Here is a 57,671-nt window from a genome sequence, read left to right as displayed (position 1 = left end):
AGCGCGTGCTGGAACGGTTCTACCGGATCGAGGGCGGCCACACCCGCCGCCTCGGTGGCGCGGGCCTGGGGCTGGCCATCGTGCACTGGGCGATGACCGCAAACGGGGGCCGCGTGGCCATCGGCGACAACGACGCCGGCGGTGCCAGGGTCGTTCTGGCCTGGCCGACATCGCACTCCTGAACGCGAATTCAGAATCTCTTCAGTTTCCGCCGCCCCTTGACATGCCTAGACTGAACTTGATTCATACGGATCGTGCGCTTCAGACCAGCGCCGGCCAGACCGTCAAGGGCAGGAGTCATCGTCATGTCACGACATCGTTGGGGATGGATGGTCGGCGCCGCAGTCGCATTCGTGGCGTCGCTCGGCTGGAGCGTTGCCTCTGCGAAACCACCGAAGCCGCTCGACTGGGTGGCGCTGAACCCCGCGTTCGCGGGCGCCACTTTCGTCAATGACACCGCGACCTGTGCCACGTGTCACGGGGAGTACCTCGATGCCTACGGCAAGACGAAACACGCCAAGGCCTTCGCCGCGAAGTCGCCCGACGGCACCGGTGAATGCGAAAGCTGCCATGGTCCGCGCAGCAAGCACATCGAGAATCCGACAGCGGAACTCAAGGTCGTCGAGGCACGGTCGCAGTCGCTGGTCTGCGCCCAGTGCCATGAGGGCGGCGCCCGCATGGGATTCAAGGCGGGAGCGCACCTCAACGCCGACGTGAGCTGTCAGTCGTGCCACACGGTGATGACGCCGAAGAGCGAGCGGGCGTTGCTGAAGACGGCGAAGGCGGCCGACACCTGCTACACCTGCCACGCCGAGGTCCGCACCGACATCAACAAGATGTCGCACCACCCCGTCCGCGAAGGCCGCATGGACTGCGCCAGTTGTCACAACGTGCACGGATCGACCCCGAGCCTGCTGACCAAGGCCACCGTCAACGACACCTGCTTCGTGTGTCACACCGAGAAGCGAGGCCCGTATGTGTGGGAGCACGCGCCCGTGCGCGAGAACTGCGCGACGTGCCACACGCCGCACGGCTCCAACAACCGCAACCTGCTCAATGCCAAGGACTCGTTCCTGTGCCTCAGTTGCCATTCCTACGGCGGCCACATCAACCTGCCCCGCTACAACCGCACCAGCAATCCGTATGGCAGCGGCTGTGTGAACTGCCACACCAGCGTTCACGGGTCCAATCACCCGTCGGGCGCCAAGCTGACACGGTAGGGGGCTGTCATGATCAGGCTAATGCTCTTGTGCGTCATTCTCAGTGCGGTCGAGGCCTTCGGGCAGACCCCGCCGCCCGCGCCCCAGGCGGCGGCGCCCTCAGTGGAAGTCAGCGGCAGCGTCGCCTCCGGCGTGCTGGGGCTCGACAACTCCACGAACTCGGCGAAGCTGACCGAGTACCGGGACCTGCGCAACAACTTCTTCGTGCCGGCCATGAATTTTTCGATGGCCGATCGCGCGGCGGGCTGGTACTTCGACCTGAGCGGCGTCAACGTCAGCCGCGATGACCAGACGATCCGGGCCGAGGCGGGATCGTTCGGCCGGTGGCGCCTCAAGGCCGACTGGGTTGAGACCCCGCACAGTTTCAGCAACAAGGCGGTCACACCGTACGTCCAGAGGACGCCTGGCGTGTTCACCGTGCCGGCCACCGTCCCCATCACCTTCAAGAAACTGGCGACGGGAGCCGGCGACACCGCCGGCGTGCTGGCCAGTGACGACCTGATCGCGGCGTACCAGGCGAACTTCCTGGCGGCCACGCCGCTGGCCATGCAGACCAATGCCGGGCGCTTCGCCGCGCGGTGGTCCGCGATCGACAGTCTCGCGTTGGACGTGGTCTACGATCGTCGCGACAAGTCCGGCTCAAGACCAACGTATGGCCCTATCGGCGATCGTCCGCCGCGCACGTTGAACATCCAACTGGCCGAGCCGGTGGATTACAACACCAACGAGTTCACCCTCGCCGCCGAGCACCTGGGCGGTCACTATCAGGTACGCGCCGAGTACCAGTTCTCTGATTTCGCCAATCAGATCGACACGATGCAGTGGCAGAACGTCTACGCCAACGGGCAGCCCGGCGCCACTTACGATGTCTGGGATCGCTCCGTGTCGGTGTTCGGCGTGCGGCCGCTGTCCCCGGACAATCGCTACCACAACATCACAGGGATGTTCGGCACCAACCTGCCGAAAGACAGCCGGTTCACCGCGACGGTCGCCTACGGCTTGCTCGAGCAGAACGAGAAGCTGCTGCCCTACAGCTACAACAACGATCAGTTGGCCGTGCAGACGCTGCCCAGGGCCTCGGCCGAGGCGGCGATCAACACGCTGAACTTCGTGGCCGACTACACCATCACGCCCGTTTCGAAGCTCAACCTGCGGGCGTTCTTCCGCAGCTACGACTTGAACAACGACACGCCCTCCAGCAACTGGCAATACGTCACGTCCGACACCAGCAACCTCACTGGCACGGTGTCGTACGTGAACAAGCGGGTCAGCCTGCCCTACGCGTGGACCCGCCGGAGCGCCGGTGTTGATGCCACGTGGCGGCTGCCGGCGCGGACCAGCCTGCTGGTGGGCATCGAACACGAGTCGATGGCCCGCGAATACCGGGAGGCCGACACAGCCGAGAACATCTTCCGGGCGACGTTGCGCACGCGCGGCGCGCGGTGGGCCACGTTCGAGGCCAGGGCTCTGTTCGGCGCCCGCGACGGCGGCGACTACAACAACACGGTCACCCACGAAGGCTACTGGTACAGCCAGAGCGACGGCGTCGACAACAACAACCCCGCGCTGACCTTCGACAACCATCCGGACATGCGGCGCTACGACGTGTCGGACCGCTTTCGGCAGCAGTTCGACCTGCGCGCGAACTTCACGCCGCGCGACCTCGTCGCCCTGTCGGCGTACGTGCGGTATCGGAATGACGACTTCGCCTCCGATGTACAACCCTCGCAGCCGTTGCTGGGCACCGGGCTCGCCGACCAGAACGCCGCGACGCCGGGTGATCAACTGGGGCGCCTCGAAGACCGGCGCACGAGATTCGGCGTCGATGCGTTCACGGAGGTGAAGACCGGATTGTCCTTCAATGCCTTCCTGAACTTCGATCGCGGCACCGCGCTCGATCGCTCGATCGAGTTCAACGAGAACAACAAAGCCAATCCCAGCGCCGTCGCCACGGCGGAACTCGGCCCCTGGACGCGGGCCTCGAGCCAGTGGACGGCCGAGCGCGATGACCAGACGTGGAGCGCCGGCGTCGGCACGACCTGGCAGATCGTGCCTGAGAAGGCCACCCTGATTGCCGACTACACGGCCTCGCTCGCCGCCATCGACATTCACTACTCCGGTTTCGGCGTCACCAACTTCAACGGCACGCCGTTTCCGCCCAATCACCAGTTTGCGTTCTCGTCGCCGTCGACCGTGTCCGAGGACTGGCACGTCGTCAACCTGCGCCTTGAAATCCCGGTGCGGGAAGTCGTCGTGGTGACCAGCTACACCTACGAGAACTACGCTCTCGACGACTGGATGCAGGCGGACGCCACGCCCTGGGTGGAATCCTTGGGAGCGGACACGCTGCTGCGTGACACGTCCCGGTCGTTCCAGTGGGGGAACCGGTTGTTCAACCTCGGGACCTATCTCGCGCCACGTTATGTGGCGCACATCGGCTTCGTCGGATTCCGCTACCGGTTCTGACGATCGCCCGGGCGCTCGCCTGGGCGTCGCTCCGGGGATTGTCCCACCGACTGTGACGAGTTTGACTTACCTGCGTTGGCGACCACATACTGCGTGGGCGTGGTTTCAGCGCTGACCTCTCGCCGCCTCACCGTCGTCGCCGCCGTTGCGGTGGCGCTGGGCGGCTTGCTGCCCGCGCCGCATGCGCACCTCGATCGCCAACAGGCGATTGTCCACGTTCACGCAGTGGCCGACTCGGGCATCTCTCATCACGATGCCGGTGCGGACCACGATCATGCCGCGCTCGATCACGGCGACCACGTTGCCGCGCCGACGATGGTCTCTGCCTACGACATTGCCACCCGCTTCGTACTGAACGTCACAACCGCGGCGGACGCTGTCGCGGTTGAGGCGCCTGCCCCCAGCGGCATGCGCCAGCCGCGCAGAGCCGCGGTGCTGCCGACCCACGACCCACCTCTGCGCTTCACCTCTTCGCCCGCTCCGCCAGCCGTCGTCTAACGACTTCGCACGTACCTGTAGTTCCCAATTAATCGATCGTGTGTTCGGCCGCCATGCGGCCGGAGGGTTATGCCATTGCCCGGCTGTCTCTCGCCGTCTCGTCGTAAGCGATATTTGCGCATTGGCAGCGTCGTGGCCCTGGCGGTGACCGCGGCCGCCCTGCCGGCGGGCGCTCAAACCGTTGAGCCACGACCGCTCGGCGCCGGGGTGAGTGTGACCCGGCCGCCCGTCGATGCCGCGGCAGCGCCGGTTGGCGTGTCCGAGAATCCCGCCGGCCGCATCACCTTGCGCGACGCGCTGGCCCTGGCGCTCCGGCAGAGCCCGGAGCTCGCGAGCTTCGCGTGGGAAGTGCGCGCGCGGGAGTCACTGGTCATCCAGGCCGGACGGCCGCCGAATCCAGTGGCCGACGTCCTGCTCGAAGACCTCGGTGCGTCCGGACGCGCGCAGGATGGGACCCGCGTGGTCCAGCCGCAGGCCACCGTGCAACTGAGCCAACTGATCGAACTCGGCGGCAAGCGGGCGGCCCGCCGGACGCTGGCGGGCCTTGACCGCGACCTTGCCGAATGGGACTTCGAGACAGCACGCATCGACGTGCTGACCCGCGTCACGGCGGCGTTCCTCGACGTGCTGGTCAGCCAGCAGGCCGTCGCCCTGGCCGAGCGCACGCGCGTGCTGGTCGAGCAGGTGGATCAGACGGTCCGGACGCGGGTTGAGGCCGGCGTGGTGTCGCCCATCGAGCAGACCAAGGCCGGGGTCGCGCTGGCGATGACGCGCATTGACGAGCAGCGGGCGCGGCGGGCGCTCGCCGCCGACCGGACGGCGCTGGCGGCATTGTGGGGACACGGAGCGGCGGTGTTCGAATCGGCGGAAGGCGACGTGCAGCCACCGGCGGCACTGCCGGCGTTTGACACGCTCGTGCAGCACGTGGCGCGGAACCCCGAAGTGGCGCGATGGACCACGGAGATCGCGCGCCGCGACGCGGCCAGGGCGCTCGAAGCCGCGCGGGCGGTGCCCGACGTCACGGTGAGCGCGGGCTATCGCCGCTTCACGGACGCAGACAGCAACGCCCTCGTGATCGGCGCCTCCATTCCGCTGCCGTTCGCCGACCGGAACCGGGCCGGCATCCAGGCCGCCGCGCAGCGGGTCGCGCAGGCTCGCGAGGCGGAGCGTGCGGCGCAGGCGCGGATCACGACGTTGCTGGCGGCCGCGTATCGCGACCTGGCCGGCGCCCACGACGAAGCGACGGCGCTCGCCGGCAGCGTGCTGCCCGGCGCGCGGTCCGCGTTTGCGGCCATTGAAGAAGGGTATCGGCTTGGCCGGTTCGGGTATCTCGAGGTGCTCGATGCCCAGCGAACGCTGGTCTCCGCCGAGGTCCAGCACTTGCGCGCTTTGGCGAGCGTGCAGAAAGCGGTGGCGCAAGTCGAGCGCCTCACCGGCGTTCCCCTCGCTGACGCTGCATCGACGCCGGTCAAGGGCCAGTAGGAACAGTCATGAAAAGCAGAAGTCTCATCCTCATCGCCGCGATCATCCTTGCCGCCGTCGGCGCCACGCTGTGGCTGCTGCGTGACGCGCCTGACCAGCCGGAGGCCGGCGAATCGGCGCCAGGGCCGCTCGACTATCCGCGCGGTCCGCACGGGGCGCGCCTGCTCTCGGGCGACGACTTCCAGGTCGAAGTGACGATCTACGAAACGGGCGTCGAGCCGCATTTCCGCATCTATCCACTCGATCGTGACGGCCGGCCGATGGCGCCGCGCGAGGTGACGTTGCGGGTCGAGCTGCACCGCCTCGGCGGGCGCGTCGATCGCATCACCTTCGTGCCAGAAGCCGATTACCTGCGCGGCGAGGCGGTGGTGGAAGAGCCGCACTCCTTCGACGTGACGGTCCACGCGGTGCGCAATGGGCGCACGCAGGAATGGACCTACTCGCAGATCGAAGGCAAGGTGCAGCTGGCGGACGACACCTTGAAGAGCGCGGGCATCGAGATCCAGGCGGTGGGTCCGCGCCGGATGATCACCACCTTCGAAGTGCCCGGCGAGATCAAGGCGGATGAGACCCGGGTCGCGCGGGTGGTGCCGCGGCTGCAGGGTGTGGTCGTCGAGGTCATGAGCAAGGAAGGCGACCGGGTCCAGCGCGGCGACTTGATGGCGGTGATCAGCAGCCGCGAACTGGCCGATGCGAAAAGCGCGTTCCTGGCGGCCGCGCAGCGCCTCCAGTTCGCGCGCGTCGCCGTGGACCGGGAGGAGAACCTGTGGAAGAAAAAGATCTCCGCCGAACAGGAATACCTCGAAGCGCGAAGGCAGTTCGATGAGGCGCGCCTCGGGCAGGACCTGGCGAGCCAGAAGCTGGTCGCGCTGGGCTTGACCCAGGTGGCGGTGAATGCGCTGAGCACCGCCGCGCCCGACAGCCTGCCGCGCTACGAGATTCGCGCGCCCATTGCCGGCACGGTGGTCGAGCGCGACCTCACCGTCGGCGAAGCCGTGCCGGCCGATCGCAACATCTTCGTGATCGCCGATCTCAGCTCGGTCTGGATTGAGGCCAGCATTCCCGCCAAGGATCTGGTTCGCGTGCGGCAGGGGCAGCCGGCCACGGTCGTGGCCAACGACCTCGGCCTGGAGGTGCCGGGCCGGGTCACCTTCATCGGCGCGTTGATTGGCGAGCAGAACCGCCGCGCCACGGCTCGCATCGTCGTGCCGAATACCGGCGGCGCGTGGCGGCCCGGCCTGTTCGTGACCGTGAGGCTCGAGCAGTCGTCCGCGACGGTCCCCTTGGCGGTCCCGGTCGAGGCCATCCAGACCTTTCGCGACTGGCAGGTGGTGTTCGTGCGCTACGGCGACTGGTTCGAGGCGCGTCCGCTGGCGCTCGGCCGCTCCGATGGCGTGTGGATCGAGGTGCTGAGCGGACTGAAGGCAGGGGAGCGGTTCGCCGCCACCAACAGCTTTGCCGTGAAGGCCGAGATCGGCAAGCTCGGCGCCACCCACGATCACTAGTGCCGCCATGAGCCAGACACCCACAAGGACCGGCATGATCGAACGCATTCTCCAGTTCGCCATCGCGCAGCGATGGGTCGTCTTGATGACGACCCTCGGCGCCGCGGTGTTCGGCGTCTACAACTACCAGCGGCTGCCGATCGACGCGGTGCCCGACATCACGAACGTCCAGGTGCAAATCAACACCGAAGCGCCGGGATACTCGCCCCTCGAGGTCGAGCAGCGCATCACCTACCTGGTCGAGACCGCCATGGCCGGCCTGCCGCGCCTGCTCGAGACCCGCTCGATCTCCCGGTACGGGTTGTCGCAGGTCACCGTGATCTTCGAGGACGGCACCGACATCTACTTCTCGCGCCAGCTCGTCAACGAGCGCATTCTCGAAGCCCGCGACCAGTTGCCGGCCGGCATCACGCCGTCGATGGGCCCCATTGCCACGGGCCTGGGTGAGATCTTCCTGTGGACGGTGGAGGCCGGTGAAGAGGCGCGCACCGCGGCGGGCGAGCCGTACACCGGCATGGACCTGCGCACGGTGCAGGACTGGATCGTGCGTCCCCAACTGCGCACGGTGCCCGGCGTCGCCGACGTCAACAGCATCGGCGGTTACACCAAGCAGTTTCACGTCACCCCCGATCCCGCGAAACTGGTGGCCTACGGGCTCACGTTCCGCGACGTGATGACGGCGCTGGCCGCCAACAACGCCAATGTCGGCGCCGGCTACATCGAGCGGCGCGGCGAGCAGTACCTGGTGCGGGCGCCGGGGCAAGTTGCGACGCTGGCCGATATCGAGAAGATCGTGGTCGGGCACGCACGGGGCACCCCGACCTACGTGAGCGACGTGGCGCAGGTGGCCCTTGGGCAGGAGCTGCGCACGGGCGCGGCCACTGAAGACGGCCGCGAGGTCGTGGTCGGCACCGCCTTCATGCTGATGGGGGAGAACAGCCGTGTCGTGTCGCGGCGAGTCGCCGACCGCATGGCCGAGGTCAACCGCACCCTGCCCGCCGGCGTCGTGGCCAAGACCGTCTACGACCGCTCGAAGCTGGTGGACGCGACCATCGAGACGGTGCAGCACAACCTGATGATCGGCGCGCTGCTGGTCATCCTCGTCCTGTTCGTCTTCCTCGGGAACATCCGCGCCGCGATCATCACCGCCTGCGTCATCCCGCTGTCGATGCTGTTCGCCATCACCGGCATGGTCGAGCGCGGCGTCAGCGGCAACCTGCTGAGCCTGGGGGCCCTCGACTTCGGCATCATCGTCGATGGGGCGGTCATCATCGTCGAGAACTGCGTCCGCCGCCTGGGCGAGCGGCAGCATGAACTTGGGCGGCTGCTGACCCGGGCCGAGCGATTCGAGGTGGTGTTCGACGCCTCGCGCCAGGTGCGCCGCGCCACCATCTTCGGCGAGCTGATCATCATGATCGTCTACCTGCCGATCCTGACCCTGACCGGGATCGAAGGGAAGATGTTCTACCCGATGGCGTTCACCGTGCTGGCGGCGCTCACCGGCGCCATGATCCTGACGTTGACGTTCGTGCCGGCGGCGCTCGCGATCTTCATGACCGGCCGGATGTCGGAGAAAGAAAACGTGCTGGTGCTCGGTGCCATGCGCGTATATCAACCGGCGTTGAGAATGGTGCTCAACAACCGGCTGGCCACGGTCGTGGCCGCGGCCGCCTTGATGCTGGTTACCGGGGTCATGGCGACGCGCCTGGGAACGGAATTCCTGCCCAGCCTCGATGAAGGCGACCTGCTGGTGCACGCCCTCCGCATCCCGGGCACGAGCCTGACGACAGCGGTGGAGATGCAGCACGCGGTGGAACGCAAGCTGAAGACCTACCCGGAGGTGGACTACGTGTTCTCGAAGATCGGCACCGCCGAGATCGCAAACGATCCGATGCCGCCGAGCGTGGCCGACACCTACGTGATGCTGAAGCCGCCCGCCCTGTGGCCCGACCCGGCCCGGCCAAAGGCGTCCCTGGTGGAGCAGCTGGAAGCGGACTTGCTCCACCTGCCGGGCAACAACTACGAGTTCACCCAGCCGATCCAGATGCGCTTCAACGAGCTGATCGCCGGCGTGCGCAGCGACGTGGCCGTGAAGATTTTCGGCGACGACATGGCGACGTTGGAGGCCGTGAGCGCCGACGTGGAGCAGGTGCTGGCCGCCGTCGAGGGCGCCGCCGACGTCAAGGTCGAGCAGACGACCGGGCTGCCAATGCTGACGGTGCAGATCGATCGGCCGGCCATGGCCAGGCTGGGCCTGAACGTCGCCGACGTGCAGGAAGTGATCGAGGTCGCGATTGGCGGCAGGACCAGCGGGCAGGTTTACGAGGGCGACCGTCGCTTCGACATCGTCGTGCGCCTGCCCGAGGTTCTCCGCACGAACATCGAGGGACTCGAGCGGCTGCCGGTGCCGCTGCCGCCGGCGTCCGGCGCGCGTGACTATGTGCCCCTGGGTTCGATCGCCACGTTCGAAATCGCGACCGGCCCCAACCAGGTCAGCCGCGAGAACGGGAAGCGCCGCGTGGTGGTGACCGCCAACGTGCGCGGGCGCGACATCGGCTCGTTCGTCGACGACGCCGAACAGCGCATCAAAGACGAGGTCACCATCCCGGCCGGCTATTGGACGGCGTGGGGCGGCCAGTTCGAGCAGTTGTTGTCGGCGCGCCAGCGGCTGCAGGTGGTCGTGCCGTTGGCGCTCCTGCTGATCCTCGCGCTGCTGTTCGCGACGTTCGGCAACGTGCGTGACGCCCTGCTGGTGTTCAGCGGCGTGCCGCTGGCCATGACCGGCGGTGTGCTGGTGCTGTGGTTGCGGGACATTCCGTTTTCGATCTCCGCGGCAGTCGGCTTCATCGCGCTGTCGGGCGTCGCCGTGCTGAACGGGCTGGTGATGCTGACGTTCATCAACCGCCTCAGGGCGGACGGCGCGTCGGTGGACGAGGCGGTGTTCCACGGCGCGCTGGCGCGACTGCGACCGGTGCTGATGACGGCGATGGTCGCCTCGCTCGGCTTCCTGCCGATGGCGCTGGCGACGGGAACCGGCGCCGAGGTGCAGCGCCCGCTCGCGACCGTGGTCGTCGGCGGCATTCTCTCGTCCACCGTCCTGACGCTGCTGGTGCTGCCGGTTCTCTACGCGGTCTTCGCGCGCGAGCGCCGGGAGGTTGAGCTGTGATGCGCGCGTGCGTATTGCTTGACCCAGCCTTTCTTTGGCGGTCAGAATAGAAAAACCGTGGCTTTGCCTCGACCTCGGCGGCGTCCGCTCGCAGCGTGTGTGCTCTTCGCGTTCCTGAGCACTGTGGCGCTGCCTGGCCTCGACGCACACACGATCGGCGCCGACGACGATCCGGCGTGCCGGTTGGTGTCGGGGTCGAGTGAGCATGACGCGCTCAGAATCGTCGCGCCCGGGTCTCGACCGACACGGCCCGAACACTGCGTTGTCTGTCACCTGCAGCGGGCTTTCAGCGGAGCGTTCGTTTCCTACCCGGTTGCGCTCGCATCACCGTTCTCCTCAGCGCCTTGCCTAGAACCCGGTGAGAGTCATCCCGTTGAGCTGGTCTGCGCCGCACCTTCCTCCCGCGGCCCACCCGCTTTCCTCGCCGTCTAAGGTTCGCCGGTCGCCTCCCTTGCCCTGGTCTTGACGCGCATGTCATGCGCGCGTCGCCTGATCGTGGCCGGCGATCGCCATCCGTTTCCAGAGATGTGTGTTGAGGAGTGTGGTTCGTGGACGTTATCCGCTTGGCTCGTCTCGTTGGTATGTCGGTGGCGGTTCTCGCCACCATGACTCAAACCCAGGCATGGGCGCAGACGTCGACAACGCTCGTCGGAACGGTGACGCAGGGCGGCAATAATCAGCCGCTGGCCGCCGCACTTGTCGTGATCGACGAGTTGCGTCGCGAGGTGCGCACCAATGACGAGGGCGTCTATAAGTTCGAGGGTGTGCCACCGGGTTCGTACCACGTCGGTGTCCGCGCGGAGGGCTACAGCACCCGGCGCACTGAGGTGACAGTCGCGGCGCAGCCAGTGACGCTCAATCTGGCCGTCGACTTCGACCTGCACTTTGCTGAAGTGCTGTCGGTGAGTCCGAACGCCCGTCCGCAGTTCGAATCGTATCAGCCCACCTCCGTGCTGGCGGGCCAGGAGCTGGCCAAGCAGCTTGAATCGACGATCGGAGCCACGTTGTCGGAAGCGCCTGGCGTGGCCACGCGCGCTTTCGGACCCGGGCCGGCGCGTCCGGTGATCCGCGGTCTCGACGGTGACCGCATCGCGGTCCTCGAAGACGGCCAGCGCATGGGCGACCTGTCCAGTCAGTCGGGCGATCACTCGGTGCCGAGCAATCCTGCGGCGGCGAAGAAGATCGAGGTCGTGCGCGGACCGGCCACCTTGCTCTACGGCGCCAACGCGATCGGCGGCCTGGTCAACGTCATCACCGATCAGATTCCCACAGAGAAACAGCAGGGGGCATCCGGTACGATCACCATGGATTACACCAGCAACGGTTCCCAGGCTGGCGGGGCGGGTGACATCCACGTCGGGAACGGCAAATTCGCTGCGCATTTCGGCGGTGCGGGTCGGCGTGCGGGCAACTACATGACTCCACAGGGCAAGGTGGACAACTCGGGCTCGCGGATGGGCCTGGGGACGCTCGGCGCCGCGTGGACGGGCGAGCGCTCATACGTCGGCGCCAGCTACGGTTACGACGACACGAAGTACGGCATTCCGATTGTGGAAGAAGGGCAGATCAGTCTGACGCCGAAGCGCCACTCCTTCAGCCTACGAGCTGGCGGGGCGCAACTGGGAGGGTGGCTGCAATCGTATCGGGCCACGCTCGGTGTTCGCCGCTACGAGCACTCGGAGCTGACGGGCACCGAAGTCGGCACCACGTTCAACAACGACACGGTGGAAGGCGAAGTGCTGCTCTCGCATCGTCCAGCCGGCAAGTTGACCGGAAGCTTCGGCGTGTGGTTCCTGGACCGCAACTTCGCCGCGACCGGCGAAGAGGCACTGTCCCCCCCGGTCGGACAGCGGTCGTTTGCTGGTTTCCTGTACGAAGAGTTCGGGTCTCCCCACGCAACCGTGCAGTTTGGCGGCCGTCTCGATCACGCGGCATATCGACCCGAGAACGGCCTGACGCCCCGCGCCTTCAACGAGTTTTCGGGATCGGTCGGCCTGCTGTTGAAGCCGCGGGCGGCGAACGAGAATGTCGTGGTCGCAATCAACGTAGCGAGAGCGGCACGGTATCCCGCGCTCGAAGAGCTCTACTATCTGGGCCCGCACCCGGGAAACCTGGCGTTTGAAGTCGGCAACGACGAGCTCGGTGCCGAGCACGCACTCGGGTTCGACGTATCGGTGCGGGGACGTTCACGGCGCTTTGGAGGAGAACTCACGTTCTTCCGAAACGACATCAAGAACTACATCTTTCGGCAGCCGACCGGCGAAGAGGCAGAGGGCTTCCCTGTGGTTGAGAACATCGCGGCCGACAGCGTGTTGCTTGGCGCCGAGGCCCACGCCGATGTGAAAGTGACCGACGAACTCACCGTGGAAGTCACCTACGACTGGGTCAAGGGCGAGTTGTCGGCGTCTGGGCAGCCGTTGCCGCGCATCCCGCCCTTCCGCGTCCTGACGGGCCTCACCTACCGAAAGAACGCGTTCCAGTTCGGCGGCAGCGTGTCCATCGTCTCGGACCAGACCCGCGTCTACGGGGCCGAACTGCCGACCGACGGCTACTCGACCGGCCGGGTGTTTGGGTCCTATTCCTTCAGCAAGGCTGGCGTACTCAACACGATCACAGCGCGGCTGGATAACGCCACCGACGCGCTGTACCGCAATCATTTGAATTATCTGAAGGACGTGCTGCCCGAGAGCGGCCGCACTTTCAAGCTGGTGTATTCGATCGGTTTCTAGCGCGCGACCGGTCGGCCGCTACGCGGCGCCGGCACGACATGTCCTCGACAGCAGGCGGGCACCTCGTCGCGCAGGATTGCAACGGCGCGAGCCGCCTTGTCGAGGAAGTCTGCGGACGACTCGACGATGAACCGGCGGGGGTGCCGCTCCCACGCGAGGGCAATCCGTGTGTCGATTTCGGCGGCCGCGGTCGCTGACTCAGTCCGCAGGGGGTTCTGGTGGTTGTAGCCGTGCTCCAGCGGCGGCGTTCGCAGGTGGATGACGGCGTCGTATCGGCGGAGTTCATCGTCCACGGTCGCGCCAACGGACGACCAGAACTCCTCGGGCTCTCCCGGCCAGTAGGCGAGGCCGTCGATGGTGCCACGATCGCACAGGACAATCGCCGGGTGGTGGTTGTCTCCCGTGACCTCCAGCTCGCGCTGGACATGGAAAATCGCCCGTTGCGCGGCGCGCTGACAGGCGGGGTCGTCTTCCCGGGGAAAGCCGCCACCAAAGACCACGCCAGCAGCCTCCGGCAACACCTTGACATGGGAGCAGAACGATTGCCGGACCAGCTCCAGCAGGGCCGTCTTTCCCGCGCCAGGCCCGCCAGTCAAGACGACCCGTCGCCGCTCATGAACTTCCCTGCATCCGCATTTCGCCATTGGTGTTCCTCCAGGGTAAAACGTGCCAAGCGTCTGGTTCAAGCCCCCACCCAATGATGACCGCGATGACGATGGACCGGATCTGAATCTTCACAGAGTCCTTTACTTGAGCGCTTCCCTGGAAACGATTCCGGAACGCCCGTTGACGGCGCGCCAGAGTTCGTCGTAGAAGCCGGGTGGCAGGTCCTTCTTGAGCGTGAAGAGAAACGGGCGCACGTGCTCGCGCGGACCCTCGTAGACCGCGATCTGCAGCCGATAGCGGTCCTGGAGGAGCACGGCGTCCAGGTCCGTGAAGCGCCAGAAGCGCGCGAAACCGTCGCGGGGCGTCTCGAAGGCCATCCCGTCAGAATAGAGCGCGAGCCGGCCTCCGGTGTCTGTCCCCTCGTGGTGCACGTCGGCGGTGAACTGCGCCGGCGCCGTCCGGGGCGGGACCACTGACGTGACCACTGAACGGGTGATGCGCGACAGGACTTCCGCCACCCATTCGGGCGCCACCGGCGTCGTGGTGCGGTATTGGTAGGCCCGGCTGTGGCCGAGACGACGCCACCCGCGCGACTGATACGTTTCCACGACGATGCGGCGAGACGTTTCGATGCGCAGCTGGCGAACCTCGTCAAAGGTCCAGCGCCGGCTACGCTTGGCATCGCGTGCGTCGAAGGCGAGGCCGTCGCCGTCGAGCCGCAGGGAGCCCGGATGCCCGCCGAAGGCGGTGTCCTCACGCGCCTCGATCGGCGCCGGTTGCGCGGTGGCGGGCGATACCGGCCCGGTCCAGGCGGCCAGGCACGAGAGAAGCAGGGCGATGCGCATCCACATAAAGTCTCCTGATTAACCGGCCGGGTTGACGCGAGCGGGTTTCACTTCCGTATGCCATTTCCACAGCGTGTAGACCACCGGGTAGATCAACAGCTCGAGGGCGAACGAGGTGACGACGCCGCCCACCATCGGCGCGGCGATGCGTTTCATGACGTCGGCGCCGGCGCCGTGGCTCCACATGATCGGGAGCAGTCCCATCAGGATGGCCATCACGGTCATCATCTTCGGGCGGATGCGCTTGACGGCGCCGTCTTCCACGGCCTCCTGCAAATCAGCAAGGCTGTTCATCCGTCCCGCCGCCTTGAATTTCGCGAACGACTGGTCCAGATAGAGCAGCATCACGACACCCGTCTCCGCGTCGACGCCGGCGAGCGCGATGATGCCTACCCACACCGCCACGCTCATGTTGTAGCCGAGGAGGTAGATCAGCCAGAACGCGCCGATCAGTGAGAACGGCACGGCGAGCAGCACGATCAGGATTTTCGCCGCGCTGCGGGTGCTGAAGTAGAGCAGCACGATCACGATGAGCAGCGTGACGGGAATGACGATGCGGAGCCGCGCGGCGGCGCGCATCATGTACTCGTATTGGCCGCTCCACTCCAGGGTGTAGCCCTCCGGGAGCTTCACCATCTGGGCCACGACGCGCTTGGCATCTTCCACGTAGCCGCCGATGTCGCGCCCGGCGACGTCGACGTAGACGTAGCCCAGTAACTGCGCCTGCTCCGTGCGGATCACGGTCGGGCCGCTGCTGACCGAAATATCGGCCACCTGCTCGATGGGGATCTGGGCGCCTCCGGGTGTCGCAATCAGGGTTCGCTTGAGCGTGTTGAGGTCGCTGCGGTAGGCGCGCTGGTAGCGCACGCTGACCGGGAAGCGCTCGCGCCCTTCGATGGTGGTCGTGATGTTCGCGCCGCCGATCGCCGACTCGATCACCATCTCGACGTCCTGGATGGTGAGGCCGTAGCGGGCAATCTGGTCCCGCTTGATCGTGAAGTCGAGGTAGTACCCGCCGGTGACACGTTCGGCGAACACATTGCGCGTGCCGGCCACGCTGGCGATGGCCCCTTCGATCTGGGTGCCGATCTCGTTGATGGTTTCCAGCTTCGGACCGAAGATCTTGATCCCCACCGGCGTGCGGATGCCGGTTGAGAGCATGTCCACCCGCCCCTTGATGGGCATGGTCCAGGCATTGACCACGCCGGGCAGCCGGACCGTCTTGTCCAGTTCCGCTTCGAGCAGATCCACCGTCATGCCCGGACGCCATTCCGATTCGGGCTTGAGGTTGATCACCGTCTCGATCATCTCGAGCGGCGCCGGGTCGGTGGCCGTCAGCGCCCGGCCCGCCTTGCCGAAGACCGACGCCACCTCCGGCACCGACTTGATCAGCTTGTCCTGCAGCGTCAGGATCTGCTGCGCGGTTTGCACCGAGGCGCCCGGGAGCGTAATCGGCATGTAGAGAAGCGTGCCCTCGTACAACGGCGGCATGAACTCGGAACCGAGCTTCAGGTAGACGGGGACTGTGCTGGCCATCAGGAGGAGGGCGGCGATCAGGGTGAGCGCCCGGTGCCGGAGGACGAACCGGACAAACGGGTGGTACGCCCAGATCAGGAACCGGTTGACCGGGTTCCGTTCCTCTTTGGGGATCCGGCCGCGAATGAACAGGACCATCAGGAACGGCACCACCAGCACGGACGTGAGCGCGGCGAAGCCCATCGCGAACGTCTTGGTGAAGGCGAGCGGGTGGAAGAGCCGGCCCTCCTGCCCTTCGAGCGTGAAGATGGGCAGGAAGGAGACCGTGATGATCAGCAGTGAGAAGAACAGCGGTCGGCCCACTTCCTGCGCCGCCCTGATCAGGATCTCGGTGCGCGAGCCCGTGCCCTCGTCGTGCTCGAGGTGCTTGTGGGCGTTCTCGATCATGATGATCGCGGCGTCGATCATGGCGCCAATGGCGATCGCGATGCCGCCCAGGCTCATGATGTTGGAGCCGACGCCGACCGCCTTCATGGCGACAAACGACAGCAGAATCGCGAGTGGCAGCGTCAGGATGGCGACCAGTGCGCTGCGGAAGTGCCAGAGGAAGACGACACAGACCAGGGAGACGATGATGCCCTCTTCGATCAGCTTCTCCCTCAGGTTGCTGATCGAGCGCTCGATCAGGTCGGAGCGGTCGTAGGTGGTGACCAACTCGACGCCTTCGGGCAGGGCCGGCTGGATGCGGCCGGCCACCGCCGCCTTGATGTTCTTGATCACGCTGTTGGTGTCGACGCCGGATCGGATCACGACGATACCGCCGGCGACGTCGCCTTCGCCGTTCAGGTCGGCCACGCCCCGCCGCATGTCGGAGCCAATCTGCACACGACCGACGTCCTTGACCAGGACGGGAGTGCCGTTGGGGCGGGCACCGAGGCTCACCATCTCGATGTCCGCGACACCGGTGAGGTAGCCGCGGCCCCGGACCATGTACTCCCGGCCGGTCCACTCGACGACCCGCCCGCCAACGTCGTTGTTGCTCTGGCGAATGGCGGCGATCACCATGTCGATCGACATGCCGTAGGCCACCAGTGCGTTCGGATCGATCTCGACCTGGTACTGCTTGACGTAGCCGCCGACCGGCGCCACCTCGGCGACCCCTGGAACGCTGCGCAGCCAGTACTGCACGTACCAGTCGTTGAGCGTGCGCAGGCGCGCGAGGTCGGTCTTGCCGGTGCGATCGACGAGCGCGTACTCGAATCCCCAGCCCACTCCCGAGGCGTCGGGCCCGAGGATGGGCGTGACCCCGGCCGGCAGGCGGCCCTGCAGGCCGTTGAGATACTCGAGCACGCGGCTGCGGGCCCAGTACGGATCGGTGCCGTCTTCGAAGATCACGTAGACGAACGCGACGTCGAAGTACGAGAACCCGCGCACCACCTTGACCTGTGGCGCGGAGAGCAGCGCCGTCACGATCGGATAGGTCACCTGGTCCTCGACCAGGGTCGGGCTGCGGCCTTCCCAGTTGGCGCTGATGATCACCTGGACGTCCGACAGGTCGGGGATGGCATCGATCGGCGTCGACCGAATCGCCCACACGCCGCCGCCGGTGATCGCGACGATCAGCAGCAAGACGACGAAGCCGTTGCGGGCGCTGAAGGCGATGAGCTTGTCGATCATGACGGTTCCCTTCGCCTACTGATGCTGGTGCGGTGGCGGCGGCGTCGCGTTGCCGGGCGCGGCCCCTGGTTTCGGGCTCATGTCCATGCCCGGCATGTCGGCGCCGGCTCCACCCACGCCCTTGGCCGGGAGGTCCCTCGTGGCGCCGCCCATGTCCATGCCCGGCATGCTCAGCGACATCGCCTGCATCGCCGCCTGCAAGTTTGTCTCGGAGTCGATCAGGAACTGCGCGGAGGTCACGATGCGGTCACCCTCGGCCAGGCCCGTGAGGACCGGATAGAACGCGTCGACGGGGGCGCCGACCTCGACCGGTCGCGGCTCGAAGTAGCCGTCGGCGAGCGCCACGATCACGTACTGGGCGGTGCCGGTGTCGATCACGGCTTCGCGCGGCACGGCCAGCGCGTGGCCGCCGGCGACCTGGATGGTTACCGTGACGTAGGTCTCCGGCTTCAGTTCGAGCCCGGGATTGGCGAACTCGATGCGCACGCGCGCGCGGCGGGTCTGCGGATCGATGTCCGGATAGATGAACGTGATCTTTCCGGTGAGCTTGCGGGTTGACTGCCCGTACGGGAACTCGATCAGGGCCTCCTGCCCGAGCCTCACCGAGCGCGTTTCGTATTCGAAGATCTGCGCCACCACCCAGATCCGCGAGAGGTCGGCGATTTTCGCGGTGGCCGTGTCAGGGGTGATGTACTGCCCGGCGTAGGTGTTGCGTTCGAGCACGACCCCGTTGAACGGCGAATACAGGGTCAGGGTTCGTTGCACTTCGCCGGTGCGCTCGAGCGCCTCGACCTGCGCGTCGCTGACGTCCCAGAGGCGCAGGCGGTCCCGGGTGGCTTCGAGCAGCGATTCGGCGCCGCTGCGGGTTTCCGCGAACGCGCTCTTGCTCAGTTGCCCGCGCGCGCGCAGCGCCAGCAGGTACTCGTGCTGGGTCGAGACGAGTTCCGGGCTGTAGATCGTGAGCAGGGGCTGTCCGCGCCGGACGGTCTTGCCGACGTAATCGACGAAGGTGCGCTCCACCCATCCGGCGATCTTCGGGTGCACCTCGGTGATGCGGGTTTCGTCGTAGGCCATCGCGCCCACCGTTCGAATGGTCGAGTCCATCGATTGGTGGCCGACGATCGCGGTCCGCACGCCGATCGTCTGCTGACGGGCCGGCGAGATCAGCACCCGTTGGGGCCCAGGCGCCGAGGCCTCTGCAGCCGGCGTCGAGTGGCCCGCCTGCGCGTGCTCGGTGGTCGCCGCGGGGGCTGCCCCCGCCGGTGCCGCGCCGCGGCGCACCAGCGTGTAGGTGATCCCGGCGCCCAGCGCCAGCGAGCCGACGGCGACGGCGGCCAGGAGCAGGCGCGAGGTGTGGGGAGCGGACGACGGGGTAGTCATGGTGGTCCTCACTAATGAATCAGGGACAGGCCCGTCAGGGGCTCGATGCGCGCCAGTGCCTTGAGGTGCAGCGCGTGCTGTTGTTGGGAGGCGAGGTCGTAGGTCAGCACGCTCGTCACGTTCGCGAGCAGCGTGAGAAAGTCCACCGCCCCGGTCTGGTACGACGCCATCGCCGCCTCCAGCGCGAGGCGCGCTTGCGGCAGGATGGAGTCGGCATAAAGCGTCATCAACTCGATGGCGGCGCTGGCGTCCGCGGCGGCGATGGCCAGTTCGGCATCGGCCTGGACCCGTGTGGCCTCGCGCAGGTCGCGCGCGGCGCCCAGCATGGCCGTGGCTTCCGCGACCATTGGGCGCTGTTTGCGTTGCCAGAACACCGGGACCGTGGCCATCAGGTCGACGCCGTACATCCATGGCATGCCGCCCACCTTGCGCTGGGTCGTCACGCTGACGGCGAAGTCGGGCCGGATCTCCCTGCGGGCGAGCGTCAGCGCCGCTTGCCCCGAGGCGATCTGCTGGTCGTCACGGCGCGCCCGCGGATTGTGGTCGCTCGCGAGCCGCTGGAGCTCGGCGAGCGTGGGAGGCGGGTCGTAGGTGATCGGCACCGTGCTGAGCGTGGTGTCGGGTGCGCGGCCGAGCACGGCGTTGACGGCCGCCACCGCGGTGCGCCGGTCGCGGAGGAGCATGGTGCGTCGCTCGATCAGCATCGAGATCTCGAGCTGCGCGCGCAGCACATCCTGCTGCGGTCCCCGCCCGACCCGGAAGCGCGTTTCCGCGTGCGAGTGCGCCTGCTCGAGCACGCCGCGCGTGCCATCGAGGATCGCGAGGCTGCGCTCCGCCAGCTCGAGATCGGCGTAGGCGGCCTTGAGGGCCGCCACCAGCCCGACGCGAGTCAGCTCGACGCTCCACCGGGCCCGCTCGGCGACCGTCGAGGCGATCACAGTCTTGGCGGCGAGCTTGCCGGGATACGGGATCTCCTGCGTCACGCCGAACTGCCAGAATCCATCGGGCGTGGTCGCCGAGGGGAAGAACGGCGGCCGCAGAAATCCGCTCATGTATCCCGTGGAGATGGTCGGGTCCGGTGGCGCACCGGCGGGCCGGATCCGGGCGACCGACGCGTCGACCTCTCGCCGGGCCGCCGCCAGTTCCGGACTCAACGCATCGACCTGCGCAACGAGCTCGGCCAGCGGCGTCGCCGGAGCCCAGTCGCGATCGGACGGCTGCGCCACCGCTACGAGCGGTAGCAGGACGAATACCGCACACTCTAAGAACTTGCTCATGTAACGCCTCAACCATGGTCGTGACGACGAACGTCACGGAGACTGCTGTTCCGGGCCTCACGCGTGCGGGTCACACGCAGGTCAGGCCCGATGCCGTGGGGTACGGCGGGACAGACTCAGATTCTGAGGATGGTTGAGAGAGGTGGCGGGCCGAACGCCCGTGGACGCCCAAGCTCGCGGCCAGGGCGGCCGTTGCCGGACCGACGGGAGAACTGGTGGCCGTGCCCCGGAACGGCCTGGGCCACACCCGGGGATGACACCGTTGTGGGTGCATCCTTCACGAGGGCCGCTGGGACGCCGGCCTCGACACCCGCGCAGCAATCGCCAGCAGTAAGGATCGGCGATTGCTCCGAGCTTTCGTGGCGGCACTCGTTCGTGGCGGCCTCCGGGCCACACCAAGCCCTGCACAAGACGCTGGCATCAGGGCCGGCGGCCAAGGTCAGGACGGTGAGGAGAACGGAGACTCGAAACATGCAAGAATGCCGTCAACTCAGGATAGCAAGAACGAGGCCAACGGACCCGTGGATCCTGCTAACCGCGGGCGTCGTGAGGAATCCCACGTCCGTCGCTGATCGCACGCGAAGTTTTCCTGAAGTACTGCTGAAAAATCCGCGGCCTTCATGAGGAGCGACAGTGGGCGCCAGCCCAGATTGGACACGCTGTTTCCTTAAACAGGGAAATGTCGGGATGCCGGGCGCACGCAGCTCTCGGTCGATCGTAGTTCAAGCCGGTGTTCACCGGGCGCCGCGAGCATCGATATTGGGGTTAATGAAGATGTCTTAATCCGCGGCTTGACTGTGTGCCATTCGGGACAGCCACGCAATCCGGACTGCGGAAGAATGCGTTGAACTTCATGGTTTCCCCCTCGTCGGTGCTCGCGATCAATCGCGGCTCATCGAGCATCAAGTTCGCGGTGTATCAGACCGACCCTCATCTGAAGACGTCCCTGACGGGGAAGCTCGACCGAGTAGGATTGGGCGGCACGACGCTGGCGTGGCAGGCGACGGAACGCGGGCGAAGCGAGGGCCGGACGGAGGCGCCGGACGGCGAATCTGGAGCGCGGTTTCTGACCGACTGGCTCGAAGCCCGGCCGGAATGGTCGACCGTGACAGCGATGGGGCATCGCGTCGTTCATGGACTGGCGCACTCCGAGCCGGCTCGAGTCACCACTGAGTTGCTTGACGAACTGCATCGCGCCGGACCGTATGCGCCGGATCACCTGCCCCGCGAGATCGCGCTGATCGAGGCGTTTCGCGAGCGCCATCCGGACCTGCCGCAGGTGGCCTGCTTTGACACCGCGTTTCACGCCGCGATGCCGCGCGTCGCCACGGTGTTGCCGATTCCGCGGCGCTACCAGGCGAAGGGCGTTCGGCGGTACGGCTTTCACGGCCTGTCCTATGCCTATCTCATGGAAGAACTCGGCCGGGCCGCGGGACCTCAAGCCGCAAACGGACGCGTGATCCTCGCCCACCTGGGCAATGGGGCCAGCATGGCCGCCGTCCAGGCAGGCATGAGCATCGACACCAGCATGGGTTTTACTCCCGCGGCCGGATTGGTCATGAGCACGAGGACGGGCGACCTGGACCCAGGACTGATGTCGTTCTTTGCGCTCACCGAGCGAATGACGCCGCAGCAGTTCAATGAGATGGTCCATCACGAATCGGGGCTGCTCGGCGTCTCGGAGATCAGCTCCGACATGCGCGACCTGCTCGCGCGTGAAGCCGGGGACGTCCGGGCCGCGGAAGCGGTGGCGCTGTTCTGCTACCAGGCCAGGAAGTGGGTGGGCGCTTTCGCCGCCGCCCTCGGCGGGCTGGACACTTTGGTGTTCTCGGCTGGCATTGGGGAACAGAGCGCCTCGATTCGTGCCCGCATCTGCGAGGGCCTGGGCTTCCTTGGCATCGAACTGCATGACGCGCGCAACGCGGATCACGCGGCGGTGATCTCCACGGATGCGAGCCGCGTCACTGTTCGCATCATTCCCACGAACGAAGAGCTGATGATTGCCCGCTCGGTGTCCCGCGTGCTCGGCCTGGACGGACACATAACGGAACCTGACGCATGAACCCACAATCGCCACGCCTCGCGACGGCAGTACTCCGCAAGATCGACGCCTACTGGCGGGCCGCGAATTACCTTTCCGTCGGGCAGATCTATCTCTATGACAATCCGCTGCTGAAGCAGCCGCTCACGCTGGCGCACATCAAGCCGCGCCTGCTGGGTCATTGGGGCACGACGCCGGGGCTGAACTTCGTGTACGTGCACCTGAATCGCGTGATCAAGGAACACGACCTGAGCGTTATCTACATCGCTGGCCCGGGCCATGGCGGGCCCGGCATGGTGGCCAACGCGTATCTGGAGCAGACCTATAGCGAGGTATATCCCCACATTTCGCAAGACGAAGAGGGCCTGCGGCGACTTTTCAGGCAGTTCTCGTTCCCCGGCGGAATACCCAGCCACGTCGCGCCGGAAACGCCCGGCTCGATTCACGAGGGTGGGGAGTTGGGCTACTCGCTTTCGCACGCCTATGGCGCGGCGTTCGACAATCCGGACCTGCTCGTCGCGTGCGTCGTCGGCGACGGCGAAGCAGAGACCGCTGCGCTCGCCACTGAGTTGGCACTCGAACAAGTTTCTCAATCCCGTCCACGACGGCGCCGTGCTGCCGATCCTGCACTTGAACGGCTACAAGATTGCGGGCCCGACCGTTCTGGCGCGCATTCCTCGCGAGGAATTGGAGGCACTCGTCCGCGGCTACGGATACTCACCCTATGTCGTCGAAGGCGACGACCCGATGGACATGCACCAGCGGATGGCCTCGACACTCGACACCGTGGTCGCCGACATTCATCGCATCCAGCGCGATGCCCGCGCCAACGGGTTCACGGTGCGGCCGCGCTGGCCCATGGTCATCCTCCGATCGCCAAAGGGCTGGACCGGCCCGGAGGTGGTTGATGGGAAGCAGACCGAAGGCAGCTTCCGCTCGCATCAGGTCCCGATGGGCGACATGAGTCGACCGGGCCACGTGGAGATTCTGGAAACATGGCTGAAGAGCTACCGGCCGCAAGAACTGTTCGACGAGGCGGGTCGGCTCATCCCCGAGCTGGCGGCATTGGCTCCGGCAGGGGAGCGTCGCATGAGTGCCAATCCCCGCGCCAACGGTGGCCTGGTGCTGCGCGACCTCCAGCTGCCGGCCCTCCGTGACTACGCCGTCACGGTAACTCGCCCGGGCGCAGTCGACGCCGAGGCGACGCGCGTCCAGGGCGAGTTCATCCGCGACGTCATTAAGCACAACCCCGACAATTTCCGCGTCTTCAGCCCGGACGAGACGAACTCGAACCGGTGGAACGCGGTGTTCGAGGTGACGAATCGTTGCTCAATCGCGGAGATCCTTCCGGCCGACGATCACATCGCACCCGATGGCCGCGTGATGGAGGTGTTGAGCGAGCACCAGTGCGAAGGCTGGCTGGAAGGCTACCTGCTGACGGGCCGCCACGGGTTCTTCTCCTGCTACGAAGCGTTCATTCACATCATCGATTCCATGTTCAACCAGCACGCCAAGTGGTTGAAGGTGTCGAATGAGATCCCGTGGCGCCGGCCGATTGCATCCCTCAACTATCTGCTCACGTCCCACGTCTGGCGGCAGGACCATAACGGCTTCAGCCATCAGGACCCGGGCTTCATCGACGTGGTCGCGAACAAGACCGCCAGCGTCATCCGGGTCTACCTGCCGCCCGACGCGAACACCCTGCTCTCGGTCACCGACCACTGCCTGCGCAGCCGCAACTACGTCAATGTCGTCGTCGCCGGCAAGCAACCGTCGCCGCAGTGGCTGGATATGGACGCGGCCATCGCGCACTGCACGGCCGGCCTCGGTATCTGGCCGTGGGCCAGCAACGATCGGGGCGGCGAGCCGGATGTCGTCATGGCCTGCTGCGGCGATGTGCCGACGCTCGAAACGCTTGCGGCGGTCCAGTTGCTGGGGAGCCATTTCCCCGACTTGAGAGTGCGGGTGATCAACGTCGTCAATCTCATGAAGCTCCAGCCGCAGACCGAGCACCCCCATGGGTTGAGCGACGAAGAGTTCGATGCGCTCTTCACCACCGACAAGCCGATCGTCTTTGCCTATCACGGGTATCCCTCGCTCATTCATCAACTGACCTATCGCCGCACGAATCATCACAACCTGCACGTGCGGGGCTTCAAGGAAGAAGGCACGACGACCACCCCCTTCGACATGGTCGTGCTGAACGACCTTGACCGCTTTCACCTGGTCGGCGACGTCATCGCCCGCGTGCCTGCGCTCGGTCCCCGCGCCGCCCATGTCCAGCAAACCATGCGCGCCAAGCTGCTTGAGCACGGGCTATACATCGCCGAGCACGGTGAGGACATGCCGGAGATTCGCAACTGGAGATGGAGCCAGGGCACAGAACAGGGAACAGTGGCGTGATCGCCAAACCATGTCTCATGTGATTCGACCTGACTTCGGTGAAACGAGGCTGGACGCGCTGCAGCGTCATTCTTTCGGGTACTTCCTGAACGAGACCAATTCTGCCAACGGTCTGGTGGCCGACAGAACACAGCCTGGCGCCCCGGCGAGTATCGCTGCCGTCGGCTTCGCGCTCGCGGCGTATCCGGTCGGCGTCGAACGGGAATGGATGACACGCGCCGACGCGATCGAACGAACGCTGGCGCTGCTGCGGTTCTTCTGGACCAGCCCGCAGGGAACTGCGCCCGGCATGACCGGTTACAACGGGTTCTACTACCACTTCCTCGACATGACTACAGGAGCGCGCGCCGGCTTGTGCGAATTGTCGACGGTCGATACCAGTTTCCTGTTGGCCGGCATGCTGGCCGCCGCGGCGTATTTCGATCAAGACAGCGAAGCCGAGCTGGAGATTCGCACGTTGGCCGACGCGCTCTATCGCCGCGCCGATTGGCACTGGGCGTGCAATGGCGGCGCGACGGTCACTCATGGGTGGAAGCCTGAGAGCGGCTTTCTGCCCTACCGCTGGGAAGGCTACGACGAGGCCATGCTCTTGTACACGCTCGGTCTAGGCTCACCGACGTATCCGCTGCCAACGGAGAGCTACACGGCGTGGACTTCCAGCTACCAGTGGAAGAACATTCTCGGCTACGAATTGCTCTACGGCGGTGCGCTCTTCATCCATCAGTACTCGCACGTCTGGGTGGACTTTCGAGGAATCCAGGATGCCTTCGCGCGAGAGAAGGGCATCGACTACTGCGAAAACAGCCGGCGCGCGACCTACGTCCAGCAGGCCTACGCAATTCGGAACCCCCTTGAATTCGCGGGCTACGGTCAGCACTTCTGGGGACTGACCGCGAGCGACGGCCCGGGCTGGACGACGCAGCGGGTTCACGGGATCGAGCGCTCGTTCTTTGATTACGTCGCCCGTGGCGTGCCGTATGGCCCGGACGACGGAACCGTCGCGCCGTGGGCCGTGGTCGCCTCGCTTCCGTTCGCCCCGGAGGTCGTGCTGCCCACCGTTGAGCATTTTCAGGACGTCTATCCGCAGGTCACGGGCGAGTATTGCCTGCGGTGCAGTTTCAATCTGACCTTTCCGCACGAAGACGACGCGGGTCCCGGCTGGACCTCGCCGTATCATTTGGGGATCAACGTCGGTCCAGTTGTGCTGATGTGCGAAAACTACCGGTCGGGTTTCCTCTGGCGGCTGATGCGCGCGTGCCCCTATGTCGTGACGGGCCTGCGCCGGGCGGGGTTTAGAAACGGCTGGTTATGACGGTGCCCAGCCGGCGAGCGCGGCCAGAAACGCGCGCTCGCCGTTAGCGTCGATGTCAGGAGGCTCAGATAGTCGAAGTCAGGACTATTCCAAGTTGTGAGCGCTGATCGTGCCGCAGCAGCCGCCAGTCCCGTCCACCACGGGCAAGCTCGTCGCGCGATGCTCGTGCAGTTGTCGGCGTGCTTCTTCAACAGGCTCATCCGCGCCACAACACGCAGACGGGGGGAGCATGATCTGACTGACGCGCACCTCCGACGCGCGCCGGTCGTCTGCCGCGACGTCGCAACAGAGGTGGCGCTCGGTCACGACGCCGACCAGCTTGCGGCTGTTGGTATCCTCGACCACCGGTGCGCAGCCGCAGCCGGAGCTGCGCATCGCTCGCGCGGCGTGTGCTGCCGTGTCTTGCGGCGTGCAGCACGAGGATGCCTCGATTGGTGTCATCACATCGCTACAACAACTCATTTGCTTGTCCTCTTGCCAGGGTCGCCGCAGACCGTCACGCGGCGGCCGTCTGGCCGGGCTGACGGATGCCTGCGAGTTTGGTCCGCTTCAACATCAACGCATTAATCGCCACGATGAGCGTACTGCCGGACATCGACAGGGCGGCGATCTCCGGACTCAGTACGAATGGGTACAAAACGCCCGCTGCCAGCGGAAATGCGATGACGTTGTAGCCCACCGCCCACCACAGATTCTGGTGCATCTTTCGCAACGTCGCCCGCGAGAGCTCGATCGCGGCAACGATGTCATACGGGTCGCTCTTCATCAGCACGACATCGGCGCTGTCCATGGCGACGTCGGTGCCAGCGCCAATGGCAAATCCCACGTCGGCCTGGGTGAGCGCTGGCGCGTCGTTGACGCCGTCGCCCACCATCCCGACCTTCTTCCCCGTGGCCTGAAGCTCCTTCACCTTGTTGGCCTTCTGGGCCGGCAGCACGTCGGCCAGCACGCTGTCGATGCCGAGGTCGGCGGCGATGCGTTTGGCGGTGGCCGCGTTATCGCCGGTCAGCATCACCACGTCGATCTTGCGTTCGCGCAACTTGGCCACGGCGGCCTTGGAGGTCGGTCTGATCGCATCGGCGATGGCGATCAGCCCAATCACGCGAGCGGCCTGCGACACATGGACGACGGTGCGGCCGTCCGCCTGGAGGCGGGTGGCTTCGGCCTCCAGCGGGCCGAGCGCGAGCTTCTGGGTATCCATGAGCAGCCGGTTGCCGAGGAAAACCGTTCCACCAGCGGTCTCGGCCCGCGCACCCATACCGTCGAGGCTCTCGAATCCCGTCGGTGCCGCGACGGTCAGGTGCGCTGCCCGGCGCAGGATGGACTGGGCGAGCGGATGGTCGGACCCCTGCTCGACGGCCGCGGCGGCGGTCAACAACACGTCCTCGGTGATCCCTTCCGCCGTCACGATCTCCACGACCTCCGGTTGGCCGATGGTGAGCGTACCGGTCTTGTCGAAGACGATGACGTTGAGCCTGGTGGCGTCTTCGAGCGCCGAGGCGTTCTTGAAGAGAATGCCGTTCATTGCGCCGAGGCCCGTCCCCACCATTACCGCCATGGGTGTGGCCAGTCCCAACGCATCCGGGCAGGCGATCACGAAGACCGTGATGGTCAGCGTCACCGCGAACAGCAAGGGCTGTCCGATCCACCAGAACCACACCGCGAAGGTCACCTGACCGGCGACGATGGCGGCAATCACCAGCCACTGCGCGGCTTTGTCCGCCAGCAGTTGCGCCGGCGCCTTCGAGTTCTGTGCCTCTTGCACCAGTTTGACGATCTGCGCCAGTGCGGAGTCGGCCCCGACCCTCGTGGCCTTGTAGTGAAAGCTGCCGCTCTTGTTGATGGTCGCCCCGATCACCGTGGCGCCAGGCCCCTTCTGGACCGGCATCGACTCGCCGGTCAGCATGGACTCGTCGACCAGTGAGTCGCCGGTCTCGACGATGCCGTCCACCGGAATCTTGTTGCCCGGCCGGATCACGACAATCTCGCCCGCCAGCACCTCCGCCGTGGGCACTTCGGTCTCGACGCCGTCGCGAACGACCGAGGCCAGTGCTGGTGTGAGATCCATCAGCGCCGTGATGGCAGACGAAGCGCCGGCACGGGCCCGCATTTCCAGCCAGTGACCGAGCAGGATGAACACCAGCAGGACGGCGACCGCTTCATAGAACTGTCCGCCTTCCTTGAAGAGGAAGGTGGCGCCGACACTGAAGAGATACCCGGTCCCGACGCTCAATACGACCAGCGCCGCCATGCCCAGCACGCCCTTCCTGAGCGCGCGCCAGGCGGAGACGAAGAACGGCCAACTCGGATAGACGATGGCGAGAGTGGTAAAGCCGAATAACCAGACGTTGAGGTCCAGGCCAAATGGTGGCGCGGGCGGGGTGAACATCCCCATCGGTGAATAGATGAAGAGCGGCACGGTAAAGAACAGGCAGATCCAGAAGCGGTTGCGCATGTCGCGGACCATGGCCGGCAGGTCCGTGCCGCGATGGCCCATCTCATGCGCCATGTCTGCCGGCATGGCGGGCGGCGCGCCCGCCTTGGCGTGGCCCTCGTGGCCCTGGCCAGCGGGAGCCGCGGGAGCAGGCACTTCGGCGGGAGCGGCCGGCGATGGTGTCGGCGTTGCGGGTGCGGCGGGGGCAGGCGGCGTGGCCGGTGCCAGGTGGCCTTCGTGACCGTCGCCCGCCGGAGCCGCGGCGGGCGCGGCTGACTGATATCCGCTTTGGCGCACCGCCGACCTGATGTCGGCGATCTCCAGTCGGGTTTCGTCGTAGCGCACGGTGGCGCTTTCTTCCAGGGTGCGGTCGCGACGGTGGGTCATGGCTTCTTCCCGAACAGGCCCCAGACAATCAGCACACCGAGACCGAGCGCCACCAGAGTGGGAATCCACATCCAGCCGAATCCGCCCATCCACGCGTTCCCCATCATGTTTCCACCCATTACTTCCCCCTGTCTTCGTTCCGCATTGGCGCCGGTGTGTCTCACCGGCGCTTCATTGTCATCTGGCCGTTGGTGAACGCCCCGGTGCACGAATTCGAGCCGCTGTAGGTGCCGGTCATCGTCATCCTGATGCTGTCGACGCGTGCCGTGCCCGTGGCTCGCGCCGTGCACCCGGTCGACATCATGCTGTTGTTCGGCAAATCCATCGTGAAGGTCATGTCGTCACCGGACATCGTGCCCGAGAACACACCAGGGCTCCGGCCCGCCATGCCGGCGAAGCTCATGGAGCCGGTGATCGTTGATCCGCTCTGCGTGAGCGGCCACGTCATCGTCCCCATGCCGGTCTGGCCCATCAAGCTGCCCGCGCCCATCGAACTGCTCGAGTCCGAGCCGCTGCCGGCCCAGGTGCCGGTCATGCCCGTCTGAGCCGTCGGCCCCGTTGGCCCCATGGACGAGGTGTTGCCGCAGGCTGCCGCGAAGCCTGCCAGTAGAACCACTGCGAGTACTGGTTTCATTGTCGTGCCTCGTATTACTGCAACCGTGCCCCGACGATCAGTGCTTCATGTCGCCCATCGGCTTCATCATCGGGCACATCGCCATCGAGTCTTTCCCCTCCTGCATGTGCTCCATCATGTGGGGCATCATGCCCTGCTGCATCTTCATCATGCCCTCGCGCATGGTCCGGCTCTGCGCCACCATCTCGGTCACGACCGCGGCGGTCACCGTCGTCTTCTCCGCGCCCGACGCGCTGTTCATCCTGGTGACGAGGTCAGTGAGCCGCTGGTCGGCGGCCTTCATGTCGGCCATCATCTTCTCGCGCTCGACCATCATGGCGTGGTCCTTGGCCGCCATACCCGATACCGGCTTCGCCTGGTCGGTGGCGGCGTGCTGGTGCTCCTGAGGCGTCTGCGCAGCGCGTCCGGGGACCGCCGAGATCACGACTGCTGCACAACCCGCCGCGATCACCGTCACGATGCTCTTCATTCTCATGCTTGACTCCTTCACAATTTACGGTCGAGCCAGTGGGGCTCACTCACAGTGGAGAGACAGCGGGCGCCGGCCCAGATTGGATATGCCGTTACCCGAAACAGGGAAAATGCCGGGATGGCAGGGCAGCACACACGCTCTCAATCGACCTTGATGCAAGCCGACGTCCACGGGGGCGCGCGAGCGTCCACATTCGGGTTAATGAAGATGTTTTAATCCGGCGGTCGCCAAATGGCCCCGGACGGTGCCGGGTATCTCTTCAGTGGCGCTGACGCTGAAGCGCACCAGACTGGCTGGGATCAGGACATCGGATTCGCCATTGGCAACGTGATCGACGCCGTCGTGCCGGCGCCCGGCCGGCTACTGATCACGACGTTGCCGCCGTGCGCATCGACAATGCGCTTCACGATCGCCAGGCCTAACCCCGATCGCGCTTGCGAAGTCTGGCTTCGTCCATGGACATGGCGATCAAACACGTGCGGCAGGAGATCGGCGGGAATGCCGTCGCCGCTGTCTGACACCGTCGCCACGACGGTCCCCTGATCGCGCCTGGCATCAATGCGGATCGTGCCGCCCGGCGGCGTGAATTCGACCGCATTCTCGCCAAGATTCAGCAGCAACTGTCGCAGCCGCACGGCGTTGCCCCAGACCTTCAGCCCGGGTTCGATAGTGGTGCGGCACGACACTCCATGCGCCTCGGCCAGTGCGCCCACCAGCTCGCCGGCTTCGGCAAACACTTCGCTGACGCTCACGGGATCCTGACGTGAGCCCGCCGAATCGGCGTCGGCGAGCGCGAGGTCACGCAGGTCCTGAAGCGTGGCGCTCAACGCGTTGACCTCGTCGGACAAGACGGCGAAGACCGGTTGTGCCTCTGCCGGCTGTGATTCGCGAGCGGTTTCGATGGTGCCCTTCATGACCGTCAGGGGCGTCTGCAGCTGGTGCGACACGTCCGCCGTGAATTCCTTCATGGTGTTGAAGGACGTGTTCAGCCGATCGAGCAGTTGGTTCACCGAGCCGGTCAGGCGCCTCACTTCAAGGTCGGGGGCGTGGAGGTCAACCCTCCGGGACAGGTCGGTCGCTTGAATAGACTCGAGAGCCGTGGCAATGCTGTCGATCGGCCGGAGCGCCCGCTTCGCGATCAGGAAGCCGCCAAAGCTGGTCACCAGGATCACGATGGGGATGAGGGCTGCGGAGGCGACGGCCACCACTTCCAACATCATGCCGACGTCGCCCAGCGGCCGTCCCAACTGAAGATAGGTGCCGTCCGGACGGGCCAGGGGCACACACGTGAACCGGACCGGCCCGCGCGCCAGAGATACGGTAAAGAACTGCTCGGTTGTGGCTCCTCTCGCCGCCGCATGGGTCAGAACTTCGTGGGCGCCGATGTCGGGCTCGACCTGGGCCAGGCGTGCCGAGCGGAACACCATCTGCCCATGCGCGTCGCGGACCATCAGGTATGGTGCCACGGCGCCCTGCTTATCAAGCGTCTGGAGCGCCGCCATGGGATCGGCGTTCGACGACAGTGTGGCGACAACGCGGCGGGCCTCTTCCTGAAGGTCGCCGTCGTGATGCGCGTAAAGCGTCTGCGCGAGCCAGGCATAGAGCAGCGTGGCGAACAGCCCCAAGGCCGACGCCACGACGAGCACGTTCCACAGGGTCGTGCGTGCCTTAAGCGTCGCGATCATCGGCAGCCTCCGCCGGGCGCAGTACGTAACCGACGCCGCGCACCGCATGGATGATCCGTGGTTCGCCCGCATCTTCCAGTTTTCGCCGCAGATGGTTGACGTAAACATCGATCACGTTCGTCATCCGGTCCCATGTGAAGTCCCAGACCTGCTCGCCAATCATGGCGCGCGTCAGAACCTGATCGACGTTTCGCATCAGGTACTCCAACAGCGCGAATTCCTTCTGGGTGAGCTCAACGCGCCGCGCCCCCCGATGGACAGACCGGCCAACGGGGTCCAGGAGCAGGTCGCCGACCGACAGGGTCAGCACCGCCGCAGGCTTCTGCCGCCGCAGCAGGGCCCGGACGCGGGCGCTGAGTTCGGCAAACTCGAATGGTTTCGTCAAGTAATCGTCCGCGCCGCTATCGAGTCCGCGGACGCGGTCTTCGGTGACGCCCCGCGCCGACAACATCAGGATGGGCACGGTCATGTTGCGTCGGCGGAGCTCGCGGCAGATCGCGAAACCATCGAGTCCTGGGAGGACGACGTCGAGAATGATCAGGTCAAACGGGTTGGACAGCGCAACGTCGAGTCCGATGGTGCCATTGTGCTCAACTCGGACCGTCAGGCTCAACTCCGTCAGATGCTTCGACAGCAGCGCCGACAGACGGACTTCATCCTCGACCACGAGTACGCGCGGCGCGCGCGTGGAGCTGCCGGCGTCCTTGTCATCCACCCAGGCATCTTTTCGGAAGCTGTCGGTGACGGACATTAATTCTTCTTCATGATTGCGAGCCGGCGAGGCCGGGTCACTTCGTCCCGGCAACCTTCGGGACGGCAACCCGCGCCGAGACGCTCGGATTCGTCATCAGGCCCGGCCGCAACCACGACCATGTTAGTTGTGCTCCCTGTCATGGCGCCGATGATAGCCCGCCGCGCTGACGCGGTGGCCGGAACAGCGCGCGGTTAACGACTTTTAATCACACGAGAAGCCTCGTCGACGTACGGTGTAAGAGAGGGCAGGCTCTCGGGTGAACAGAACATGAGCAGGATGGATGCGCGTTCGCAGCCGTGCCCGCCATGGGTGCCAGCGCATCCGCCGTCGGAGAACGGCAATCCGCTGGTCGACATGCAGACCATGGCGCACTCGTCACGGCGCGACGACCCGGGCATCGGCCTGCGCCACAACGGCCGCCAGGTGCTGACTTACGCCAACCCGCCCAGCACGTTCGATGATATGGAGAACGCAATGACGCGACGTAGTGTAGTGACTTCAGCGGCACTCTTGGTGCTGACGGCGATGGCCGCCAGCCGCGTCAGTGCTCATCCCGGACACGACCACAAGATCATGGGCACGGTGACCATGGCCGCGGTTGACCACGTGATGATCAAGGACCTGGACGGCAAGGAGTTCACGGTCACAATCAACAAAGACACCAAGTTCATGCGCGCCAGGAAGCCGATGAAAGCGACGGACATGAAGATGGGGATGCGGATCGTGATCACCGCCGTCACCGACGCCGACGACGACAAGTCGATTGCCACGGTGATCGAGCTCGGCCCCGACGTGGCCACCAAGTAACCGAAGCGGCGATGCCAAAGGACACTCCGATGAACACGACACTTTACGCCCTCGCCCTGCTGGTGGCCCTGCCATCGCTGGCCCTCGCGCACGTCGGCGTCCGCCCCCGCGAATCGAAGCCCGGCATCGAAGAGCGTTACTCCGTCCGCGTCCCGACCGAAGGCGCGGTGGCCACCACGTCCGTCCGGCTGGAAATTCCCGACGGGGTCACGGTGCTGGAGGTCGAGAAGATGGGTGGGGAGACCTTCGAGGTCGAGAAGAAGGGTGACCGCATCGTGGTGATTACCTGGAGGCGGAACATCCCACCCAAGGAGTCGGCCGACTTCTTCTTCAAGGCCCGGAACCCGGTGGCCGGGACGGAGATCGCCTGGAGGGCGCACCAGCACTTTGCCGATGGGACGATGACCGGCTGGGTGGAGCCGGCGGGCGGCAAACGCCCCGGTCCGGTGACGAAGTTGACCGACACGCCGGCCGCGCCGGCGCAGGGCGGGTCGGGTGACGCCGCGGCCGTCGAATCCTGGCTGAAAGGCTACGACGCCGCGTTTATGGCGAAAGATCTCGACCAGCTCGCCACCTTCTACCACCCGGACGTCACCATCTACGAAGGGACCGGCATCAACAACGGCTGGGCCGACTACCGAGACCGCCATCTCGGGCCGGAACTGAAGGCGTTCACGAACCTGCAGTTCGCGCACACCGAAACGAAAGTGACAATGATGCCGGGCGGTCAGTCCGCGTACGCGACGTCGCGCTACAACATCAAGGCGAAGATGGGCGAACGGGACCTCAACTCGGAGGGACTGGAGACGCTGGCCCTGATCAAGATGCCCGACGGCAACTGGAAGATCCGGCACTCGCACACGTCGAGCCGGCCGCGGCGGCCGGCCCAGTAAGGGCGGAGCGCACTATCGAGTCCGCCGACGGGCCGACGTCGCCTACTTGCTCGACACCCGCGTCCGCAGGGTCAGCACCAGGCGATCGAAGACGGCTTCGCCCTTCGCGAAGTCGTTCGTCGCGAACACTCCGGTGAGCACCACGAAGCGATCCGGCAGCCCGACGAACACCACCTTGACCCGCACGCCCTCGCCCTCGTAGACGCCTTCATAGGCCGGCGCCTGGTCGTCGTTGACGCGGAGCTGGTGACCTTCGCGCTTGCGATGCAGCAGCTTGTTCGGCCCCACCGCGTTCGATTCCCACCCGGCCGCATACGACACCGGATCGAGCGCGACGGAGGTCGGCCCCGACGTGATCTCCATCAACGCATCGCCGGCCAGCGTCTTCATCTGCAGGTCGGCGGGCGGGGTCTGCTCGTTCAACGTCCAGCCGGCGGGCACCATGATCTCGAAGTCCGCGGTGGGATGCACGTATCGACGCTCCGCCGACGCCAGGGCGTCTGGCCCCGGCGCCTGCGCCGCGACGGCGCCCTGCAGCACGAGCGCCAGCACTACCGCGAGGGCGCTCATGACCGCGTGCCTGTTCCGCGTGACCATCTCCGATCCACGTCCATCCGTGCCTACTTGCGGAGCTTCTTCAAGCACTCGGCCCGCTTCTTGTTCAGCTCGTCAAGCCGCTGTGCGATCAAGGCGTCCCACGAGCAGACCTGGAGCTGGAACCAGGCCGCGTTGACCGCGGCGCTGCCGGGCGTGGCCGCGGCGAGACTGGCGTTGAGCGCGTCGCAGCACGCCTTCGGCCCCCATTCCTGGCCTCCGGCCAACGACGAGAATGCCGAGCGCCAGCACGAGAACGCTTGCGTGCCGTCCGGCTTGATCGCCTGGCGGGAGCGAATGTTCACCTCGTACAACCCCTTTTCTGGCTGCAGGCACGCCTCGAGGCCGGGCGGGTCTGGTTGCGGAGGGGTCACCGGCGGGGTCTTGCGTTCCGCCTGGACCTTCGCGAGCCCCTGGTCGAGGGCGGCTTTCGCGGTCGCGTCCGCTGTCGTGCCGGCGGTCTTCGACGCCGCGGCGGTCGCGCGAAGGTGCGCGGCGTACTGTGTGGAGCCGCTGACCCGGTATTCGATGAGCTGCTGCGCCAGCGCGTCGAGCGACATGGCGTCTGGATCGACACCTCGCCACTTGAAGTAGTCGCGGGCCAGGGGGTGCGCGGCGATGGCCATTCGCTTGAGCAGGGGATCATCGAGGCGCGGATCCGTGAGGCGCCGCTTGAGCAGTTCGTTGAAGGCGGCCGAATTCTTCGGCGTCACCAGGCCCAACGTCTGCAGGATGCCCTGCAGCTCGTCTTCGTTCTTGAGGACGTTCGACCTGTTCACGCCAGGCAACGCGAATTGCTCGATGAGCCTGTCGGCGTGCTTTTCCTGCGCCCGCACGCTGGCTTTCGTCAGGAGCCTGGCGCGCAGCACCGGCGAGTCCAGCAAGGTCACCACCTCGCTGGGGGTCGGTCCACGGCCGTTGGCGAACCGGTACTCGCTCCAGATCGCCGACACCTCGTCGTACTTCACCTCGCGCCACTTGCCAGGTGCCGTTTGCAGCAGGGTGCGCTCGTCCTTCTTCTCGTTGATGAGCTCCTGGACCACTGGCAGCCCCTGGTCGTACAGGGACGTGCGGATGAACCCGAAGCCGCCGGCCGCGTCGAGACCTTGCCGCTGTTCCTCGCTGGGCGCGAACGTCCCGCCCCTGAGATCGACGACGTTCTTCGCAGTCCCGCGCACCGCGCCGGTGAGCTCGCTGGTCATCTGGCCGAGCAGTTCGAGCCCCTTGCCGATTCCAGGGATCTTCTCGCCGAAGGACTGCATGGCGACGCCAAGGCCCTTGAGGGCCACGAGGCTGCGGCGCCCGGCCGGTGTCAGGTTCGGGTCGCCCAGGATGGCGTCCACTTCGCTGATCAGGCCGACAGCCTGTGTGGCGTACGCGCTCGCCTTGCTGACCTTGCCAAAGGCGTCAAACGCCCGGTTCTTGGTGGCGTCTTCGAGCCGGGACTGGAATTCCTGCAGCTTGGCGCCAAACCCCGGCGTGAGGAAGGAACCGGTCTCGCGCGCGATTTCGGTGTAGGTGGCCAGGTCTTCGAACGCCGACGTGTAGGCGTTGCCGGCCTCGATGGTCGCGTTCAACACCTTCATCTTCTGTTCGTATTGCTCGGCCAGCGTCAGCTTCGGCTGGCTGTCGATCGCCTGGTAGACGGCCTCCAGCCCGCTGACGTCCTGGGGGGATGGGGTCCGCGAGTACGAAGGACTCGCCGCGGCGGCCACGAGCAGGGCCGCGAGCAGCATACGAGCGTAGCGGGGAGTTCGCATGACCCGGCCAGTGCATCGACCGTGCCGGGGCGGGGGCGTCGTTTTCAGGCGGAAATCGGCGCGGATCTCACGCCGCGGACGGCGCCGGCGAGGGGCGCTGGGGAGAATTCCCCGGCGCCTCAGCGGACACGAACGCGAACCCCGTCCTTGAGCTCCCGTAACGCCTGGAACGGCCCGGCGACGATCTCGGTGCCCTCGGCGACACCATCCACTTCAATCGTCAGGCCGCCGATGATGCCGGTGGTGATCGGCGTGAACTGGACGCCGCCGTCGCGCAGTACGAACACGCCGGTCTTGCCGTTCTGTTCGACCACGGCCTGCAGCGGCACGGTCAGCGCGTTCTTGCGCTCGGCCACCATGATCTCGGCGTCGCACGTGAGTCCCGGCCGCAACGCGGCGACCGCGCCGTCGAGCCGCACCTTGACGCGAAACTCGCGCGCCGCCGCTTGCGCGCCCACTTGCGGTAACGCGCTGGCGCCGATTTCCACCACCTTGCCGGTGAACTTCTGCAGAGGCAGGGCTTCCAGCGTGACGGTGGCCGGGAAGCCGTTCGACAACCGCATCACGTCCGCTTCGGCGACCTTCACTTCCGCGTTCACCGCGCTCAGGTCCGACACCGTCATCAGGATGGTGCCGGGCTGGTTCTGCACGCCCATTACGACCATCTCGCCTTGCTCCACATCCAGGCGCGTGACGACACCGTCAATCGGCGCGGTGATCTCGGTCTTCGACAGCGCGTCGCGGGCGCGGGTGCTCTCGGCGCGCCCCTGCGCAATGCGGCGCTCGGCGCCCGCCAGGGCCTGCCGCGCCTGGTCCAGCGTGGCGGTGGCCGCCGCGACCTGGGCGGTCGCCGTGGTGGCGGCCATGCTGGCCTTGTCGAAATCCGATTGCGGCAACAGTCCGGCCCGCTGCAGTTCCTGGGCGCGCGTCAACGACGCGCCGGCCTCAGCGGCGCGCGATCGCGCTTCGTCCAGCGAGGCCTGGGCGGCCCGCACCTGCGTGGCCGCCGCGCGCGCATCCGCTTCGAGCGCGCCCACCGACGCCGCCGCGGCATCCGCGGACGATGAGGCCTGCACCGGATCGATGCGCGCCAGCACCTGACCGGCCTTCACCGCATCGCCTTCCTTGACCATGAGGCCGACGAGCCGGCCCATTACCGCGGAGCCGATGTCGGCATAGCGGGTCGCGACGATCTCACCGGACGCCGTCACGAACGACTGCAACGCGTCCACGCGTGCGACCTTGGCGGTCTCCACCTGGACACCGGCGTTGCCCGAACGCATGGCATACATCGCCACGCTGCCCACCACCGCCAACACGCCAACACCAATCAAAACCCGACCGCGCATTATTGTCCCAAGACGCCATTCCGGGACGTTACGTCCCCGATCAGAGTCTAATGTAGTTGGTATGTGGCTCGAATCACTGCGGCAGGGCGCCGCCGCCCTTGCGGCATATCCCATGCGCTCCGCGCTTGGGGGCCTCGCCATTGCCGTCGCCGTCGCCACCATCGTCACCGTCGTCACCGCCCTTGACGGGGTCAGGCTCTACGCGGAGGCGACGACGGCGCGGACGTTTGGGTCGGATACGTTCGTGATCGGGCAGGTGGCGGGCGCGGGTCGCGTCTCGCGGCGAGAGTTGCAGGAGCAGTTGGCGCGCAACCCGCCGATCCGCCGGGCCGAACTGCGGTTTCTCAATCGCTACGCCGATGACGTCGCCCTGTATGCCCCGAGCGTGCAGACCCGGGCCGAGGTAACGGCGGGCGCGCGCAAGCTGGAAGACGCCATGGTGACCGGCACCACCTCGGCGCTGTCGGGCATCCGCGATCTCAACCTGGCGCGTGGCCGTTTCATTCTGCCGGCCGAGGATGTCGGCGGCGACGCCGTGGCCGTGATCGGTGCCGCGGTGACGGATGCGCTGTTCCCGACCGACGACCCGCTGACGCAATCGCTGCGCCTGGGCGGGCGGCGGTTCACCGTGGTCGGTGTCCAGGCCCGGCAGGGCAGTTCCGGAGCCGGATCGCTCGACAAGTACGTGTGGATTCCGCTGCGCGCCTATGAACGCGCGTTCGGGGCGCCACGGACGTTGCAGATCTTCGCGAAGGCGGCGCCGGGGCACGAGACGCTGGCGGCCGAGGATCGCGCGCGGGTGTCGCTGCGGGCGAAGCGCGCGTTGCGGCCGGGCGTGGCTGACAATTTCGACGTGCTCACCCCCGACGCGGCGCGGACCTTCGTGGCCTCGCTCTCCCAGCGCATCGGCGCCGCGGCCGGGCCGATCTCGTTGATGGCGCTGCTGGCCGCGATTGTCGTGGTCACCAACACGGTGCTGGTGTCGGTGACGCAGCGCACGCGCGAGATCGGCGTGCGCCGCGCGCTGGGTGCGCGGGCGGGCCGGATCGTGCAGGAGATTCTCGCGGAATCCCTGCTGCTGTCGATCGCCGGCGGCCTGGCGGGCGCGCTGGTCGCGTGGGCGTTCCTGACGACGCTCGAGGCCGCCCTCGACCTGCCGTTGCGGGTGGCACCGCAGACGCTGGTCCTGGCGCTGGTCGCGGCGGCCGGCAGCGGCCTGATCGCCGCCTGGTACCCGGCGACGCGGGCGGTGGCCCTCGACATCGTCAACGCCATCCGCGCGGAGTGACATGACGCCCCATCGTGCCACCCTGATCGACACGTTCAAGCTCGCGGCCACGCTCGCCATGGACTCGCTCCGCGCGCAGAAGGCCCGCTCCGCGCTGGCCATCCTCGGCGTCGTGATCGGCATTGTCACGGTGGTGCTGGTGTCGTCGACGCTGGTCGGGCTGCGCAACAGCGTGGCGTTGCTGTTCCGCGAGCTCGGCACCGACAACATCTTCGCCTACCACCTGAACGGCGAACCGTACGCGGCGCCGACCGAACTGGATGTCAAGAACCCGCAACTCAAGGTGGAGTACGTGCGCGAGCTGGAACGGCTGGGCCCCTCCATTCGCGAGGTCGGCGTCGAGCTGATCGTGCCGGCGGTCACCAGCACGCGCGTCATCACGGCGCGCGCCGGCGCCAACGAACTCGACACCGTCCTGGTCGAGGGCGTGTCGTCGAACTTCTTCGATGTGGTGGGCGCGGCGTTCCGGGCGGGACGGCCGTTCACGCCGACCGAAGAGCGGGCCCGCGGCCAGGTCGCGGTGATTGGCGCGAGCGTGGCGCGGGCGCTGTTTGGGTCCGACGCCGCCGTCGGCAAGTCGTTCCTGCTCGGCGGCGACCGCTACTTCGTGGTGGGTGAGCTCGAGAAGCGGCAGGGCACGTTCTTCGGCGAGAACCGCAACGACAGCGTGGTGGCCATCCCGGTGCCGACCGCGAAGCGCAAGTTCCCGGACGCGCGCAACATGGTGCTCTACATCCGCGCCCAGCCCGGCCTCCGCGATCAGGCGCGCGAAGAGGCCGAGACCATCCTGCGGCTGCTGCGCCACGTGCCGACCGGCGCGGCGAGCAACTTCTCCATGAACACGGCGGACCAGATCATCGCGCAGTTCGATGCCATCGGCGTCCAGATCTTCCTCGCCACCGTGGCGCTGGCCGCCATCAGCCTGGTGATTGGCGGCATCGGCATCGCCAACGTGATGGTGATCAGCGTGACCGAACGCACGCGCGAGATCGGGGTGCGGCTGGCGATTGGCGCGCGCCGGGCGGAGGTGCGCCGGCAGTTTCTCATCGAGGCGGCCATCCTGAGCGGAGCCGGAGGCGTGGCCGGCGTGACGCTGGCCACGGTGATCGGCTTGCTGGTCGCCGTTGTGGCGCCGTCGTTCCCGGCGGCGCCGCCGCTGTGGGCGGTGAGCGCCGGATTGATCACGTCGGTGATGGTCGGGGTGATCGCGGGCTACCTGCCGGCAAGGACCGCTTCGTCGCTGGATCCGGTGGAAGCCCTGCGCCACGAATAAGAACAACAGGAGACCTGTTAGTCTTCTAATGTCCTGTGCCGCGAGCGATCCTCATTCACGGAAACGGCGGCTGCACGGCCGCCGACATCTGGCTGCCGTGGCTCGAGCGCGAGCTCACCGCGCTGGGCGTGGACGTCATCAACCAGACCTTTCCGGACAACATCAAGGCCCGCGCGCAGTATTGGTTGCCACACCTGGATTCCCTCGGCGTCGACGAGAACACGATTCTGATCGGCCATTCATCCGGCGCCGTGGCGGCGATGCGATACGCGGAATCTCACCGTCTCCTGGGATCGATCCTGGTCGGGGTATGTCACACGGATCTCGGCGATGGCTTCGAGGCCGCCAGCGGGTATTACCGCGAACCATGGCACTGGCAGCGGATTCGCGACAACCAGCAATGGGTCGCGATCTACAACTCGACGGACGACCCGCACATTCCCATCGCCGAGGCGCGATTCATCGCCGCGCAATTAAAATGCAGCTATTTTGAATTCAGCGACCGGGGGCACTTCACGGATTCGCGGCAGTTCCCGGAAGTGGCGGACTTTCTCCGTCGGCGACTGGCCCAACTGAAACCGAAATAGCAGGAAGTCAGGAGAATGCTGTCCTTCTGATCTCCTCTCTCCTGTATTGATTTGGCCCTGGCGTCCCGACCGTTACTTGCCGATTTGGTCGGCCAGCTTCTGCCAGTCGGTCTGGCGGAACACCTCGTAGGTGGTCCACACGTCGAGGTTGCCCTTCTTGTCGCCGGTCGGCCGGCCTTCTTTCCAGGTCTTCTCGAGCGGCCTGAACCGGTGAGCGACGATGATCTGGGGCACGCTGCGCGGCAGCTGCGGATCGAAAAAGTCCGGGTTGCGCGTGACGAGCGGCAGGCATCTGGGCGTCGCCATGGCCACCAGGCCGCTCCCGGTCGCGTCGGTCGTGTCCTCGAGCAGGCAGGCCGCCCCGCCGCGCTCGGCGGGCGTCATCGCCGCGAGCTGATCCTCCGCGGCTTTCAGGCCGGCGAGGACACCGGCGAGGGCAGAGACTTTGAGGTCGCGAGACGCCGCCTTCTTCAGTCCGGCAATCGCGTCGGCTTCGTCGCGCTCCCAGTATCGCCGCTCGTGCTCGACCGCCGCCGCGCCCTTCGGCGCCATCTTGTCGATCGCCGCTTGGTACTTGGCCTGACGGGCGGCAGCCGCGGCGGGAGCCACAAACGCGTCGTACTGCCTCTGCTGGTCGGCGATGTAGCGCTCGGCGTTGACGGCGTCGGGCCGGCGCTTGGCGATGAAGGCCTTAAGGTAGCGCTCACGCGACACCGGCGTCCAGATCGGCCGTCCGTTCTTCGTGATGACCAGCATGTCGCCGTAGGCCGGGAACCCTCCGATCTCGGCGGTGCGAACCGGCTCGAGAAAGAACTCGCCGTCCTCATCGCCGGGCATGTTGACGCCGGAGCCCCTGGGCAGCCAGTTGACGTCGAGCATGATGTGCGGGGTCTCGTCGCCGATGTACCGCTCGCGCCGCTCCTGGCCGCCGGTCGTCCTGATGACCTCGTAGTGCTCGAAGCTGCCCATCATGATGGTGCCGCCGATCGGCTGGTTCTTCAGCTTCTTCGCGGAGGGGGAGTAGGCGGACGGCCCGAAGAGCGAGCCCGAGAGCGACGGGTCGACGCCCATCGGTGGGTTCCAGACCGGCGACGCCCGGAAAAGGTCGGCGATGTGCTGGAGCCGCGTCTTGAATGCGTTGGTGTCGGCGAGGGTGAAGCCGAGGATCTTAAGGTCACTCGGCGAAAGACCGTTGCAGGTCCATGGCCTCCATGTGCCCGGTTCGTTCGCCAGCGATCGGGTCGTCGTCTTCTGGCCGGCGGCGGGCAGCGCCGCGGCCAGCATCAGGACACCCACAATCACCCGAACGACGCCAGCCGCATTGATTGCCATGAGCCTGATTGTATGACCACTTCCATCTCCTGTTTTGATGTCACAATTCGACCGTGGATTGCCCGCGTTGCGTGTTGCCCATGGAATCGCACACCCTTGACGGCCATCTCGGACGGCCGGTGACGATTGAGCTCTGCGAACCGTGCCAGGCGATCTGGTTCGATGCCCGCGAAAACCTCCAGCTGACCCCGGGCTCGACGCTCCGGCTGTTCCGGGTCATCGGCGAGCACATCGCCAGGCCGCACGTTCCGGACGGCGACACCTCGAAGTGCCCGCGCTGCAAGGCCCGGCTGCGGCGCACGCAGGACATGCAGCGCGCCACCCGGTTCGAGTACTTCCGCTGCCCGAACGATCACGGCCGATTGACGGCCTTCTTCGACTTCCTGAAAGAGAAAGACTTCGTGCGGCCGCTGACGCCACAGCAGGTGGCGGAGCTGCGCAAGAACATCCAGTCGGTGAACTGCTCCAACTGCGGGGCGGCGATTGACCTGTCGAAGACCTCGGATTGCGCGCACTGCGGGTCGCCGCTGTCGATGCTCGACATGACGCAGGCCGAGACCCTCGTCACACAGCTACGCGGCGCCGATCGGGAACGGCCCGTCGATCCGGCGCTGCCGTTGGCGCTCGCCCGGGCGCGGCGGGAAGCAGACGAGGCCTTCAAGGGGTTGCCGCGCGATTCGGCCTGGCTTGAAGAAGGATTCTCGTTGGGATTGGTTGGTGCCGGTCTGAGCGCGCTGGCCCGGTTGCTGAAGGACCGGTAGGGCACCCCTTTAGGGGGTGCCTGCGTGGACTACAATCGCCGCATGGGCATCACCGACTTCTTCAAGGGCGAGTTCATCGACGTCATCGAGTGGACCGATGACTCCCGCGACACGCTGTCGTACCGGTTTCCGGATGACGACAAGGCCATCAAGAACGGCGCGCAGCTGATTGTCCGCGAGTCGCAGGTGGCGCAGTTCGTCTACCTCGGCGAGTTCGGCGACACCTTCCAGCCCGGCAAGCACACGCTGACCACCGACAACATCCCGATCCTCACCAAGTTGAAGGCGTGGAAGTACGCCTTCAACTCGCCGTTCAAGGCCGACGTCTACTACGTGATCACGCGGCTGTTCACCGGCAACAAGTGGGGCACCTCCAACCCGGTCATGCTGCGCGACGCCGACTTCGGCGTGGCCCGCGTCCGCGCCTTCGGGACCTACGACTTCAAGATCGTCGATCCCAGGATCTTCCTGCGCGAGGTCGCCGGCTCGGACCACAACTTCCGCCTCGACGAGTTCGCCGACACCATGCGGTCGCGCATCGTCAGCCTGTTCACCGACGCCATTGCCTCGGCGAAAATCCCGGTGCTCGACGTGGCGTCGCGCTACGCGGAGCTGGGCGACGCGCTGCTGCCGATGATCAACCCGGCGGTCTCCGCCAAGTACGGCCTGGCGATCACCAGCTTCATCGTCGAGAACGTGTCGGTGCCGCCGGAGGTGGAAGCGGCGCTCGACAAGCGCGCCAGCATGACCGCCATCGGCAACCTCAACGACTACGTGAAGTACCAGATGGGCAAGGGCATGGAGGCCGGCGGCGCCGGCGCCGGGGCCGCGGGGACGGCGGCGGAACTCGCCGTCGGCTTCGGCATCGCGCAGCAGATGATGCAGCAGGGCTTCGCCGGCGGTTCGGCCACGCCGACGGTGGCGGCCGCGCCCGACCTGCTCGGGCCCGCCGATGCCGCCAAGGCGCTCGGGGTCAGCGAAGCCGACGTGATGGCGGTGCTCGAATCCGGCGAGCTCAAGGGCAAGAAGATCGGGTCGTCGTGGCGCATCACGCGCGCGGCCCTCAACAGCTATCTCGCGGAGTAGCCCCTGGCTCCGGAGGTTTCGGCGCTCGAGAAGCACGCCTGCCCGGCGTGCGGCGCGCAGGCGGAGTGGAACCCGTCGAAACAGAAGCTCGTGTGCCCGTTCTGCGGCACCGAGTCGCCGTACCAGATCGATCGCGCCACCGGCCAGATGGTGGAGCGCGACCTGGCCACGGCCTTGCGCGACCTGCCCGAGGCCGAAAAGCGATACCAGGCCACGCGCCGCAGCGTGCAGTGCCAGAGCTGCCGCGCCGTGATGGTCTACCAAGCCGAGCGCGTCGGCCAGAACTGCGAGTTCTGCGGCTCGCCGGCGCTGGTCGCCTACGAAGAGATCCAGTCGCCCATTCGTCCGCAGGGCGTGCTGCCGTTCCGCATCGATCGCAGCCGCGTTCGCGACGACATCCGCCGCTGGTGGCGCAGCAAGTGGTTCGCGCCAGGCCGGCTCGCGAAGGCGGCCCTCGTGGACACCGTCAACAGCCTCTACATTCCGTACTGGACCTTCGATGCGAGCGCGCACTGCCCGTGGGAAGCCGAGGCCGGGCACTACTACTACGTCACCGTCCCGGGCCGCGACAGCAAGGGCCGTATGGTGATGCACCAGGAACGCCGCGTCCGCTGGGAGCCCGCGTCGGGCGTCGTCGACCACCTGTTCGACGATGAGCCGGTGCCGGGGACGACAGGGCTGCCGCTCGATCTGCTGAAGCAGGTCGAGCCGTTTCCCACGCAGGAACTGGTGCCCTACGACACCGCCTTCCTGTCGGGCCACGTCGTCGAGCACTACCAGGTGGTACTCACCGAGGCGTCGGAGCGGTCGCGGCAACAGATGCGCCAGGTGCTGGAGCAACTCTGCGCGGGCCAGGTGCCCGGCGACACCCATCGCAACCTCGCGATCCATCCGGTGTTTTCGGGGCAGACGTTCAAGCACATCCTGGTGCCGATCTGGCTGCTGACCTACGTCTTCGGATCGAAGTCGTATCACGTGCTCGTGAACGGCTCCACCGGCCGGATTGCCGGAAAGTATCCGATCAACTACTGGAAGGTCTTCGTCGTCGCCGTGGCGGTCGTGTTTGCCGTGATCCTGCTCATCCTCGCCAGCGAGAGTTGAGCCGTTGTCGCGGTTCCGCCCATAATGAGCACGCCATGACTCGAACCACTGCCGCTCTGACGCTCGCGCTCACCGCCACCCTTGGCCTCGGCCTCGCCGCCCAGTCGGGCCGCAAGCCGGTCAACTGGAAAGACCTGCCGGCGCCGTTTGCCACCCCGTCGGTGCGCAACAACGCGACGATCGTCCCGAGGCCGGAAGGGGCGAAGCTCGAAGTCCCCGCGGGGTTCGTGGTCGAGGAGTTCATGGATGTCGCCGGGCGCCCGCGCTTCATGATGCTCGGGCCGGGTAATGAAATCCTGATCAGTGACAGCTCCGGCAACGGCTCGGTCTTCGTGATCAAGGACGGTACGCGCACGCCGATCATCGAGAAGCTGGACCGTCCCTACGGCCTCGCCCTCAAGGGCGACCAGTTGTATGTCGCCGAACCGACGTCGGTGAAGCAGTACACCTATGACACCAAGATCATGAGGGTGGTGGGCGCGGGGAAAGAGATCATCTCGCTGGCCGGGATGGGCACGGGTCACAACACGCGGACCCTCGCCTTCAACAAGGACGGCTCGAAGCTCTACCTGTCGGTGGGCTCGGGATCGAACATCGCCCTCGGTGAGCCGGAAATGCGCGCCGCCGTGCACCGCTTCAATCCTGACGGCACCGGTCACGAAACCGTCGCCACCGGACTCCGCAACGCCGTGGGCATGCGGTTCTTCCCGGGCACCGATGACCTGTGGGTGTCGGTGCACGAACGCGACGAGCTTGGCGACGACCTGGCGCCCGACTACGTGACCAAGGTGGAACCGGGCGGCTTCTACGGCTGGCCCATTGCCTACACCGGCCCGAACCCCGAGCCGCGCCACAAGGACGTGGACATGGCCAAGGTGAAGAGCACGCTCTATCCCGACGTGCTCCTCGGCGGCCACGTCGGCCCGCTCGACATCCTGTTCTACACCGGCACGCAGTTCCCCGCGAAGTATCGTGGCGGCATGTTCGTGGCGCTGCACGGCTCGTGGAACCGCTCCGCGCGGCAGGGTTACAAGATCGCCTACATCCCGTTCAAGAACGGCATGGCCACGTCGGGTCCCGAAGACTTCCTGACCGGCTGGATGCTGGCGCCCGACCAGAAAGAAGTGTGGGGCCGCCCGGTCGGGCTGCTGCAAATGCCGGACGGCTCGCTGCTCGTGTCCGACGATGGCGGCCGGAAGATCTGGCGGATTTCCTACAAGGGCTGAACTACAGCCTGACCAGTTGCTTGCCGAAGTTCTTCCCCTTCAGCAAGCCGAGGAACGCGGCCGGCGCCGACTCGATGCCATCGGCAACGGTCTCGCGGTATTTCAGCGCGCCGGTCGCCACCAGCGTGCCCAGTTCGGCGAGCGCCTGGGGCCAATGCTCCAGGTGCTCGCTGACGATGAACCCCTCCACGCGCAGCCGTGAGGTGAGGATGAGCGCCGGCTGTTGCAGCGGGATGGCCTGGCCGTCGTAGCCGCTGATCATGCCGCAGATGGCGATGCGGCCGAACGCGTTCATCCGCGCCAGCACGGCGTCGAGCACGGCGCCGCCCACGTTCTCGAAGTGGCCGTCGACGCCGTTCGGCGTTGCCTCTTTCAGCGCGCGGTACAGCGACTTGGGATCGGCGTGCGCCTTGTAGTCCACGCAGGCGTCGAAGCCGAGTTCGTTCACCACGTAGGAACACTTGGCGTCGCCGCCGGCCACGCCGACCGCGCGGCACCCGCGGGCTTTCGCCAGTTGTCCCACCACCGAGCCCACCGCGCCGCTCGCCGCACTCACCACGACCGTCTGGCCGGCCCTGGCTTCGCAGATCTGGGTCAGCCCATACCACGCCGTGACCCCCGGCATTCCCACCGGGCCCAGGTAGGCCGACAGCGGAATGCGCGACACGTCCACCTTCCGCAGCGCGCCCTTCGCGTTGCCGTCGACGACGCTGAACTGTTGCCAGCCGCCCATGCCGACCACAGCGTCGCCGGCCGCGAAGCCGGGATGCCTCGAGGCCGCGACTTCGCCGGCGGTGCCGCCGATCATCACTTCGTCCAACGGCTGCGGCGGGGCGTAGCTCTTGACGTCGCTCATCCGCCCGCGCATGTAGGGATCGAGCGAGAGGAAGCGATGGCGGACCAGCACCTGGCCGTCGGTCAACTCCGGCACTTCGCTCTCGACCAGGCGGAAGTTGGCGGCGGTGGCCTCGCCTGGCGGCCGCGATGCGAGCAGGAACTGCTTGTTGATCGTCATCATTTGATCTTCCGGGCGAAGACGACCGAGGCCAGCACCTGATCGTCCCAGAACCCCACGACGTATCCCTTGCGGGTCATGTAGCTCGCGCGCAGGGTGATGTCCGGCGTGGCGCGGAACCCCAGCGTGGTTTCCGATCGCCGGTACGGCTCGCGATGTGGGACCCCGTCCACCACGCTCGTCCACCGGGTCCGTTGATCGTCGTAGCGTTCGGTCGCGAACCATCGGGGGCCGAGGGTCTGCGTCGCCTCGATCCAGCCGCCATTCACCCGCGCCTCGCCGACGGCCATCTCCCGCGACGTCCACAGCCACTCGCCGGCGATGCGGGTGTAGCCGAACGACCATTCGCCTTCCACCTGGGCCAGCGATGCCAGGCGGTCGCCGCGCGTCTGGTCACGCACTTCCCGCGCCGCGGCGAATGCTCCGCGTGCCACCGAGACGCCCAGGCGCAGGCCGATCCGCGGCGTCACGCCACCGCCCAGGATCACGTTGGCCATGCGCGGCGGCTTGTTGGCGCCGAAGAACGGCCGCCCGCGAACCGGCGAACTGTCGGTGATCGCCGCCCGCACGTCCCATTGCGTCGTTGATGCCGTCACCTGCGCGCCCAGCGGATACGACGCCGCGAGCAGGAAGTTCGTCGGCGTGCCGGCCTCGTAGCGAACCACCGGCAGGTAGAGCGTGGAATGCTGGGACACGACCGGATTCCGGTTGGGCCGGTTCTCCAGGATGCTGAGGCCGACCGGCGACACGAATTGGCCGGCATCCACTCGCACCCCGACGCGGCCGGGCCGCTCGTAGCGCAACGCCAACTCGTACATCTGGGTTTGCCAGGAGCCGTCGAACGAGCGGCGGAAGACGACCGGCCGCACCCGCAGGTTCAGTCCCTCGGCCAGCCGTACCGCGCCGAACACGTCGAACCACGCCGTGGGTTTGCGCGTGACCTGCGAGCCGGCGTCGGCGTCGGCGGCGACCACCACGTCAAGGGCGACCCTCGACGTCTGGGCCGAGGCCGGGCGGGCGGCGCACACGCCGATCGACGCCGCGATCGCGACGCCGGTGCCGATTAGGCGGAGCGTTCGCGATGCGCCCATTCAAAGGCCGACGGATCTGGCGGCGCCAGCGCGCCAATCAGGCGCGGCACCGCCGCAACGAGGGCTTCCACCGAGGCGGTGTCGAAATCGGTGCCGGCGCAGCGCCGCAGTTCGGCGATGGCCTCCACCGGCAGGCGCGCGGCGCGATAGGCGCGGGCGCTGGTCATGGCGTCGAACGCGTCGGCGACGTGCACGATGCGCGCGCCCAGCGGAATGGTGTCGCCGCGGAGTCCGTAGGGGTAGCCGCGGCCGTCGGGCCGCTCGTGGTGCAACTCGACGATGGGAATGTGCGGCGCGAGGAAGGGAATGCTCCGCAGGATCCGGGCGCCCGCGGTCGGGTGCACCTTGAGGGCTTCGAACTCGGCGGCGGTGAGCGCACCCGGCTTGCGCAGCACCTCGTCGGGCACGCCGATCTTGCCGACGTCATGGAGGAGCGCGCCCAGCCGCAGGGTCTCCATGGCTTCCGCGTCGAGTTTCAATTCCTCGCCAATCGCGACGGCGAGCGTGCTGACGCGCTCGGAATGGCCGGCCGTGTACGGATCGCGGGCGTCGAGCGCCGCGGCGAGCGCGCGCACGGCGCCGAAGTAGGTCGCCTCGGCTTCGGCTTCCGCCGCCATTACCGACGCCATCAGCGAGTTGAAGGTATCAGTGAGCTGATCGACCTCGCGGCTGCTCCCGCTCGGCACCACGGGGGTCTTGGTGCGCTCGGTCACGGACATCGACGACAACGATCGTGAGAGTTGGTCGATGGGACCGGTCAGCGTGCGGGCCAGCCAGAAGCTGCCGAGCCCGGCCAGGACGACGGCGCCCAGTCCGATCCACGCCAGGCTGGTCAGCGCCGCGACCGTCTGCCCGGCCGCGGCGGCGTCAACCGACGCCAACGCCAGAAGTGTCACGTCGTCCACCTGCGACAGCGGTTGAATCGCCCACGACTCACCGGCGAGGTCGATGACCTGGGTCCCCGTCATTGCCCGGAGCGGTTGCGCCGACAGGCCGGCGGCAACCGCCGGCGTCAGGGTCGTGGCCAGCACCACGTCTCCCCGGACGATGGCGGCGTGTCCGCGCGACAGCTGCGCCAGTTCCGCGGCATACGCCGCGTCGAGCGCGGTGCCCAGCTCGAGCGAGCCGATGGTGGTGTCGCCCAGTTGCAGCGGCACCGACAGCATGCGATACACGACGCGATACGCGCCGTCGCCGGCGACGGCGATCCGCTCAGACGCGGCGGCGCTGTCGCGCGCCGAACCGATCACGGATCCGCGGGGCCACGACGACGCCTGACGGCCGCCGCTGGCGACCACGACGCCCTTGCCGTCGGCGACGGCCAGCACGCCGGCGGAGACGCGGTCGGCAATCTTGTCCACCTCGTTCTGCACGGTGGCCAGCAGTTCACCGGTGGTGACGGCGTTGGCGCCCGCGCGTTCGGTCAGCCACGTGTCCAACGCGGCCTTCAACGTCGGGTTTTCGGCCAGCGTCGCGACCGTGGCCCGCAAGTCCTGTTGCCGCCGCGCTTCCACCCGCGTGAACACTTGCTGCGCGGTGGCCAGGTTGTCGCCCACCGAGCGGCGGACCTGATCGCGGACGCCGACGCTCAGCACCGTGAACACGGCGCCCAGCACCAGGGCCACGGTCACGAACGACAGCACCAGCGCGCGGGTGACCAGGCGCGGGGCCGTCACGGCGCCGGCTCCAGCACGGGCAAGGTGAAGGTGACGGCGGTGGTTCCGCCGGATCGAATCACGACGCGCAAGCGCCGCTCGCCAATCCGCTCGTGCCACGCGACCACCGCGTGCTCGCCGGCCGGCACCCCTTCAATGACAAAGGTGCCGTCATAGGCGGGGATCCTGAACCACGGGTGATCGAACACGCGCGCCACGGCGCTCATGTGCGAATGGATCTGGCAATAGACCTTGATGATGCCGGGCCGCTTGAACGTGCGCGCGCGCGACGAGCCGGGCGGGTAGCGGCCCAGGTCGAACGTCGCCGGGCGCGACAGGGAGAACACGTTGTGGAAGAACGGATCCTGGTTGGGGAAGTCCACGACCGAGCCGGCGGTGACCGCCACGACGTGCGGCACGAACTGTTCGTCTTTCTGGACGATCGAAGCCGGCGTGGGCTTCAAGCCGGCGGGCGCGGGGATCCCCTCAAAAAAGACCACGACATTCCTGGCCTCGGGCAAGGCCTTGGGCAGCGGCCCGACCGACCGCCGGTCGTAGGCCGACGCGGACGACGGCGCCTTGGCGGCCGAGGTCAGCCGGACGACACCGGTGAGCCGGCCCGTCTGCGGATCCTGCCCGCCCACGGCGCTGGCGGAGGTGACCACGGTCAACGCCGTGCCCACGACAAGGCCGCAGGCAAGCGCGCTCAACTTGTTCATCACTGTGGGCAGACAAAAGTATACCCCTGCGGTGGGCCAATGTAGGCTAGCTGACGTGACCCGCTTCGAATCGGCTCTCGTCTACGCCAACCAGGTTCACCATGGCCAGCAGCGCAAGGGCACCGGCATTCCCTACATGGCCCACATCCTCGGCGTGGCCGCCATCGCCATGGAATACGGCGCGACCGAAGACGAGGCCATCGGCGCGCTCCTGCATGACGCGGCGGAAGACGGCGGCGGGGAAGCGCGGCTGGCGGAGATCCGCGCCCGCTTCGGGGATGCGGTCGGCGACATCGTGCTCGGGTGCAGCGACAGCCTGGTCGAGCATCCGGAAGACAAGCTGCCGTGGCGTGAGCGCAAGGAGCACTACCTCGCGCACGTCGAGGTGGCCAGCGCCGCGGTGTGCCTGGTGTCGGCGGCCGACAAGCTCCACAACGTGCGCTCGATTGTCCGCGACTTCCGCATGCATGGCGACGACGTGTGGGAGCGGTTCCAGGGCAAACGCGACGGCACCCTGTGGTACTACGAGGCAGTAGCCGACGCCCTGCTGCGGCGGCAGTTCTCGCCGCTGACCCGCGACTTGCAGCGCGAAGTGGAGACATTGCGCGAACTGGCCGATAATCATTGATGTGAGCTTTGTCGTCCGGCGCCTTCCCTTCTGCCTGTTCCTCCTCGCGGTTTCTTCGTTGCCCGGTGTTGCACAAACGGCGCCGCGCTACGACGCGGGCAATCCCACCCTCCAGCAGATCTGGGTGGATCCGGTCCGCGGCAACGACCGGTCGAGCGGCCGCAGTGCTGACGAAGCGCTGCGCACGCTGATCGAGGCCTGGAACCGCATTCCGCCGAACTCGCTGACGAGCCAGCTGGTCGCGACCGGCTACGAGATTCGCCTGCAGCCCGGCGAGTATGCCGCGGATGCGATTCCGCATTACATGGAGCGCCGCTACGGCTCGGCCACCGCGCCGATCGTGCTTCGCGCCGTCAACGGCGCCGGCACCGCCACGCTGCGCACCGGCCTGAACATCGCCCACGTCGGCTACCTCTACTTCGTGGACCTCGACATCGTGCCGACGCCGGCCGCCGACGTCTTCCACTGCGAGGATTGCGATCACATCCTGCTGCGCAACGTCACGTTCACCGGTGGCGCGCGGCCCGTGGAGGGTGTGGACGCGGCGGTGGCCCACGAGACCGTCAAGGTCAACCAGTCCACGCACTTCTACATCGAAGACTCGCGCATCGGCGGCGCCGACGACAACGCCATCGACTTCGTCGCCGTCCAGCAAGGGCACATCGTCCGCAGCCGGGTGCACGGCGCCAACGACTGGTGCGGCTACATCAAGGGCGGCTCGGCGTCGATTCTCGTGGACGGCAACGAGTTCCACGATTGCGGCACCGGCGGCTTCACGGTGGGGCAGGGCACCGGCCTGCAGTTCATGACCTCGCCGTGGCTGCACTACGAGGCTTACGACATCCGTGTCGTCAACAACATCGTTCACGACACCGAAGGCGCGGGCCTCGGCGTGAACGGCGGCTACAACGTGGTGGTCGCCTGGAACACGCTGTATCGCGTCGGGACCCGCAGCCACGTGCTGGAAGCGGGCTTCGGCTCCCGCAGTTGCGATGCGGCGGATGTCGCGGCTGAACGCGCCGCCTGCGAGACGCGCCTGGCGAGCGGGGCCTGGGGCACCACGGTGGTGGACGATGGCGAGAACTACGTGCGGATCCCGAACCAGCACGTGTTCCTGATGAACAACGTCGTGTTCAATCCCGACGGCGCCGGCAGCCAGTGGCAGCACTTCCAGATTGCCGGCGAGTTCACCGGCGGCCCCACCGGGACGGGCGCGCCGAGCTCCAATCGCGCCGACAACGACCTCCGCATTGCCGGCAACGTGATCTGGAACGGGCCATCCGGTCATCCGCTGGGTGTCGGCGACGGTTCGGGCTGCCAGGCGAGTCATCCGACGTGCAGCGAGGCGTACATCAACGCCAACAACGCCGTGAACACACGGCAGCCAGGCTTTGCCGACCTGTCGGCGGGAGACGTGCGTCCCACTGGTTCACTGGCCGGTGCGCGTAGCGCGGCGGTGCCTGATTTCTCGTGGAGCGACCTGCCGACGCGTCCCCAGGCGCCGGCCGGCACCAGCTCAACGCGCGTGTCGCTCGACCGCAATGGCCGGGCAAGAGGCGCGAACGACCCGCCGGGCGCGGCGTTGCCTCAGCAATAGAAGGAACGGCCCACCGGGGGGAAACCCCCATCTGGCCGGTGGGAAATCCAACACCCCACACCTCCCGATCGCGGCGGCGAGGCCATAATCCTCAGAATCAGGCGCATTCTCGGCCTACCGGCTGGCCGCTCGATTGCTTACGAGAACGGGTATGGCCGTTCCCCCAACTTTCTTCGATACGCCTGGCCGGAGTTCAGAACAGGAAGTCGCCGGAGAGGCGGCAGGCGTGCGGTCGGATCCGTCTGCCTTTCCAATTCTCGAGGGTTTTCCGGAACCCGTGTTCCTGTTGAACGAGCACCGGCAGATTGTGGTCGCCAACAAGGCCGGTGCCATGCTGTCGGCGGCGTTGGGCGGCACGGAGGCGGCCGAAGGACTCCGCCTGGGCGAGGCGCTGGGCTGTGTCAACGTCGCCAACGGGCCCGATGGCTGCGGGACCGGTCCGCAGTGTCCGCATTGCGGTGCGGGGAGGGCGAATCGGGCTTTTGGCATCAAGTCAGGGGAATACGGCGGCGAGTTCCGCTTGCGCTCCGCCCGCGAAGGCGTCGAATCGGCACAGACGTTCAACGTGCATCTGTCGCCCGTTCGCCTGAACGGCTCGACCCTGCGGTTGTGCACGCTGACGGATATCACGGCGGAGAAGAGCCGCGAGGTATTGGACAACATCTTCTTTCACGACGTGCTCAACACCGCCCAGGCCGTGCAGGGCGCAGCGGTCCTGATGCCGGGCCTGGAGGATGCCGAAGAACTCGACCGCCTGGCGCACATTGTGAGCACGAGCGCGGCGGCGCTGGTCAGCGAGATCCAATCGCAGCGCGATCTGCTGCGGGCCGAAGACGGCGAGTTGACCCTTTCCCTGGCGCCCGTGTCCGTGAGCGCGCTCGTGACCGAGACGGCCGAGCTTTACCGCCAGAGCCGCTTCGGCGCGGGCCGTCACATCGACGTCGCGCCGACGCCGCTCAACGACGAGGTCGTGACGTCGCGCGTGCACCTGTCGAGATGTGTCGGCAACCTGGTGAAGAATGCGCTCGAGGCGTCGCGGCCGGGCGATCACGTGACCGTGCGGGTCACCGGCGCCACCGACGCCGTGGTGATCGACGTCCACAATCCCGCGGTCATGACGGAAGCGGTCCAGGCCCAGGTGTTCCAGCGCTTCTTCAGCACCAAGGGCGCGAGCGGCAGGGGACTCGGCACCTATAGCGTCCGCCTGCTGGTGACGCGCTACCTTGGCGGGACGGTCGCCTTCGTCTCGAATGAGGCCGGCACGACCTTCACCATCCGGCTGCCGCGCGGGACGGTTCGCTGACGGCTCATGGCGTCGCCGGCGGCGGCACGCGCTTCTTCGTGGCCTGTTCAAACGCGTAGGCCAACTCGATCAGCTTCGGCTCGCTGCACTGCGCGCCGACGAATCCCACGCCATACGGCGCCGGCCTGGCGTTGAACCCCGCCGGGAACGGCTGGTTTGGCGCGTTCGGCACCATGCCGAAGGGCACGGCGATGATGGGGTAGCCGGCGCGCGACGCCACGCCGGCGCCGCTGCCGCCGGGCGTGATGATGGCGTCGAGCTGGTGTGCCTTCAACACCGCATCGATGCCTTGCTCCCGGCTCAACCTGAGGTCCTTCGCGTGGTCGGCGTCGTAGCGGGCCTTGTCGGCGGCGAGGTCAATCTCGTCGGAGATGTCGAGTCGCGACTGCTGGAACGTGATCGCGCCGGCCTTGGCGTGCGCGAGGTTCCACAGGCGAAGTTCAGTGAGCGTCTTGACCGGCGCGGATGCGCCGAGGCTGGCGAGCCAGGCATTGAAGTCCCGCTTCATGCCGTACTTGAAGCCGATGGTGCAGTGGCTGTCTTTGCCCTTCGCGTGCTCCGCGCCCGAGCAGTAATCGAACAGGGGAAAACTGTCGTTCGCGTTGGTCGCCACGAAGCTCGGCAGGTCGGCCGGGTCCACGACCGTCGCGCCCTGCTGCCTCAGCACCGCGATCGCCTCGGCCATCACCCTGGCCTGCTCGGCATTCACCCCGCCGCGGCCCTCGACAGGCTCGGGCCGCCCTGAGCTGGTCGAAGGGCGCGGTGCCGTCTCACCGGGCAACGTCACGCGATCGAGGTAGAACGCGCGCGGCACGCCGATGCGGGCGCCCTTGAGGCCGCCGGCGTTGAGGAACTTCGTGTAGTCGCGGCCGGGCGGCGGCGTGCAGGTCCGGGTGGCGGCATCGTTGGGATCCGGTGAGGCGCCTTCCATGGCGCCGAGCATGAGCGCGGCGTCGGCCACCGTGCGGGTCATGGGGCCGGCGGTGTCGTGGTCGGCGGTGATCGGGATCACGCCGTAGCGGCTGATGCGGCCAATCGTCGGCCGGATGCCGACCAGCATGTTGGCGTTCGACGGGCTGATCACCGAGCCGCCAGTGTCTGAGCCGACGCTGGCGGCCCACAGGTTGGCGGCGGTGCCGATGCCCGAACTGGAGCCGCCCGTCTGCAGCGCCGGCCGTCCATCGCCCGGGTCGGGCCGCGGATCGGGCCGCGGGTCGTACGGGTTGAAGGCAAAGCCGCCGACCGCGTTGTAGTTGCCAGGCATGGCGCTGGGATTGCCCGCCACCCAGTTCGCCAGCTCGGTCAGCCCGGTCTTGGCGATGATGATGGCGCCGGCCGCGGTGAGGTTCCTGGTCAGCGTCGCGTCGTACGGCGGCACGTAGCCGGCGAAGGCCAGCGCGCCGCCCGTGGTCGGCATGCTGGTGGTGTGGATGTTGTCTTTCAGCGCCACGGGGATGCCATGGAGCGGACCGCGCAGCTTGCCCTGCGCGCGCTCGCGATCGAGGGCGTCGGCTTCCCGCAGGGCGTTGGGATTCACCGCCAGGGTCGCGTTCAGCCGGTCTTCGTAGATCGCGATGCGGATCAGGTACTGCTCGACGAGCTGCCGGGACGTGAGCTGCCCGCCGGCCATCGCCGCCTGCATGGCCGGAATGGTGGCCTCGACGATCGAGAAACCTCCCTGGCCTCGCGGCGCGAGCGAGAAAACCGAAACCAGCAATACCAGGACGAGCGTGGCCTGTTTCATGCGCGTATCTTAGCCCGGGAGAACAGGAGATCAGGAGGTCAGAAGAACAGGAAATCAGACTTAGAATCAGGGAGCGTGGAAATCACTTTCGAACATGCATGCAATCTCGTGGGCAGCGCTTTGCGTGGCTCCGCGCGGCAAACGATCGTGGCCGACGCGGCCCGCGCCGGGAACCTGGGTGCCGCCCTCCTGCGGTTGCGCGACAGCATGCGCGCCAACGAATTCAAGGCCGGCGCCCACCAGGTCTTTCTCGATCGGATGGTCCGGACCTACGACGGCCGCACGCGCGCGGAGGGCTTCCACGTCCTCCACGACTGGGATGGCGTGTCGCAGCAGGTCAACCCCGACATCATCCCGGTTGACGTCCTGCACTTCCTGATCGAGCAGCGCGGACCGGAGCCGGCCACCGAAATCGAACTGGCCATCCTGCTTGACTATTACTTCGCGCACGTCCTGCAACTGCTGACGCTGCGCCTCTGGGACGACGGCGATGCGGATCGGAACCTGGATCTGGTGAACGAGTTGCTGGCGGACCTCCAGGGGCCACACGGCAGCGGCCAGATGTTTGCGGCCGACGCCGAGACGCTGATGCTGATCGGCACCTCCCATTACGAACTGGACGAGCGGGGTTACACCACGCTGCTCGCCAAGGTCCGCACGCTCAACGAGGATCACCAGGCGAAGATCGGCCTCGGCCATGCCGCCAGCATGGGGTGTCACCTGCGGTTCGGGTTCGAGGCGCAATGCGGCCGCGACACCGTCGCCCTGCGCGACGACAACGTTGCCGACTACCCGTGGCTGTGTTTCGCGCTGGCAGCGGTGATGCGCGCGTACGATCGCGCCGTGACCGCAGATGGTCCGGCTGACCACCTTCGCCAAGGCTCCGGCGGTCAAGAAGCCGGACGCCACATTCTGAGTGAAGCGTTGCTGAATGGGCTCACGCCAGACGCGCGCGCCTTCATCGGCGCACCGCCGTCCTCGCTGTCGCAATCGGAGAAGGATCGCACCCAGTTCCTGGAACTGTTCACGAAGCACAAACCGGCGCTGATCGCCGCCTTTGAGCGCCATCGTCCCACCGACACCGCCTACTCGCCGTTGTCGTTCTTCTTCAACTTTTCCCACAACGTGCTGAAGGGCACCGTGGTCGACGCGCTGTTGTGGGGCGAGCCCTGGGACTTGACGTTGAACGATCTGTTCACCGGCGTGCCGCGGGCGGGCATCGAGGAGGGGTCGCAGCAGCTGCTGGCCACGACCCTGATGGGCTACGCGCGCTCGAACCCCGATCGCATTCGCGGCCGGCTGATGCCGGTGATCGTCTACGACCCGCAGTCGGGCCGCCGCGCATTCACGATCGCGATGGAAAAGCTCGTGCAGGACTAATTACGCGTCGCCTTCCACGGCAGCTGACCCGCA

At 66.8% G+C, this 57,671-nt stretch carries 45 protein-coding genes and 1 pseudogene (1 of these 46 running past the window's edge); 26 read left to right on the top strand and 20 right to left on the bottom strand.

What is annotated here, in order from left to right; all coding sequences use genetic code 11:
* From WC815_23030 to WC815_22995, 8 genes are all read left to right on the top strand, one after another.
* Nucleotides 1-182, top strand: partial view of an ATP-binding protein gene (locus tag WC815_23030; protein MFA5911662.1) — the end only. The gene continues 1,210 nt to the left of window position 1, outside the view; only the last 182 of its 1,392 coding nucleotides appear in the window; the start codon falls outside the window, past its left edge; the stop codon is at nucleotides 180-182.
* A 123-nt stretch (nucleotides 183-305) separates the two neighbouring features.
* Entirely contained in the window at nucleotides 306-1,220 is a 915-nt protein-coding gene (locus tag WC815_23025; GenBank protein MFA5911661.1) for a DmsE family decaheme c-type cytochrome, read from the top strand.
* A 21-nt stretch (nucleotides 1,221-1,241) separates the two neighbouring features.
* Nucleotides 1,242-3,686, top strand: coding sequence for an MtrB/PioB family outer membrane beta-barrel protein (locus tag WC815_23020; GenBank protein ID MFA5911660.1), 2,445 nt, complete (start codon nucleotides 1,242-1,244; stop codon nucleotides 3,684-3,686).
* Nucleotides 3,687-3,785: 99 nt separating this feature from the next.
* Entirely contained in the window at nucleotides 3,786-4,184 is a 399-nt protein-coding gene (locus WC815_23015) for a hypothetical protein (GenBank protein MFA5911659.1), read from the top strand.
* A 114-nt stretch (nucleotides 4,185-4,298) separates the two neighbouring features.
* Entirely contained in the window at nucleotides 4,299-5,666 is a 1,368-nt protein-coding gene (locus WC815_23010) for a TolC family protein (GenBank protein ID MFA5911658.1), read from the top strand.
* Nucleotides 5,667-5,674: 8 nt separating this feature from the next.
* Entirely contained in the window at nucleotides 5,675-7,171 is a 1,497-nt protein-coding gene (locus WC815_23005; protein MFA5911657.1) for an efflux RND transporter periplasmic adaptor subunit, read from the top strand.
* A gap of 34 nt (nucleotides 7,172-7,205) precedes the next feature.
* Nucleotides 7,206-10,337, top strand: a complete 3,132-nt coding sequence (locus tag WC815_23000; GenBank protein MFA5911656.1) for a CusA/CzcA family heavy metal efflux RND transporter — start codon at nucleotides 7,206-7,208, stop codon at nucleotides 10,335-10,337.
* Between the two features lie 548 nt (nucleotides 10,338-10,885).
* Nucleotides 10,886-13,066, top strand: a complete 2,181-nt coding sequence (locus WC815_22995; protein ID MFA5911655.1) for a TonB-dependent receptor — start codon at nucleotides 10,886-10,888, stop codon at nucleotides 13,064-13,066.
* Here the strand turns inward: WC815_22995 and WC815_22990 are convergent.
* The 5 genes from WC815_22990 to WC815_22970 all read right to left on the bottom strand — a co-directional run bounded on the left by WC815_22990 (nucleotide 13,063) and on the right by WC815_22970 (nucleotide 20,327).
* Nucleotides 13,063-13,662 carry an ATP-binding protein gene (locus tag WC815_22990; GenBank protein MFA5911654.1) on the bottom strand — a complete coding sequence of 200 codons (600 nt, stop codon included), beginning with the start codon at nucleotides 13,660-13,662 and terminating at the stop codon, nucleotides 13,063-13,065. The genes WC815_22995 and WC815_22990 overlap by 4 nt on opposite strands.
* Before the next feature lie 150 nt (nucleotides 13,663-13,812).
* Complete coding sequence (locus tag WC815_22985; GenBank protein MFA5911653.1) at nucleotides 13,813-14,517, bottom strand: hypothetical protein; 705 nt, start codon at nucleotides 14,515-14,517, stop codon at nucleotides 13,813-13,815.
* 18 nt (nucleotides 14,518-14,535) lie between these two features.
* On the bottom strand, nucleotides 14,536-17,670 hold the full coding sequence (locus tag WC815_22980) for a CusA/CzcA family heavy metal efflux RND transporter (GenBank protein MFA5911652.1): 3,135 nt from the start codon (nucleotides 17,668-17,670) through the stop codon (nucleotides 14,536-14,538).
* Nucleotides 17,671-17,685: 15 nt separating this feature from the next.
* On the bottom strand, nucleotides 17,686-19,050 hold the full coding sequence (locus WC815_22975) for an efflux RND transporter periplasmic adaptor subunit (protein MFA5911651.1): 1,365 nt from the start codon (nucleotides 19,048-19,050) through the stop codon (nucleotides 17,686-17,688).
* A gap of 11 nt (nucleotides 19,051-19,061) precedes the next feature.
* Complete coding sequence (locus WC815_22970) at nucleotides 19,062-20,327, bottom strand: TolC family protein (protein ID MFA5911650.1); 1,266 nt, start codon at nucleotides 20,325-20,327, stop codon at nucleotides 19,062-19,064.
* A gap of 853 nt (nucleotides 20,328-21,180) precedes the next feature.
* Between WC815_22970 and WC815_22965 the strand changes: the two genes are divergently transcribed.
* From WC815_22965 to WC815_22950, 4 genes and pseudogenes are all read left to right on the top strand, one after another.
* Complete coding sequence (locus WC815_22965; GenBank protein ID MFA5911649.1) at nucleotides 21,181-22,389, top strand: acetate/propionate family kinase; 1,209 nt, start codon at nucleotides 21,181-21,183, stop codon at nucleotides 22,387-22,389.
* A pseudogene (locus WC815_22960) lies at nucleotides 22,386-22,925 on the top strand (hypothetical protein). The gene WC815_22965 and the pseudogene WC815_22960 overlap by 4 nt, the downstream one beginning before the upstream one ends.
* Nucleotides 22,852-24,771: a phosphoketolase family protein gene (locus tag WC815_22955; GenBank protein MFA5911648.1), complete on the top strand. Its 1,920-nt coding sequence runs from the start codon at nucleotides 22,852-22,854 to the stop codon at nucleotides 24,769-24,771. Before WC815_22960 ends, WC815_22955 begins: the two are co-directional and overlap by 74 nt.
* A gap of 19 nt (nucleotides 24,772-24,790) precedes the next feature.
* The gene (locus tag WC815_22950; GenBank protein MFA5911647.1) at nucleotides 24,791-26,083 is read left to right on the top strand and encodes a glucoamylase family protein; all 1,293 of its coding nucleotides are present in this window, start codon (nucleotides 24,791-24,793) and stop codon (nucleotides 26,081-26,083) included.
* Between the two features lie 84 nt (nucleotides 26,084-26,167).
* On the opposite strand, the gene WC815_22945 is transcribed toward WC815_22950, so the two are convergent.
* Genes WC815_22945 through WC815_22935 form a run of 3 tightly spaced genes read right to left on the bottom strand, consistent with a single transcriptional unit; the run spans nucleotide 26,168 to nucleotide 29,023 of the window.
* Nucleotides 26,168-26,524: a CBS domain-containing protein gene (locus WC815_22945; GenBank protein MFA5911646.1), complete on the bottom strand. Its 357-nt coding sequence runs from the start codon at nucleotides 26,522-26,524 to the stop codon at nucleotides 26,168-26,170.
* 55 nt (nucleotides 26,525-26,579) lie between these two features.
* Nucleotides 26,580-28,904 (bottom strand): copper-translocating P-type ATPase, encoded by a 2,325-nt coding sequence (locus WC815_22940; GenBank protein MFA5911645.1) that lies wholly within the window; start codon nucleotides 28,902-28,904, stop codon nucleotides 26,580-26,582.
* On the bottom strand, nucleotides 28,901-29,023 hold the full coding sequence (locus tag WC815_22935) for a hypothetical protein (GenBank protein ID MFA5911644.1): 123 nt from the start codon (nucleotides 29,021-29,023) through the stop codon (nucleotides 28,901-28,903). The genes WC815_22940 and WC815_22935 overlap by 4 nt, the downstream gene beginning before the upstream one ends.
* A gap of 108 nt (nucleotides 29,024-29,131) precedes the next feature.
* Here WC815_22935 and WC815_22930 point away from each other — a divergent pair, with 108 nt between their 5' ends.
* Complete coding sequence (locus tag WC815_22930; GenBank protein MFA5911643.1) at nucleotides 29,132-29,449, top strand: hypothetical protein; 318 nt, start codon at nucleotides 29,132-29,134, stop codon at nucleotides 29,447-29,449.
* A 126-nt stretch (nucleotides 29,450-29,575) separates the two neighbouring features.
* Here the strand turns inward: WC815_22930 and WC815_22925 are convergent, their stop codons facing one another.
* The 3 genes from WC815_22925 to WC815_22915 all read right to left on the bottom strand — a co-directional run bounded on the left by WC815_22925 (nucleotide 29,576) and on the right by WC815_22915 (nucleotide 32,446).
* Complete coding sequence (locus WC815_22925; GenBank protein MFA5911642.1) at nucleotides 29,576-30,013, bottom strand: hypothetical protein; 438 nt, start codon at nucleotides 30,011-30,013, stop codon at nucleotides 29,576-29,578.
* Between the two features lie 296 nt (nucleotides 30,014-30,309).
* A complete protein-coding gene (locus WC815_22920; GenBank protein ID MFA5911641.1) occupies nucleotides 30,310-31,695 on the bottom strand; it encodes a HAMP domain-containing sensor histidine kinase in 1,386 nt (461 codons plus the stop codon).
* Nucleotides 31,679-32,446 carry a response regulator transcription factor gene (locus WC815_22915; GenBank protein ID MFA5911640.1) on the bottom strand — a complete coding sequence of 256 codons (768 nt, stop codon included), beginning with the start codon at nucleotides 32,444-32,446 and terminating at the stop codon, nucleotides 31,679-31,681. The genes WC815_22920 and WC815_22915 overlap by 17 nt, the downstream gene beginning before the upstream one ends.
* Before the next feature lie 279 nt (nucleotides 32,447-32,725).
* Between WC815_22915 and WC815_22910 the strand changes: the two genes are divergently transcribed.
* Nucleotides 32,726-33,256 (top strand): hypothetical protein, encoded by a 531-nt coding sequence (locus WC815_22910; protein MFA5911639.1) that lies wholly within the window; start codon nucleotides 32,726-32,728, stop codon nucleotides 33,254-33,256.
* A 29-nt stretch (nucleotides 33,257-33,285) separates the two neighbouring features.
* Nucleotides 33,286-34,149, top strand: a complete 864-nt coding sequence (locus tag WC815_22905) for a DUF1775 domain-containing protein (GenBank protein MFA5911638.1) — start codon at nucleotides 33,286-33,288, stop codon at nucleotides 34,147-34,149.
* A 42-nt stretch (nucleotides 34,150-34,191) separates the two neighbouring features.
* Here WC815_22905 and WC815_22900 read toward each other — a convergent pair whose 3' ends face one another.
* The 3 genes from WC815_22900 to WC815_22890 form a co-directional block, all read right to left on the bottom strand.
* Nucleotides 34,192-34,719, bottom strand: a complete 528-nt coding sequence (locus WC815_22900; protein MFA5911637.1) for a hypothetical protein — start codon at nucleotides 34,717-34,719, stop codon at nucleotides 34,192-34,194.
* A 50-nt stretch (nucleotides 34,720-34,769) separates the two neighbouring features.
* A complete protein-coding gene (locus WC815_22895; protein MFA5911636.1) occupies nucleotides 34,770-36,479 on the bottom strand; it encodes a hypothetical protein in 1,710 nt (569 codons plus the stop codon).
* Nucleotides 36,480-36,622: 143 nt separating this feature from the next.
* On the bottom strand, nucleotides 36,623-37,852 hold the full coding sequence (locus WC815_22890; protein MFA5911635.1) for an efflux RND transporter periplasmic adaptor subunit: 1,230 nt from the start codon (nucleotides 37,850-37,852) through the stop codon (nucleotides 36,623-36,625).
* A 61-nt stretch (nucleotides 37,853-37,913) separates the two neighbouring features.
* Between WC815_22890 and WC815_22885 the strand changes: the two genes are divergently transcribed.
* The 3 genes from WC815_22885 to WC815_22875 are packed head-to-tail and all read left to right on the top strand — an operon-like array spanning nucleotide 37,914 to nucleotide 41,000.
* The gene (locus WC815_22885; GenBank protein ID MFA5911634.1) at nucleotides 37,914-39,140 is read left to right on the top strand and encodes an ABC transporter permease; all 1,227 of its coding nucleotides are present in this window, start codon (nucleotides 37,914-37,916) and stop codon (nucleotides 39,138-39,140) included.
* Between the two features lies 1 nt (nucleotide 39,141).
* Nucleotides 39,142-40,413 carry an ABC transporter permease gene (locus WC815_22880; GenBank protein ID MFA5911633.1) on the top strand — a complete coding sequence of 424 codons (1,272 nt, stop codon included), beginning with the start codon at nucleotides 39,142-39,144 and terminating at the stop codon, nucleotides 40,411-40,413.
* Nucleotides 40,414-40,448: 35 nt separating this feature from the next.
* Nucleotides 40,449-41,000 carry an alpha/beta hydrolase gene (locus WC815_22875; protein MFA5911632.1) on the top strand — a complete coding sequence of 184 codons (552 nt, stop codon included), beginning with the start codon at nucleotides 40,449-40,451 and terminating at the stop codon, nucleotides 40,998-41,000.
* 72 nt (nucleotides 41,001-41,072) lie between these two features.
* Here WC815_22875 and WC815_22870 read toward each other — a convergent pair whose 3' ends face one another.
* Nucleotides 41,073-42,332 carry a hypothetical protein gene (locus WC815_22870; protein ID MFA5911631.1) on the bottom strand — a complete coding sequence of 420 codons (1,260 nt, stop codon included), beginning with the start codon at nucleotides 42,330-42,332 and terminating at the stop codon, nucleotides 41,073-41,075.
* Nucleotides 42,333-42,412: 80 nt separating this feature from the next.
* Between WC815_22870 and WC815_22865 the strand changes: the two genes are divergently transcribed.
* The 4 genes from WC815_22865 to WC815_22850 all read left to right on the top strand — a co-directional run bounded on the left by WC815_22865 (nucleotide 42,413) and on the right by WC815_22850 (nucleotide 46,506).
* On the top strand, nucleotides 42,413-43,093 hold the full coding sequence (locus WC815_22865) for a hypothetical protein (GenBank protein ID MFA5911630.1): 681 nt from the start codon (nucleotides 42,413-42,415) through the stop codon (nucleotides 43,091-43,093).
* Between the two features lie 24 nt (nucleotides 43,094-43,117).
* Nucleotides 43,118-44,179, top strand: coding sequence for an SPFH and helix-turn-helix domain-containing protein (locus WC815_22860; GenBank protein MFA5911629.1), 1,062 nt, complete (start codon nucleotides 43,118-43,120; stop codon nucleotides 44,177-44,179).
* 90 nt (nucleotides 44,180-44,269) lie between these two features.
* Complete coding sequence (locus WC815_22855) at nucleotides 44,270-45,280, top strand: hypothetical protein (protein ID MFA5911628.1); 1,011 nt, start codon at nucleotides 44,270-44,272, stop codon at nucleotides 45,278-45,280.
* A gap of 35 nt (nucleotides 45,281-45,315) precedes the next feature.
* Nucleotides 45,316-46,506, top strand: a complete 1,191-nt coding sequence (locus WC815_22850; protein MFA5911627.1) for a PQQ-dependent sugar dehydrogenase — start codon at nucleotides 45,316-45,318, stop codon at nucleotides 46,504-46,506.
* A 1-nt stretch (nucleotide 46,507) separates the two neighbouring features.
* On the opposite strand, the gene WC815_22845 is transcribed toward WC815_22850, so the two are convergent.
* From WC815_22845 to WC815_22830, 4 genes are read right to left on the bottom strand one after another with little or no spacing between them, the layout of a single operon-like run.
* Nucleotides 46,508-47,524, bottom strand: coding sequence for an NADP-dependent oxidoreductase (locus WC815_22845; protein ID MFA5911626.1), 1,017 nt, complete (start codon nucleotides 47,522-47,524; stop codon nucleotides 46,508-46,510).
* On the bottom strand, nucleotides 47,521-48,612 hold the full coding sequence (locus WC815_22840) for a hypothetical protein (protein MFA5911625.1): 1,092 nt from the start codon (nucleotides 48,610-48,612) through the stop codon (nucleotides 47,521-47,523). Before WC815_22840 ends, WC815_22845 begins: the two co-directional genes overlap by 4 nt.
* Entirely contained in the window at nucleotides 48,585-50,288 is a 1,704-nt protein-coding gene (locus WC815_22835; GenBank protein MFA5911624.1) for an HD-GYP domain-containing protein, read from the bottom strand. The genes WC815_22840 and WC815_22835 overlap by 28 nt, the downstream gene beginning before the upstream one ends.
* Nucleotides 50,285-50,989 (bottom strand): hypothetical protein, encoded by a 705-nt coding sequence (locus WC815_22830; GenBank protein ID MFA5911623.1) that lies wholly within the window; start codon nucleotides 50,987-50,989, stop codon nucleotides 50,285-50,287. The genes WC815_22835 and WC815_22830 overlap by 4 nt, the downstream gene beginning before the upstream one ends.
* Before the next feature lie 52 nt (nucleotides 50,990-51,041).
* On the opposite strand from WC815_22830, the gene WC815_22825 reads away from it, so the two are divergent.
* The 3 genes from WC815_22825 to WC815_22815 all read left to right on the top strand — a co-directional run bounded on the left by WC815_22825 (nucleotide 51,042) and on the right by WC815_22815 (nucleotide 54,514).
* Entirely contained in the window at nucleotides 51,042-51,614 is a 573-nt protein-coding gene (locus tag WC815_22825; GenBank protein ID MFA5911622.1) for an HD domain-containing protein, read from the top strand.
* Between the two features lies 1 nt (nucleotide 51,615).
* Entirely contained in the window at nucleotides 51,616-53,211 is a 1,596-nt protein-coding gene (locus WC815_22820) for a right-handed parallel beta-helix repeat-containing protein (protein MFA5911621.1), read from the top strand.
* Between the two features lie 277 nt (nucleotides 53,212-53,488).
* Nucleotides 53,489-54,514, top strand: a complete 1,026-nt coding sequence (locus WC815_22815) for a HAMP domain-containing sensor histidine kinase (protein ID MFA5911620.1) — start codon at nucleotides 53,489-53,491, stop codon at nucleotides 54,512-54,514.
* A 4-nt stretch (nucleotides 54,515-54,518) separates the two neighbouring features.
* Here WC815_22815 and WC815_22810 read toward each other — a convergent pair whose 3' ends face one another.
* Nucleotides 54,519-56,258, bottom strand: coding sequence for an amidase family protein (locus WC815_22810; protein ID MFA5911619.1), 1,740 nt, complete (start codon nucleotides 56,256-56,258; stop codon nucleotides 54,519-54,521).
* A 75-nt stretch (nucleotides 56,259-56,333) separates the two neighbouring features.
* On the opposite strand from WC815_22810, the gene WC815_22805 reads away from it, so the two are divergent.
* Entirely contained in the window at nucleotides 56,334-57,638 is a 1,305-nt protein-coding gene (locus tag WC815_22805; GenBank protein ID MFA5911618.1) for a hypothetical protein, read from the top strand.
* Nucleotides 57,639-57,671: the final 33 nt, after the last annotated feature.

Source organism: Vicinamibacterales bacterium (assembly GCA_041659285.1).
Taxonomy (GTDB): Bacteria; Acidobacteriota; Vicinamibacteria; order Vicinamibacterales; family UBA2999; genus 12-FULL-67-14b.
Note: the sequence above shows the minus strand (reverse complement) of the source record. Positions and strands in the feature narration are given on the sequence as shown.

What these genes read in the sequence shown, in the direction of transcription:
- WC815_23025 (MFA5911661.1), top strand. Translation starts at nt 306, where the DNA reads ATGTCACGACATCGTTGGGGATGGATGGTCGGCGCCGCAGTCGCATTC.
- WC815_23020 (MFA5911660.1), top strand. Translation starts at nt 1,242, where the DNA reads ATGCTCTTGTGCGTCATTCTCAGTGCGGTCGAGGCCTTCGGGCAGACC.
- WC815_23005 (MFA5911657.1), top strand. Translation starts at nt 5,675, where the DNA reads ATGAAAAGCAGAAGTCTCATCCTCATCGCCGCGATCATCCTTGCCGCC.
- WC815_23000 (MFA5911656.1), top strand. Translation starts at nt 7,206, where the DNA reads ATGATCGAACGCATTCTCCAGTTCGCCATCGCGCAGCGATGGGTCGTC.
- WC815_22985 (MFA5911653.1), bottom strand. Translation starts at nt 14,517, where the DNA reads ATGCGCATCGCCCTGCTTCTCTCGTGCCTGGCCGCCTGGACCGGGCCG.
- WC815_22980 (MFA5911652.1), bottom strand. Translation starts at nt 17,670, where the DNA reads ATGATCGACAAGCTCATCGCCTTCAGCGCCCGCAACGGCTTCGTCGTC.
- WC815_22975 (MFA5911651.1), bottom strand. Translation starts at nt 19,050, where the DNA reads ATGACTACCCCGTCGTCCGCTCCCCACACCTCGCGCCTGCTCCTGGCC.
- WC815_22970 (MFA5911650.1), bottom strand. Translation starts at nt 20,327, where the DNA reads ATGAGCAAGTTCTTAGAGTGTGCGGTATTCGTCCTGCTACCGCTCGTA.
- WC815_22965 (MFA5911649.1), top strand. Translation starts at nt 21,181, where the DNA reads ATGGTTTCCCCCTCGTCGGTGCTCGCGATCAATCGCGGCTCATCGAGC.
- WC815_22955 (MFA5911648.1), top strand. Translation starts at nt 22,852, where the DNA reads ATGGCGCGGCGTTCGACAATCCGGACCTGCTCGTCGCGTGCGTCGTCG.
- WC815_22945 (MFA5911646.1), bottom strand. Translation starts at nt 26,524, where the DNA reads ATGACACCAATCGAGGCATCCTCGTGCTGCACGCCGCAAGACACGGCA.
- WC815_22940 (MFA5911645.1), bottom strand. Translation starts at nt 28,904, where the DNA reads ATGACCCACCGTCGCGACCGCACCCTGGAAGAAAGCGCCACCGTGCGC.
- WC815_22935 (MFA5911644.1), bottom strand. Translation starts at nt 29,023, where the DNA reads ATGGGTGGAAACATGATGGGGAACGCGTGGATGGGCGGATTCGGCTGG.
- WC815_22925 (MFA5911642.1), bottom strand. Translation starts at nt 30,013, where the DNA reads ATGAGAATGAAGAGCATCGTGACGGTGATCGCGGCGGGTTGTGCAGCA.
- WC815_22920 (MFA5911641.1), bottom strand. Translation starts at nt 31,695, where the DNA reads ATGATCGCGACGCTTAAGGCACGCACGACCCTGTGGAACGTGCTCGTC.
- WC815_22915 (MFA5911640.1), bottom strand. Translation starts at nt 32,446, where the DNA reads ATGTCCGTCACCGACAGCTTCCGAAAAGATGCCTGGGTGGATGACAAG.
- WC815_22910 (MFA5911639.1), top strand. Translation starts at nt 32,726, where the DNA reads ATGGATGCGCGTTCGCAGCCGTGCCCGCCATGGGTGCCAGCGCATCCG.
- WC815_22905 (MFA5911638.1), top strand. Translation starts at nt 33,286, where the DNA reads ATGAACACGACACTTTACGCCCTCGCCCTGCTGGTGGCCCTGCCATCG.
- WC815_22900 (MFA5911637.1), bottom strand. Translation starts at nt 34,719, where the DNA reads ATGAGCGCCCTCGCGGTAGTGCTGGCGCTCGTGCTGCAGGGCGCCGTC.
- WC815_22895 (MFA5911636.1), bottom strand. Translation starts at nt 36,479, where the DNA reads ATGCTGCTCGCGGCCCTGCTCGTGGCCGCCGCGGCGAGTCCTTCGTAC.
- WC815_22890 (MFA5911635.1), bottom strand. Translation starts at nt 37,852, where the DNA reads ATGCGCGGTCGGGTTTTGATTGGTGTTGGCGTGTTGGCGGTGGTGGGC.
- WC815_22885 (MFA5911634.1), top strand. Translation starts at nt 37,914, where the DNA reads ATGTGGCTCGAATCACTGCGGCAGGGCGCCGCCGCCCTTGCGGCATAT.
- WC815_22880 (MFA5911633.1), top strand. Translation starts at nt 39,142, where the DNA reads ATGACGCCCCATCGTGCCACCCTGATCGACACGTTCAAGCTCGCGGCC.
- WC815_22870 (MFA5911631.1), bottom strand. Translation starts at nt 42,332, where the DNA reads ATGGCAATCAATGCGGCTGGCGTCGTTCGGGTGATTGTGGGTGTCCTG.
- WC815_22865 (MFA5911630.1), top strand. Translation starts at nt 42,413, where the DNA reads ATGGAATCGCACACCCTTGACGGCCATCTCGGACGGCCGGTGACGATT.
- WC815_22850 (MFA5911627.1), top strand. Translation starts at nt 45,316, where the DNA reads ATGACTCGAACCACTGCCGCTCTGACGCTCGCGCTCACCGCCACCCTT.
- WC815_22845 (MFA5911626.1), bottom strand. Translation starts at nt 47,524, where the DNA reads ATGATGACGATCAACAAGCAGTTCCTGCTCGCATCGCGGCCGCCAGGC.
- WC815_22840 (MFA5911625.1), bottom strand. Translation starts at nt 48,612, where the DNA reads ATGGGCGCATCGCGAACGCTCCGCCTAATCGGCACCGGCGTCGCGATC.
- WC815_22810 (MFA5911619.1), bottom strand. Translation starts at nt 56,258, where the DNA reads ATGAAACAGGCCACGCTCGTCCTGGTATTGCTGGTTTCGGTTTTCTCG.